Annotated in this window: 55 protein-coding genes and 2 tRNA genes (2 of these 57 cut by a window edge); 25 read left to right on the top strand and 32 right to left on the bottom strand. The window is 63.4% G+C overall.

Translation table 11 applies throughout. From position 1 onward, the window contains the following. Window positions 1–339 carry the final stretch of a methyl-accepting chemotaxis protein gene (locus HU766_RS01320; RefSeq protein ID WP_186652738.1) on the top strand. It extends 1,596 nt beyond the left edge of the window, so the window shows 339 of its 1,935 coding nt (coding positions 1,597–1,935); its start codon lies beyond the left edge, outside the window; the stop codon is at window positions 337–339. Between the two features lie 112 nt (window positions 340–451). Here HU766_RS01320 and HU766_RS01315 read toward each other — a convergent pair whose 3' ends face one another. From HU766_RS01315 to HU766_RS01300, 4 genes are all read right to left on the bottom strand, one after another. Continuing rightward, window positions 452–2,017 carry an iron ABC transporter permease gene (locus tag HU766_RS01315; protein WP_033701803.1) on the bottom strand — a complete coding sequence of 522 codons (1,566 nt, stop codon included), beginning with the start codon at window positions 2,015–2,017 and terminating at the stop codon, window positions 452–454. Beyond that, the gene (locus tag HU766_RS01310; protein WP_186652737.1) at window positions 2,017–3,030 is read right to left on the bottom strand and encodes an extracellular solute-binding protein; all 1,014 of its coding nucleotides are present in this window, start codon (window positions 3,028–3,030) and stop codon (window positions 2,017–2,019) included. The genes HU766_RS01315 and HU766_RS01310 overlap by 1 nt, the downstream gene beginning before the upstream one ends. A 198-nt stretch (window positions 3,031–3,228) precedes the next feature. Beyond that, window positions 3,229–3,315 (bottom strand) — tRNA-Leu (locus HU766_RS01305). An 88-nt stretch (window positions 3,316–3,403) separates the two neighbouring features. Further along, window positions 3,404–3,490, bottom strand: a tRNA-Leu gene (locus HU766_RS01300). A gap of 275 nt (window positions 3,491–3,765) precedes the next feature. Here HU766_RS01300 and rnr point away from each other — a divergent pair. The 8 genes from rnr (at window position 3,766) to HU766_RS01260 (ending at window position 13,394) form a co-directional block, all read left to right on the top strand. Next, entirely contained in the window at window positions 3,766–6,342 is a 2,577-nt protein-coding gene (rnr, locus tag HU766_RS01295) for a ribonuclease R (RefSeq protein WP_186652733.1), read from the top strand. Then, window positions 6,339–7,085: a 23S rRNA (guanosine(2251)-2'-O)-methyltransferase RlmB gene (rlmB, locus tag HU766_RS01290; RefSeq protein ID WP_027592540.1), complete on the top strand. Its 747-nt coding sequence runs from the start codon at window positions 6,339–6,341 to the stop codon at window positions 7,083–7,085. Before rnr ends, rlmB begins: the two co-directional genes overlap by 4 nt. Window positions 7,086–7,391: 306 nt before the next feature. Next, on the top strand, window positions 7,392–7,817 hold the full coding sequence (gene rpsF / locus HU766_RS01285) for a 30S ribosomal protein S6 (RefSeq protein WP_033701800.1): 426 nt from the start codon (window positions 7,392–7,394) through the stop codon (window positions 7,815–7,817). Between the two features lie 28 nt (window positions 7,818–7,845). Then, window positions 7,846–8,076 carry a 30S ribosomal protein S18 gene (gene rpsR, locus HU766_RS01280; RefSeq protein WP_003249563.1) on the top strand — a complete coding sequence of 77 codons (231 nt, stop codon included), beginning with the start codon at window positions 7,846–7,848 and terminating at the stop codon, window positions 8,074–8,076. Window positions 8,077–8,110: 34 nt separating this feature from the next. After that, window positions 8,111–8,974 (top strand): hypothetical protein, encoded by an 864-nt coding sequence (locus tag HU766_RS01275; RefSeq protein WP_186652731.1) that lies wholly within the window; start codon window positions 8,111–8,113, stop codon window positions 8,972–8,974. A gap of 20 nt (window positions 8,975–8,994) precedes the next feature. Continuing rightward, window positions 8,995–9,441, top strand: coding sequence for a 50S ribosomal protein L9 (gene rplI, locus HU766_RS01270; RefSeq protein ID WP_033701798.1), 447 nt, complete (start codon window positions 8,995–8,997; stop codon window positions 9,439–9,441). Window positions 9,442–9,554: 113 nt separating this feature from the next. Then, the gene (gene dnaB / locus HU766_RS01265; protein ID WP_186652730.1) at window positions 9,555–10,952 is read left to right on the top strand and encodes a replicative DNA helicase; all 1,398 of its coding nucleotides are present in this window, start codon (window positions 9,555–9,557) and stop codon (window positions 10,950–10,952) included. A 141-nt stretch (window positions 10,953–11,093) separates the two neighbouring features. Next, a complete protein-coding gene (locus HU766_RS01260; protein ID WP_186652729.1) occupies window positions 11,094–13,394 on the top strand; it encodes a YgiQ family radical SAM protein in 2,301 nt (766 codons plus the stop codon). A gap of 43 nt (window positions 13,395–13,437) precedes the next feature. Here the strand turns inward: HU766_RS01260 and HU766_RS01255 are convergent, their stop codons facing one another. After that, entirely contained in the window at window positions 13,438–14,025 is a 588-nt protein-coding gene (locus HU766_RS01255; protein ID WP_033701796.1) for a TIGR00730 family Rossman fold protein, read from the bottom strand. A gap of 349 nt (window positions 14,026–14,374) precedes the next feature. Here HU766_RS01255 and azu point away from each other — a divergent pair, with 349 nt between their 5' ends. After that, window positions 14,375–14,824 carry an azurin gene (gene azu / locus HU766_RS01250; protein ID WP_033701795.1) on the top strand — a complete coding sequence of 150 codons (450 nt, stop codon included), beginning with the start codon at window positions 14,375–14,377 and terminating at the stop codon, window positions 14,822–14,824. A 130-nt stretch (window positions 14,825–14,954) separates the two neighbouring features. Here the strand turns inward: azu and nadE are convergent, their stop codons facing one another. Together nadE and pncB are read right to left on the bottom strand one after the other, a co-directional pair. Then, complete coding sequence (gene nadE, locus HU766_RS01245; RefSeq protein ID WP_033701794.1) at window positions 14,955–15,782, bottom strand: ammonia-dependent NAD(+) synthetase; 828 nt, start codon at window positions 15,780–15,782, stop codon at window positions 14,955–14,957. A gap of 3 nt (window positions 15,783–15,785) precedes the next feature. Continuing rightward, window positions 15,786–16,991: a nicotinate phosphoribosyltransferase gene (gene pncB / locus HU766_RS01240; RefSeq protein ID WP_033701793.1), complete on the bottom strand. Its 1,206-nt coding sequence runs from the start codon at window positions 16,989–16,991 to the stop codon at window positions 15,786–15,788. 457 nt (window positions 16,992–17,448) lie between these two features. Here pncB and HU766_RS01235 point away from each other — a divergent pair, with 457 nt between their 5' ends. From HU766_RS01235 to HU766_RS01210, 6 genes are all read left to right on the top strand, one after another. Beyond that, window positions 17,449–18,585, top strand: a complete 1,137-nt coding sequence (locus tag HU766_RS01235; RefSeq protein WP_047582328.1) for a branched-chain amino acid ABC transporter substrate-binding protein — start codon at window positions 17,449–17,451, stop codon at window positions 18,583–18,585. Window positions 18,586–18,739: 154 nt separating this feature from the next. Next, window positions 18,740–19,654, top strand: coding sequence for a branched-chain amino acid ABC transporter permease (locus HU766_RS01230; protein ID WP_033701789.1), 915 nt, complete (start codon window positions 18,740–18,742; stop codon window positions 19,652–19,654). A 2-nt stretch (window positions 19,655–19,656) separates the two neighbouring features. Beyond that, window positions 19,657–20,958 (top strand): high-affinity branched-chain amino acid ABC transporter permease LivM, encoded by a 1,302-nt coding sequence (gene livM / locus HU766_RS01225; RefSeq protein WP_033701788.1) that lies wholly within the window; start codon window positions 19,657–19,659, stop codon window positions 20,956–20,958. After that, the gene (locus tag HU766_RS01220) at window positions 20,955–21,830 is read left to right on the top strand and encodes an ATP-binding cassette domain-containing protein (RefSeq protein ID WP_033701787.1); all 876 of its coding nucleotides are present in this window, start codon (window positions 20,955–20,957) and stop codon (window positions 21,828–21,830) included. Before livM ends, HU766_RS01220 begins: the two co-directional genes overlap by 4 nt. Next, window positions 21,827–22,543 (top strand): ABC transporter ATP-binding protein, encoded by a 717-nt coding sequence (locus HU766_RS01215; RefSeq protein WP_033701785.1) that lies wholly within the window; start codon window positions 21,827–21,829, stop codon window positions 22,541–22,543. The genes HU766_RS01220 and HU766_RS01215 overlap by 4 nt, the downstream gene beginning before the upstream one ends. Before the next feature lie 596 nt (window positions 22,544–23,139). Further along, on the top strand, window positions 23,140–23,907 hold the full coding sequence (locus HU766_RS01210) for an SDR family oxidoreductase (RefSeq protein WP_095063875.1): 768 nt from the start codon (window positions 23,140–23,142) through the stop codon (window positions 23,905–23,907). Window positions 23,908–23,955: 48 nt separating this feature from the next. On the opposite strand, the gene HU766_RS01205 is transcribed toward HU766_RS01210, so the two are convergent. The 4 genes from HU766_RS01205 to HU766_RS01190 form a co-directional block, all read right to left on the bottom strand. Continuing rightward, complete coding sequence (locus tag HU766_RS01205) at window positions 23,956–24,201, bottom strand: hypothetical protein (RefSeq protein WP_186652728.1); 246 nt, start codon at window positions 24,199–24,201, stop codon at window positions 23,956–23,958. 74 nt (window positions 24,202–24,275) lie between these two features. After that, window positions 24,276–25,373 carry an AGE family epimerase/isomerase gene (locus HU766_RS01200; RefSeq protein WP_186652727.1) on the bottom strand — a complete coding sequence of 366 codons (1,098 nt, stop codon included), beginning with the start codon at window positions 25,371–25,373 and terminating at the stop codon, window positions 24,276–24,278. A gap of 50 nt (window positions 25,374–25,423) precedes the next feature. After that, complete coding sequence (locus HU766_RS01195; RefSeq protein ID WP_033701781.1) at window positions 25,424–26,056, bottom strand: TetR family transcriptional regulator; 633 nt, start codon at window positions 26,054–26,056, stop codon at window positions 25,424–25,426. A gap of 123 nt (window positions 26,057–26,179) precedes the next feature. After that, window positions 26,180–26,497 carry a hypothetical protein gene (locus HU766_RS01190; protein ID WP_186652726.1) on the bottom strand — a complete coding sequence of 106 codons (318 nt, stop codon included), beginning with the start codon at window positions 26,495–26,497 and terminating at the stop codon, window positions 26,180–26,182. A 338-nt stretch (window positions 26,498–26,835) separates the two neighbouring features. Here HU766_RS01190 and HU766_RS01185 point away from each other — a divergent pair, with 338 nt between their 5' ends. Then, the gene (locus tag HU766_RS01185) at window positions 26,836–28,902 is read left to right on the top strand and encodes an AsmA family protein (RefSeq protein ID WP_186652724.1); all 2,067 of its coding nucleotides are present in this window, start codon (window positions 26,836–26,838) and stop codon (window positions 28,900–28,902) included. A 31-nt stretch (window positions 28,903–28,933) separates the two neighbouring features. Here HU766_RS01185 and HU766_RS01180 read toward each other — a convergent pair whose 3' ends face one another. Together HU766_RS01180 and osmE are read right to left on the bottom strand one after the other, a co-directional pair. After that, complete coding sequence (locus HU766_RS01180) at window positions 28,934–29,464, bottom strand: ferritin-like domain-containing protein (protein ID WP_033701778.1); 531 nt, start codon at window positions 29,462–29,464, stop codon at window positions 28,934–28,936. Window positions 29,465–29,512: 48 nt separating this feature from the next. Then, window positions 29,513–29,854: an osmotically-inducible lipoprotein OsmE gene (gene osmE / locus HU766_RS01175; protein WP_033701777.1), complete on the bottom strand. Its 342-nt coding sequence runs from the start codon at window positions 29,852–29,854 to the stop codon at window positions 29,513–29,515. A 123-nt stretch (window positions 29,855–29,977) separates the two neighbouring features. Between osmE and HU766_RS01170 the strand changes: the two genes are divergently transcribed. Further along, a complete protein-coding gene (locus HU766_RS01170) occupies window positions 29,978–30,868 on the top strand; it encodes a triacylglycerol lipase (RefSeq protein WP_186652722.1) in 891 nt (296 codons plus the stop codon). On the opposite strand, the gene HU766_RS01165 is transcribed toward HU766_RS01170, so the two are convergent. Beyond that, window positions 30,849–31,742: a DMT family transporter gene (locus HU766_RS01165; protein ID WP_186652721.1), complete on the bottom strand. Its 894-nt coding sequence runs from the start codon at window positions 31,740–31,742 to the stop codon at window positions 30,849–30,851. The genes HU766_RS01170 and HU766_RS01165 overlap by 20 nt on opposite strands. 133 nt (window positions 31,743–31,875) lie before the next feature. Here HU766_RS01165 and HU766_RS01160 point away from each other — a divergent pair, with 133 nt between their 5' ends. From HU766_RS01160 to HU766_RS01150, 3 genes are all read left to right on the top strand, one after another. After that, window positions 31,876–32,664: a helix-turn-helix transcriptional regulator gene (locus HU766_RS01160; RefSeq protein ID WP_186652720.1), complete on the top strand. Its 789-nt coding sequence runs from the start codon at window positions 31,876–31,878 to the stop codon at window positions 32,662–32,664. Window positions 32,665–32,738: 74 nt separating this feature from the next. Then, the gene (locus HU766_RS01155; RefSeq protein WP_047582340.1) at window positions 32,739–33,023 is read left to right on the top strand and encodes a PsiF family protein; all 285 of its coding nucleotides are present in this window, start codon (window positions 32,739–32,741) and stop codon (window positions 33,021–33,023) included. 71 nt (window positions 33,024–33,094) lie between these two features. Then, window positions 33,095–34,102 (top strand): membrane protein, encoded by a 1,008-nt coding sequence (locus HU766_RS01150; RefSeq protein WP_033701772.1) that lies wholly within the window; start codon window positions 33,095–33,097, stop codon window positions 34,100–34,102. A gap of 38 nt (window positions 34,103–34,140) precedes the next feature. Here the strand turns inward: HU766_RS01150 and HU766_RS01145 are convergent, their stop codons facing one another. Then, window positions 34,141–35,412, bottom strand: a complete 1,272-nt coding sequence (locus HU766_RS01145) for an Hsp70 family protein (protein ID WP_186652719.1) — start codon at window positions 35,410–35,412, stop codon at window positions 34,141–34,143. A 164-nt stretch (window positions 35,413–35,576) separates the two neighbouring features. Here HU766_RS01145 and cbpA point away from each other — a divergent pair, with 164 nt between their 5' ends. Both cbpA and HU766_RS01135 read left to right on the top strand, forming a co-directional pair. Continuing rightward, window positions 35,577–36,533, top strand: a complete 957-nt coding sequence (gene cbpA / locus HU766_RS01140; protein WP_033701769.1) for a curved DNA-binding protein — start codon at window positions 35,577–35,579, stop codon at window positions 36,531–36,533. A 2-nt stretch (window positions 36,534–36,535) separates the two neighbouring features. Next, window positions 36,536–36,844, top strand: coding sequence for a chaperone modulator CbpM (locus HU766_RS01135; protein WP_033701768.1), 309 nt, complete (start codon window positions 36,536–36,538; stop codon window positions 36,842–36,844). 122 nt (window positions 36,845–36,966) lie between these two features. On the opposite strand, the gene HU766_RS01130 is transcribed toward HU766_RS01135, so the two are convergent. The 17 genes from HU766_RS01130 to cbiE all read right to left on the bottom strand — a co-directional run bounded on the left by HU766_RS01130 (window position 36,967) and on the right by cbiE (window position 54,333). Then, window positions 36,967–37,482 (bottom strand): GNAT family N-acetyltransferase, encoded by a 516-nt coding sequence (locus HU766_RS01130; protein ID WP_186652718.1) that lies wholly within the window; start codon window positions 37,480–37,482, stop codon window positions 36,967–36,969. A 31-nt stretch (window positions 37,483–37,513) separates the two neighbouring features. Then, window positions 37,514–38,212, bottom strand: a complete 699-nt coding sequence (gene urtE / locus HU766_RS01125) for an urea ABC transporter ATP-binding subunit UrtE (protein ID WP_047582342.1) — start codon at window positions 38,210–38,212, stop codon at window positions 37,514–37,516. Between the two features lie 37 nt (window positions 38,213–38,249). Next, complete coding sequence (gene urtD / locus HU766_RS01120; protein WP_047582345.1) at window positions 38,250–39,107, bottom strand: urea ABC transporter ATP-binding protein UrtD; 858 nt, start codon at window positions 39,105–39,107, stop codon at window positions 38,250–38,252. Continuing rightward, complete coding sequence (gene urtC, locus HU766_RS01115) at window positions 39,104–40,183, bottom strand: urea ABC transporter permease subunit UrtC (RefSeq protein WP_033701763.1); 1,080 nt, start codon at window positions 40,181–40,183, stop codon at window positions 39,104–39,106. The genes urtD and urtC overlap by 4 nt, the downstream gene beginning before the upstream one ends. Further along, complete coding sequence (urtB, locus tag HU766_RS01110; protein ID WP_156311342.1) at window positions 40,183–41,670, bottom strand: urea ABC transporter permease subunit UrtB; 1,488 nt, start codon at window positions 41,668–41,670, stop codon at window positions 40,183–40,185. The genes urtC and urtB overlap by 1 nt, the downstream gene beginning before the upstream one ends. A gap of 129 nt (window positions 41,671–41,799) precedes the next feature. Further along, the gene (urtA, locus tag HU766_RS01105; protein WP_033701760.1) at window positions 41,800–43,065 is read right to left on the bottom strand and encodes an urea ABC transporter substrate-binding protein; all 1,266 of its coding nucleotides are present in this window, start codon (window positions 43,063–43,065) and stop codon (window positions 41,800–41,802) included. Between the two features lie 186 nt (window positions 43,066–43,251). Further along, entirely contained in the window at window positions 43,252–44,658 is a 1,407-nt protein-coding gene (gene cycA, locus HU766_RS01100) for a D-serine/D-alanine/glycine transporter (protein ID WP_186652717.1), read from the bottom strand. Between the two features lie 132 nt (window positions 44,659–44,790). Further along, complete coding sequence (locus HU766_RS01095; protein ID WP_186652716.1) at window positions 44,791–46,155, bottom strand: PepSY domain-containing protein; 1,365 nt, start codon at window positions 46,153–46,155, stop codon at window positions 44,791–44,793. Between the two features lie 58 nt (window positions 46,156–46,213). After that, on the bottom strand, window positions 46,214–48,280 hold the full coding sequence (locus tag HU766_RS01090; protein WP_186652715.1) for a TonB-dependent copper receptor: 2,067 nt from the start codon (window positions 48,278–48,280) through the stop codon (window positions 46,214–46,216). Window positions 48,281–48,346: 66 nt separating this feature from the next. Beyond that, complete coding sequence (locus HU766_RS01085; protein ID WP_186652714.1) at window positions 48,347–48,787, bottom strand: DUF2946 domain-containing protein; 441 nt, start codon at window positions 48,785–48,787, stop codon at window positions 48,347–48,349. A gap of 23 nt (window positions 48,788–48,810) precedes the next feature. Beyond that, entirely contained in the window at window positions 48,811–49,296 is a 486-nt protein-coding gene (locus HU766_RS01080) for a copper chaperone PCu(A)C (RefSeq protein ID WP_186652713.1), read from the bottom strand. A gap of 46 nt (window positions 49,297–49,342) precedes the next feature. Further along, entirely contained in the window at window positions 49,343–49,732 is a 390-nt protein-coding gene (locus tag HU766_RS01075) for a DUF2946 domain-containing protein (RefSeq protein ID WP_033701753.1), read from the bottom strand. Window positions 49,733–49,873: 141 nt separating this feature from the next. Continuing rightward, window positions 49,874–50,728 (bottom strand): SPFH domain-containing protein, encoded by an 855-nt coding sequence (locus tag HU766_RS01070; RefSeq protein ID WP_186652712.1) that lies wholly within the window; start codon window positions 50,726–50,728, stop codon window positions 49,874–49,876. A 26-nt stretch (window positions 50,729–50,754) separates the two neighbouring features. Continuing rightward, window positions 50,755–51,192 carry an NfeD family protein gene (locus HU766_RS01065; protein WP_186652710.1) on the bottom strand — a complete coding sequence of 146 codons (438 nt, stop codon included), beginning with the start codon at window positions 51,190–51,192 and terminating at the stop codon, window positions 50,755–50,757. Window positions 51,193–51,315: 123 nt separating this feature from the next. Next, a complete protein-coding gene (locus HU766_RS01060; protein ID WP_186652708.1) occupies window positions 51,316–52,038 on the bottom strand; it encodes a cobalt-precorrin-6A reductase in 723 nt (240 codons plus the stop codon). Then, window positions 52,035–53,129 carry a cobalt-precorrin-5B (C(1))-methyltransferase gene (locus HU766_RS01055; RefSeq protein WP_047582356.1) on the bottom strand — a complete coding sequence of 365 codons (1,095 nt, stop codon included), beginning with the start codon at window positions 53,127–53,129 and terminating at the stop codon, window positions 52,035–52,037. Before HU766_RS01055 ends, HU766_RS01060 begins: the two co-directional genes overlap by 4 nt. Then, window positions 53,122–54,333, bottom strand: a complete 1,212-nt coding sequence (gene cbiE, locus HU766_RS01050) for a precorrin-6y C5,15-methyltransferase (decarboxylating) subunit CbiE (RefSeq protein ID WP_186652707.1) — start codon at window positions 54,331–54,333, stop codon at window positions 53,122–53,124. Before cbiE ends, HU766_RS01055 begins: the two co-directional genes overlap by 8 nt. Before the next feature lie 131 nt (window positions 54,334–54,464). Here cbiE and cobG point away from each other — a divergent pair, with 131 nt between their 5' ends. Next, on the top strand, window positions 54,465–55,796 hold the full coding sequence (gene cobG / locus HU766_RS01045) for a precorrin-3B synthase (RefSeq protein ID WP_238338539.1): 1,332 nt from the start codon (window positions 54,465–54,467) through the stop codon (window positions 55,794–55,796). Then, window positions 55,789–55,897: the 5' end (the start) of a precorrin-8X methylmutase gene (locus HU766_RS01040; protein WP_033701746.1), read on the top strand. The gene runs 518 nt beyond the window's last position; the window shows 109 of its 627 coding nt (coding positions 1–109); its start codon is at window positions 55,789–55,791; its stop codon lies off the right edge, out of view. Before cobG ends, HU766_RS01040 begins: the two co-directional genes overlap by 8 nt.

Genomic DNA, 55,897 nt, shown 5'->3' with positions numbered 1-55,897 from the left:
CATATTGCCGCGCTGCAAAAAGGCGCCAAGGAGGCGGTGGCAACCATCGGCCAGGCGGGGCTCAAGGCCAGTGAAGGGTTGTTGGTGCTGCGCGAGAACGAGCGCCGCCAGCAGTCGGTGCAGGTGGCGGTGGAGCAGGTGCATGCGGCGATCGGGCTGGCGACCCGCGCGGCAGAACAGCAGGCGCATGGGGCGCAGGCGGTGCGCGGGCGGGTGGAGACCATCCATGCCCAGGCTGAACGTTCGGCTGAGGTGGTGATGCAGACTACGGCCAGCAGCAAGGTGCTGGATGACCTGGCGGCGCAGTTACGGGCTAGCCTGGGGCAGTTCAGGGCTTGAGATGAGTGGGGGGGGGGTTGTGTTCGCCGGGCGTCTTTCTGCGCCTATCAGATCGAGCGCCGCGCGGGCGGCGCTCGATTTATGCTGCGATCAATGACTCAAGGCCTACACATCACGCCTTGTTCAAATACATCCGCGTCGTCAGCAAATACACCGGCAACCCCGACACCACGATCAGCAGCGCTGCATAAGGCGCCGCCGCTGCAAACTCGACGTTGGCGGTATGTGCCCAGACCTCGGTGGCCAGGGTGGTCATGCCGGTCGGGCTGAGCAGCAGGGTAGCGGTCAGCTCCTTCATGGCATCGAGGAACACCAGCGCGAACGCCGCCGCCAAGGCTGGGAAGATGATCGGCAGCGTCACCCGGCAAAACGCCGTGAAGCTGCTGGCGCCCAGGGTGCGCGCGGCCTCTTCGAGGGTGGGCGAGGCCTTGTTCAAGGCGGTGCGTACCGGGGCCTGGGCCAGCGGCAGGAACAGCAACCCGTAGGCCAGCAACAACAGGGCAGTGGTCTGGTACAGCGCCGGCACATAGTGCAAGGCGAAGAACACCAGGGTCAGCGCGATCACCAGGCCCGGCAGGGCATGCAGCAGGTAGGGCAGGCGTTCGGCCCAGATCGCCAGGCGGCCTTTGTAGCGCACCACCAGGAAGCTGATCGGCAGTGCCAGCAACACGCACAAGCCCGCGCCGCCAAGCGACACCGACAGCGACGTGAGCAGCGCTTTGGAGATTTCCGCCACCGGGAACGCCGCCGACGAGCCGACACTCAGCCAGTACCCGAGCATCGCCAGTGGGATGCCGCTGCCCAGTACCGCCAGGGCCACGCAGAACAGCTGCGCCAACGGCGCCCAGCCGCGCAGGCGCACCGGTTGCGCGCGGCGCGCCACGCCTTGGCCGATGCGCACATGGCGGGCCTTGCCGCGCACCCGCAGCTCCAGCCACAGCATGATCAGGCACAGCGCCAGCAGCACGGCCGAGAGCATGGCAGCGTTGGCGTTGCTGAACTCCAGCTCGAACTGCTGGTAGATAGCCGTGGTGAAGGTCTGCAGACCAAGAATCGACAAGGCGCCAAATTCCACCAGCATGTGCAGGGCAATCAGCAGTGCGCCGCCCAGCATCGATGGCCACAGCAGCGGCAGGGTCACCTTGACGAACACCCCCCAGCGGCTGCAGCCCAGCGTGCGTGCCGACTCTTCAAGCGAGGTGTCGACGTTGCGCAGGGTGGCGGCCACCGGCAGGAACACCAGGGGATACTTGGACAGGGCCATGACCAGGATGGCCCCGCCGAGGCCTTCGAAGTCCGAGCTCAGCGATACCCAGGTAAAGCTGCTGACGAACGAGGGCACTGCGAACGGCAAGCACAGCACTACGCCCCACAGCCGACGGCCCGCCAGGTTGCTGCGTTCGAGCAGCCAGGCCAGGGCCAGCCCGACCACCATGCACACCAGCGTCACCCCGAACATGAGCATCAGGGTGTTGCGCATCAGGCCCCAGACGAACGGGCGCCAGAGCAGATGCAGGGCCTCTCGCCAGCCTGCTTCCCAGGCCTTGAGGGCGACATACGCCAGCGGCAGCAGGCTCATCGCCACCAGAAACAGCACAGGCAGCACCACCCAGATCGAGGGGCGCTTGCGGCGCGGTACGAAGCGTACCGGCACCGGCTCGGACAGGGCGGCGGTCATCAGAGCAGACCGACCTCACGTTCAAGCTCCAGCGCTTCCTCGGCGTTGCCAAGGTCGGCCGGCGAGATCTTCGGCGGGCGCAGCTCTTCGAACGGCTTCAAGCCACGGTCGGACACCATGCCCTTGTGCAGTGGGTATTCGGCGGTGGTCTGGGTGATCACGCGCTGGCCTTCTTCGCTGGCCATCCAGTTGAGCAGGGCCTGGGCTTCCTTGGGGTGCTTGCTGGCCTTGACTGCGGCGGCGCCAGAGATGGTCACCAGGCCACCGGCATCGCCGTCGGCCAGGTAGTACAGCTTGGAGTCCAGCTTGCCGCGCTCACGCTCAAGGGCATACCAGTAGTAGTTGTTCACCAGCACGGCGGCGACTTCGCCTTTTTCCACGGCCTTGAGCGCCACCATGTTGTTGGTGTAGGTCTTGCCGAAGGCTTTCAGGCCGGTCAGCCACTCTTCGGCAGCGTCACGCCCGTGCATCTTCAGAATGGCCACGGCCTGCTCCTGGAAGGCACCGCTGGTCGGTACGAAGCCGACGCGGCCGTCCCACTCAGGGTTGGCGAAGTCCATTACCGATTGCGGCAGGTCTTTCTCATCGATTTGCTTGGGGTTGAACACCACGACGCGGGTACGCGCGGTAACGCCCATCCAGGTGCCGTTGGTGGCCACGTATTCCTTGGGCAGCATGTTCAAGGTGGCGTCGTCGATCTTCGCCAGCAGGCCCAGTTCGCCCAGGTTGTTCAGCGGCGGCGACTCTTCGGTGTAGATGACATCGGCCGGTGAGCGCTCGCCTTCTTCGATGATCTGGCTGGCCAGCTGGTTGCTGCTGCCCTTGCGGATATTGATGTGAATGCCGGTCTTGGCCTCGTAGGCCTTGGCGATGGCGTCGCCGATTTCCTTGTGCTGCCCGTTGTACAGGGTCAGTGTTACCGGTGCGTCTGCCATGGCGGCCGGCGCGCCGATCACCAGGCTCAGTACAGCGGCGGCCAGGGTGCGCATCAGCGGTTGCGGACGGATCGTCATGCGGGTACTTCCTCGCTTACGGCTACATATTTGGAAACAATGGTAAACGAAATCGTTTCTCAGGTGGCCGGGTGACGAGAAATTCATCGCGAGACGATCGTCGAGTGGCGGAGTGCGCGAGGGTGTCGTGCGCAAAGGGGGGGGAAACAGAAAACGCAGGCAAGAAAAAACCCACTAGCAAGCTAGTGGGTTTTTGTATGGTGCCCAGGAGAAGACTCGAACTTCCACGACCTTGCGGTCACTGATACCTGAAACCAGCGCGTCTACCAATTCCGCCACCTGGGCAAAGCTTTACATCGTCTGATGAAGGCGACTATCGTTCGCTTTCACACAGTAGTAATAGATCCTTGGTCATCTATTACTTGATAATACTTGGTGCCCAGGAGAAGACTCGAACTTCCACGACCTTGCGGTCACTGATACCTGAAACCAGCGCGTCTACCAATTCCGCCACCTGGGCACACATTTCGTCGAGGTCACATGATGCTTTACATCGCGTTTCATCTCAACTACAACGTCGTCTGTCCGTCGTTGTGGTGCGCACTATACGGACGGTCCTGTAGGCTGTAAAGCCCCCGGTCGAAAAAAATTTCAAAAAATTCAACTTGTTGATTCTTCAGCCCTATTACGACTTCCTCGACTCATTGCTGGGGGGCTGTCCAAGGCTGACATTTCCGGTTTCAATACGCCTATGCCAGAATTCCTATCTATATACCCCAAGGTGAACCCCTTCTGATGGCCGATTGGCAATCCCTCGATCCCGAGGCCGCTCGCGAAGCGGAAAAATACGACAACCCTATCCCCAGCCGTGAGCTGATCCTCCAGCGTCTTGCCGATCGCGGCGAGCCGGCCGCCCGCGAGGAGCTGGCGGCAGAATTCGGTCTGTACGAGGAAGACCAGATTGAAGCCCTGCGCCGCCGTCTGCGTGCCATGGAGCGCGATGGCCAGCTTATCTATACCCGGCGCGGCACCTATGCCCCGGTAGACAAGCTGGACCTGATCTGTGGCCGCGTTTCCGGCCATCGCGATGGTTTTGGCTTCCTCATCCCCGATGACAAGAGCGACGACCTGTTCCTCAGCCCTTCGCAGATGCGCCTGGTGTTCGACGGCGACCGCGCCCTGGCGCGTGTCTCCGGCACCGACCGCCGTGGCCGCCGTGAAGGTGTACTGGTAGAAGTCATCTCCCGTGCCCACGAAAGCGTGGTCGGGCGTTACTTCGAAGAGGGCGGTATCGGCTACGTGACGCCGGACAACCCGAAGATCCAGCAAGAAGTGCTGGTGACCGCCGGTCGCAATGGCGGCGCCAAGATCGGCCAGTTCGTCGAGATCAAGATCACCCACTGGCCAACCCCGCGCTTCCAGCCGCAGGGTGATGTGGTCGAGGTGATCGGCAACTACATGGCGCCGGGCATGGAAATCGACGTCGCCCTGCGCAGCTACGACATTCCGCACGTCTGGCCCGACGATGTGGTCAAGGAAGCGCGCAAGTTCCGCTCCGAAGTGGAAGACAAGGACAAGGAAAAGCGCATCGACCTGCGCCACCTGCCTTTCGTCACCATCGACGGCGAAGATGCCCGCGACTTCGACGACGCGGTCTATTGCGAGCCACTGGGCAAGCTGCGCATGTTCTCGGGCGGATGGCGCCTGTATGTGGCGATCGCCGACGTTTCCAGCTACGTGCGCCTGGGTTCTGCCCTGGACGTCGAAGCCCAGCAGCGCGGCAACTCGGTGTATTTCCCCGAGCGCGTGGTGCCGATGCTCCCCGAGGAGCTGTCCAACGGCCTGTGCTCGCTGAACCCGCACGTCGATCGCCTGGCCATGGTCTGCGAGATGACCATCAACAAAGCCGGCCAGATGGTCGACTACCAGTTCTACGAAGGCGTGATCCACTCCCATGCCCGCCTGACCTACAACAAGGTCAGCAGCATGCTCGAGCATTCCCGCACCCGTGAAGGCAAGGCGCTGCGCGAGCAGTACAAGGAAGTCCTGCCTGACCTCAAGAGCCTGTATGCGCTCTACAAGGTGCTGCTGGACGCGCGCCACACCCGCGGTGCGATCGACTTCGAGACCCAGGAAACCCGCATCGTCTTCGGTGACCAGCGCAAGATCGCCGAAATCCGTCCGACCGTGCGCAACGATGCGCACAAGCTGATCGAAGAATGCATGCTGGCGGCCAACGTGGCCACCGCCGAGTTCCTGCAAAAGCACGGCGTGCCGGCCCTGTACCGCGTTCACGACGGCCCGCCGCCGGAGCGCCTGGAAAAACTGCGCGCCTTCCTCGGTGAGCTGGGCTTGTCGCTGCACAAGGGCAAGGACCCGTCGCCGAAGGATTACCAGGCACTGCTGGCGAGCATCGCCGAGCGCCCGGACTTCCACCTGATCCAGACCGTGATGCTGCGTTCGCTGAGCCAGGCGGTGTACAGCACCGACAACAATGGCCACTTCGGCCTGAATTACGAGGCGTACACCCACTTCACCTCGCCGATTCGCCGTTACCCGGACCTGCTGGTGCACCGCGCCATTCGCAGCATCATCCGCTCCAAGGTGGATACCCCGCACGTCAAGCGTGCGGGTGCCATGAGCATTCCCAAGGCGCGTATCTACCCGTACGACGAGAACACCCTGGAGCAGCTAGGCGAGCAGTGCTCGATGACCGAGCGTCGCGCCGACGAAGCGACCCGCGACGTGGTCAACTGGCTCAAGTGCGAATACATGAAAGACCGCGTGGGCGAGACCTTCCCAGGCGTGATCACTGCGGTGACCGGCTTCGGGTTGTTTGTCGAGCTGACCGACATCTACGTGGAAGGCCTGGTGCACGTCAGTGCGCTGCCGGGTGACTACTACCACTTCGACCCGGTCCACCATCGCCTGTCCGGCGAGCGTACCGGGCGCAGCTTCCGCCTGGGCGACACCATCGAAGTCAAGGTCATGCGCGTCGACCTGGACGAGCGCAAGATCGACTTCGAAGTCTCCGAGAAGACCCTCAGTGGCCCGATCGGTCGCAAGCAGCGCGGTGCAGCGCCAACCGACGGCAAGGCCGAGCAGCAGCAACCGGCCACCGAAGCGAAAGCCACGCCCAAGCCGCGCAGCCGCAAGAGCGAGGCTTCCGAGGCTTACTTCCCTAAAGATGCCGTGCAGCGTAATGCTGAGGTGCGCAAAAGCCGCGAGATGAAGAAGGCGTTGATGACCGACGCGCGCAGCACTGCCGGCAGCAAGTCGGAGAAGGCTGGCAAGCCATCCGGCAAGCCGACCAAGCATCGCAAAGGCCCGCCGAAGTCCGGTGCGCCCCGCAAGAGCAAGAGCAAGTCATGAGTCAGCTGGAAAAGATCTACGGCGTACACGCCGTGCAGGCGTTGTTGCAGCACCACCCCAAGCGGGTCAAGCAGGTCTGGCTGTCGGAGGGGCGTAGCGAGCCCCGCCTGCAGAAGCTGCTGGAGCTGGCCGCGGAAAACCGTGTGGCGGTCGGCCAGGCCGAGCGCCGTGAGCTGGATGCCTGGGTTGAAGGCGTGCACCAAGGCGTGGTCGCCGAGGTCAGCCCGAGCCAGGTGTGGGGCGAGTTGATGCTCGAAGAGTTGCTTGAGCGCACCGAAACGCCGCCGCTGATCCTGGTGCTGGACGGTGTCACCGACCCGCACAACCTCGGCGCCTGCCTGCGCACCGCCGATGCCGCCGGTGCCACGGCGGTGGTGGTGCCCAAGGACAAGTCGGCGACCCTGACGCCGGTGGTGCGCAAGGTGGCCTGTGGCGCTGCGGAGGTGATCCCGCTGGTGGCCGTGACCAACCTCGCGCGTACCCTTGAAAAGCTCCAGCAGCGTGGCCTGTGGGTGGTCGGCACTGCCGGCGAGGCCGAGCAGGAGATTTACCAGCAGGACCTGACCGGGCCTTTGGTGATGATCATGGGGGCAGAAGGCAAGGGCATGCGCCGACTGACCCGTGAGCATTGCGATTTCCTGGTGAAGTTGCCGATGGGCGGTAGCGTCAGCAGCCTGAACGTCTCGGTCGCGACCGGCGTTTGCCTGTTCGAGGCCGTGCGCCAGCGTCAAGCCAAGCGCTGATATTCAGTCTGTGCTGGCCTCTTCGCGGGGCAAGCCCGCTCCCACAGGATTTCTGCAATGGCTGAGGCTGCAGTTGGCCTGTGGGAGCGGGCTTGCCCCGCGAAGGGTTGGTGCAGGCAAAATATGTTTCCGGCTGTTCAAATAATCGCCAATCACCTTGCTTGTCTGTCTTGCCTTCTCTACAATTGCGCCCCTTGCCGAGCTGGCAGGCGCTCATGTGCCTCCCCTCCATGGCAAGACATACAGTGTCATTCACTCCTTGTCTGACCAGCGTTCTGGCAGACTACTAACCCGTAAGGAGCATTCATGCGTCATTACGAAATCATCTTTCTGGTTCACCCGGACCAGAGCGAGCAAGTCGGCGGCATGGTTGAGCGCTACACCAAGCTGATCGAAGAAGATGGTGGCAAGATCCACCGCCTGGAAGACTGGGGCCGTCGTCAACTGGCCTACGCAATCAACAATGTTCACAAGGCTCACTACGTGATGCTGAACGTTGAGTGCACCGGCAAGGCCCTGGCCGAGCTGGAAGACAACTTCCGCTACAACGATGCCGTGATCCGTAACCTGGTCATCCGTCGCGACGAAGCCGTAACCGGTCAGTCCGAGATGCTCAAGGCAGAAGAGAACCGCAGCGAGCGCCGTGAGCGTCGTGAGCGTCCTGAGCATTCTGACTCCGCCGAAGGCGATGACAGCAATGACAGCGACTCCAGCGATAACGCTGACGAGTAATCCACGGACCTTTTGAGGAGCCTATTACATGGCACGTTTCTTCCGTCGTCGTAAATTCTGCCGCTTCACTGCTGAAGACGTGAAAGAGATCGACTTCAAAGATCTCAACACCCTGAAAGCTTACGTATCCGAAACCGGCAAGATCGTTCCAAGCCGTATCACCGGTACCAAAGCTCGTTATCAGCGTCAGCTGGCTACCGCTATCAAGCGCGCCCGCTTCCTGGCCCTGCTGCCCTACACCGACAGCCACGGCCGCTGAGACCGGGTCGTCGACAAGCAGTAAGGGATAAAGCATGCGAGCGTTAGCTGATTTCATCATGCGCGGTCGTGTGCAGGCCACCCTGGTGGTGGTCATCAGTGCAGTGTTACCGCTGTTGTTCTGGTTGAGTGCCGCTGCCGGGAGCCTCGTGCTTCTGCGGCGCGGGTTCAAGGATGCTTCAACGGTCATCGCGTTCGGGCTTTTGCCGGCGGTGGCCATCTGGGCCTTTGGCGACCCAAGCACCTTGCTGGTGCTGTTGGGGACGCTGGGGCTGGCCGCCTTGTTGCGTGCCGGGCATTCCTGGAGCCGGGTGTTGATGTCCAGTGTTGTGCTGGGGTTGGTCTACAGCCTCATCCTGGACACGGTACTGCGTGAAACCTTCGAGGTGTTGGCCAAGGCGCTTGTACAAGCCCTGCCACAAATCGAAGGCAAACCGGTGATCCCCGGTGAGCTGATCGGCCCTGTGCTGGTCGCTTCAACGGCAGTGATGCTGCAGCTGTTCAGCGTGCTGGCTTTGATGCTGGCGCGGTATTGGCAGGCTGCGTTGTACAACCCTGGAGGCTTCGGTCGCGAGTTTCGCGCCCTGAAGTTGCCGCGGGTCACCATGCTGGCGCTGGTGGCACTGATGGTGCTGGGTCCGTTCATCGGGCCGCAGTTCATCGTCCTTGCCTCTGCATCCAGCCTGGTGCTCGTCCTGGCCGGCATCGCCTTGATGCATGGGCTGGTGGCACAGGGCCGACTGGCTGGTTTCTGGCTGGTGGGCATGTACGTGACGCTGCCGCTGATCATGCAGCTGATTTATCCGTTGCTCGTGGTTTTGGCCATTGTCGACAGCCTGATTGATTTTCGCGGTCGCAAGTCCCCTGAGGGGAATGACTCCGCGAACGGTGAAGGTTAAAAGTTAAGAGGTTTTACCAAATGGAACTGATCCTGCTGGAAAAAGTCGCTAACCTGGGCAACCTGGGCGACAAAGTAAAAGTTAAGGCTGGTTACGGCCGTAACTTCCTGCTGCCATTCGGCAAGGCCACCGTTGCCAACGCCGCCAACCTGGCTGCGTTCGAAGAGCGTCGCGCCGAGCTGGAAAAAGCAGCTGCTGACCGTAAAACGTCGGCTGAAAGCCGCGCTGCCCAACTGGCCGAGCTGGAAGTGACCATCACTGCCACCGCTGGCGACGAAGGCAAGCTGTTCGGTTCGATCGGCACCCACGACATCGCTGACGCCCTGACCGCCTCCGGCGTTGAAGTGGCCAAAGCTGAAGTGCGTCTGCCGAACGGCACCATCCGTCAGGTTGGCGAATACGACGTAGCCGTGCACCTGCACAGCGACGTTGAAGCCACCGTACGCGTGGTCGTCGTAGCTGCCTAAGCTGCGCTGACTGGCTGGCCGTTCGCGGCCCAGCCGGTTAACATCGGGCACGGTCCTGTCTTCTACAGGCCGTGCCCTTTGTCTTTTTCGTCCCCCAGAATTCTTTCGTGGCCATGAACGAGATCACCACCTCCGAACAGCTCGACCTGCAAACCGCAGCCCTAAAGGTGCCGCCGCATTCCATCGAGGCCGAACAGGCCGTGCTCGGTGGCCTGATGCTGGACAACAACGCCTGGGAGCGGGTACTGGATCAGGTCTCGGATGGCGATTTCTATCGGCATGACCACCGCCTGATCTTCCGCGCCATCCACAAGCTGGTCGACCTGAACCACCCGTTCGACGTGGTCACGTTGCACGAGCAGCTGGACAAGGAGGGCGTGTCGTCGCAAGTCGGCGGCCTGGCCTACCTGGCGGAGTTGGCCAAGAACACCCCGTCGGTGGCCAACATCAAGGCCTATGCCGCGATCATTCGCGAGCGGGCCACGCTGCGACAGCTGATCAGCATCAGCACCGATATCGCCGACAACGCCTTCAATCCACAAGGGCGCAACGCCGAAGAAATCCTCGACGACGCCGAGCGGCAGATCTTCCAGATCGCCGAGGCGCGGCCGAAGACCGGCGGCCCGGTGGGGGTCAACGAGCTGTTGACCAAGGCCATCGACCGTATCGACACGCTGTTCAACTCCGACAGCGACATTACCGGTATTTCCACCGGTTACACCGACCTGGATGGGAAGACCAGCGGCTTGCAGGCGGCCGACCTGATCATCGTTGCCGGCCGTCCGTCGATGGGCAAGACCACCTTCGCCATGAACCTGGTGGAAAACGCCGTGTTGCGCAGCGACAAGGCGGTGTTGGTGTTCTCCCTCGAGATGCCAGGCGAATCGCTGATCATGCGTATGCTCTCGTCGCTCGGGCGCATCGACCAGACCAAGGTGCGTTCCGGCCAACTCGACGACGACGACTGGCCACGCCTGACCTCGGCGGTCAACCTGCTCAACGACCGCAAGCTGTTCATCGACGATACCGCTGGCATCAGCCCGTCGGAAATGCGTGCGCGTACCCGCCGCCTGGCTCGGGAGCACGGTGAGATCGGCATGATCATGGTCGACTACCTGCAGTTGATGCAGATTCCGGGCTCTTCCGGTGACAACCGGACCAACGAGATTTCCGAGATCTCCCGCTCGCTCAAGGCCCTGGCCAAGGAATTCAACTGCCCGGTCATCGCCCTGTCGCAGCTCAACCGCTCCCTGGAGCAGCGGCCGAACAAGCGCCCGGTGAACTCCGACTTGCGTGAATCCGGTGCAATCGAGCAGGACGCCGACGTGATCATGTTCGTTTACCGTGACGAGGTGTATCACCCGGAGACCGAGCACAAGGGCATTGCCGAAATCATCATCGGTAAACAGCGTAACGGCCCCATCGGTTTTATCCGCCTGGCCTTCATCGGCAAGTACACCCGCTTCGAGAACCTTGCGCCGGGCATGTACAACTTCGACGACGACGAATAACAACCCTGTGGGTCGGGCTTGCCCGGCCCCACGGAGTTATTCGTGTTGCAGATGAATCCGACAACCACCGTCGGATTTGGTCAAAATTTGTGCTATATTCCGCGCCCGCGATTTCCCTGCACACCAGAACCGGTCACTGACATGCAAGCAGCCAAACCACTCTACGACTATCCCAAGTACTGGGCCGAATGCTTCGGGCCAGCACCGTTCCTGCCAATGAGCAGGGAGGAGATGGATCAGCTCGGCTGGGATTCCTGCGACATCATCATCGTGACCGGGGACGCCTACGTCGACCACGCGTCGTTCGGCATGGCCATCATCGGCCGTCTGCTGGAAGCCCAGGGCTTTCGCGTTGGCATCATCGCCCAGCCAAACTGGCAGTCCAAAGACGACTTCATGAAGCTGGGCGAGCCGAACCTGTTCTTCGGCGTCGCGGCCGGCAACATGGACTCGATGATCAACCGCTATACCGCGGACAAGAAGATCCGCTCCGACGACGCCTACACCCCTGGCGGCATGGCCGGCAAGCGCCCAGACCGCGCCAGCCTGGTGTACAGCCAGCGTTGCAAGGAGGCCTACAAGCATGTGCCGATCGTGCTCGGTGGCATCGAGGCCTCGCTGCGCCGTATCGCCCATTACGATTACTGGCAGGACAAGGTGCGCCACTCGATCCTGATCGACGCCAGTGCCGACATCCTTTTGTATGGCAACGCCGAGCGGGCGATCGTCGAAGTCGCCCAGCGCCTGTCCCAGGGCGAGAGCATCGAGCACATCACCGACGTGCGTGGTACCGCGTTCGTGCGCCGTGACACGCCCCAGGGCTGGTTCGAGATCGACTCCACCCGCATCGACCGCCCAGGTCGGGTCGACAAGATCATCAACCCCTACGTCAACACCCAGGACACCCAGGCCTGCGCCATCGAACAGGCCAAGGGCGACGTGGAAGACCCGAACGAAGCCAAAGTGGTGCAGATTCTCGACAGCCCGGGCATGACCCGTGACAAGTCGGTGATACGCCTGCCGTCGTTCGAAAAAGTGCGTAACGACCCGGTGCTGTACGCTCACGCCAACCGCGTGCTGCACCTGGAAACCAACCCAGGCAACGCCCGCGCCCTGGTGCAGAAACATGGCGAAGTGGATGTGTGGTTCAACCCACCACCCATCCCCATGACCACCGAAGAAATGGACTACGTGTTCGGCATGCCCTACGCGCGTATCCCGCACCCGGCGTATGGCAAGGAGCGCATCCCGGCCTACGAGATGATCCGCTTCTCGGTGAACATCATGCGCGGCTGCTTCGGTGGCTGCACCTTCTGCTCGATCACCGAGCACGAAGGGCGGATCATCCAGAACCGCTCCCACGAATCGATCCTGCACGAGATCGAGGAGATGCGTGACAAGGTGCCAGGCTTCACCGGCGTGGTCTCCGACCTCGGCGGCCCGACCGCCAACATGTACCGCATCGCCTGCAAGAGCCACGAGATCGAGAAGCACTGCCGCAAGCCGTCGTGCGTGTTCCCGGGTATCTGCGAGAACCTCAACACCGACCACAGCTCGCTGATCGAGCTGTACCGCAAGGCGCGTGCCTTGCCGGGCGTGAAGAAGATCCTGATCGCCTCGGGCCTGCGCTACGACCTGGCGGTGGAATCGCCGGAGTACGTCAAGGAGCTGGTTACCCACCACGTGGGCGGCTACCTGAAGATTGCCCCGGAGCACACCGAGCGTGGCCCGCTGGACAAGATGATGAAGCCGGGTATCGGTTCCTATGACCGCTTCAAGCGCATGTTCGAGAAGTACTCGAAAGAGGCGGGCAAGGAGCAGTACCTGATCCCGTACTTCATCGCCGCGCACCCGGGCACCACCGACGAAGACATGATGAACCTGGCCTTGTGGCTCAAGGGCAACGGCTTCCGCGCCGACCAGGTGCAGGCTTTCTACCCGTCGCCAATGGCGTCGGCCACGGCGATGTACCACTCGGGCAAGAACCCGCTGCGCAAGGTGACCTACAAGAGCGAAGGGGTCGAGATCGTCAAGAGCGATCAGCAGCGCCGGCTGCACAAGGCGTTCTTGCGCTATCACGATCCGAAGGGCTGGCCAATGCTGCGCGAGGCGCTGGAGCGCATGGGCCGCGCCGACCTGATCGGGCCGGGCAAGCACCAACTGATCCCGTTGCACCAGCCGCAGTCCGACAGCTACCAGAGTGCCCGGCGCAAGAACTCGACCCCAGCTGGCAGCCACAAGGTGGCCAAGGAACAGAAGATCCTGACCCAGCACACCGGCCTGCCACCGCGCGGCAGCGATGGCAGCAAGCCGTGGGACAAGCGTGAGAAGGCCAAGGCTGATGCGTTTGCCCGCAACCAGCAGGCGGCCAAGGAGCGCAAAGAAGCGGCCAAGGGCGGCAAGGCTGGCAAGAAGCCGCGTCAGCCTGTCATTCCACGCTGAGTGATCCATTTAGGGGCTGCAAAGCAGCCCCAGAATGCCAAGCTCAATCAGGCTGCTTGTCGACCCACTTCGGCACCACCGGCGCGACGAACTCGTTCATCCCGTCCAGCAGCGCATCCGGCTGCTGACCCAGCAGCAACATGGCCCGATGCTGCGGCCGCACGAAACCTTCTTCGACGATATGGTCGAGGAACCCGCCCAGCTTTTCATAGAAACCATTGACATCGAGCAGGCCCAGCGGCTTGGCGTGATAGCCCAGTTGCCCCCAAGTCCACACCTCGAACAACTCCTCCAGCGTACCCAGGCCACCCGGCAGTGCAATGAACGCATCGCTGAGTTCGGCCATGCGTGCCTTGCGCGCATGCATGCCATCGACCACTTCCAGGCGGGTCAGGCCTTTGTGGCCGACCTCGGCGTCCAGCAGGCTTTGCGGGATGATCCCGACCACTTCGCCGCCTGCGGCCATGGCAGCGTCGGCGACGATGCCCATCAAACCGACCGCGCCACCGCCATAGACCAGGGTCAGGCCGCGCCGGGCGATGGCCTGGCCAAGGGCGACGGCCGCTTCACGGTAGGCAGGGTTGGCGCCGATGCTGGCGCCGCAGAAGACACAAACGGAACGTACAGGCATTGCTCATCTCCAGTCACTCAGGGTGACAGGGTACGGCGCCTGCCTGGCAGTTCCAAGGCCGCTTTCACTCCGGCCGGGAGAATTCGCAGACGGCGCCAGTTGCACCCTGGGCGTAGGCGGCGAGCAGGCTGTTCAGAAAGCTGGACATGGGCATTTGGTATTGCTCCTAAATGAGAGGTTGTCCCATCGTCTATTAAAAGGGCATGATGTGCCCTTAGATTGGTTGTATACAATCCATTGAACAATTCAACTGACTGGCCACTTGACACCCCCTTGACCCATATCAGCAAGGGGCTGAACGGTTTCAGGCAGTCTCGCAATTGATAAAACCCTGCCAAGGAGATTCATGATGTTTGCGAAAGCTGTAGCGGTATCCCTGCTGACCCTCGCCAGCGCCTCTGTCTTCGCCGCCGAGTGCTCGGTAACTGTCGACTCGACCGACCAGATGTCCTTCAATACCAAGGAAATCACCGTCGACAAGAGCTGCAAGGAATTCACCGTCAAACTGACCCATTCCGGCAACCTGCCGAAGAACGTCATGGGCCATAACCTGGTGATCAGCAAGACTGCCGACATGCAGGGCATTGCCACCGAAGGCATGACTCAAGGCCTGGATAAGGACTACATCAAGGCCGACAACGCCGGCATCATCGCTCACACCAAGATGATCGGCGCGCCAGAGAAAGAAACCGAAGTCAAATTCGACGCTACCAAGCTGGAAGCCGGCGGCGACTACAGCTTCTTCTGCACCTTCCCGGGCCACATCTCGATGATGAAGGGCAAGGTCGTCGTCAAGTAAGGACGATGGCGTAGAGGCGAGGGCTTTGCCCTCCATTCGCGGGGCAAGTCGGATCGCCGCACCGCCGCTCCCCCAGGCCTGATGCCAGTGGGGGCGGCGGTGCGGCGATCCGACTTGCCCCGCGAAGCTTTTACGGGGCGAACGGCAGTTCGCGCTTGTGCTGGGTCTTGCGGTAGGTGGCGACGATGATGTCGAACGCTTCCTGCTCGACCGGCTCACCTTGCAGGAACGCATCGATCTGCTGGTAGGTCACGCCATGTGACGCCTCGTCCGGCTTGCCCGGCGCCAGGTCTTCCAGGTCCGCTGTCGGGACCTTCTCCACCAGCGATTCCGGCGCACCGAAGCTGCGTGCAATCGCTCGCACCTGGTGCTTCACCAGCCCGCTCAGCGGTGCCAGATCGCACGCGCCATCACCAAATTTGGTAAAGAAGCCCATCACCGCTTCGGCCGCATGGTCGGTACCGATCACCAGGCCCGCGCGCGCGCCGGCGATGGTGTACTGCGCGACCATGCGCGTGCGTGCCTTGATATTGCCGACAACGAAGTCCACCAGGGTCGGCGACCCCCCTTGCAACGCCTCGGTTTCGGCCGCCAGTGCACGCACGGCGGGTGCGATGTCGACGGTGTGCACTTCATCGGCGTTGATCACCTCCAGGCAAGCCTGGGCGTCGTGCTCGTCGTGCTGCACCTGATAGGGCAGGCGCACGGCAATGAAGCGGTAGGCCGCATCGCCCGTTTCGGCACGCAGCTCGTTGATCGCGCGCTGGGCGAGCAGGGCGGCGGTCAAGGAATCGACGCCGCCGCTGATGCCCAGTACCAACGTCTTGAGCCGGGCATTGGCCAGGCAGCCCTTGATGAACGCCACGCGCCGGGCCACTTCCTGGTCGAGCGCGGCAGCATCGGCGAACGGCGGCTGCACCTTGAGCGCTTGGGCAATCTCTCGCTGAACGGCTTGCATGGGTTACTCCTTGCTGGGGATTTTGAAAACGTGGCGCATGTAGGCAACGAAGTTTTCGTCGCGGCATTGGGTCTTGGCCGCCTCGTCGGAGATTTTCGCCACCGGCGAGCCGTTGCAGTCGGTCATTTTAAGCACGATGTTCATCGGTGCCACACCCGGGATGTCGCAGGTCAGGTTGGTGCCGATGCCGAAACTGACGTTGATGCGCCCGCGCAGGGCGCGGAAGATTTCCAGCGAGCGGGTCAGGTTCAGGCCGTCGGAAAACACCAGGGTCTTGGTCATCGGGTCGATGCCCAGCTTCTGGTAATGGGCGATGGCCTTTTCCGCCCAGGCCACCGGCTCGCCCGAATCGTGGCGCAGGCCGTCGAACAGCTTGGCGAAGTACAGATCGAAGTCGTTGAGGAAGGCGTCCATGGTGATGCAGTCGGTCAGGGCGATACCCAGCAGGCCACGGTACTCGCGCACCCAGCAGTCCAGCGCGGCAATCTGGCTGTCGATCAGCCGCGGCCCAAGCTGTTGATGGGCCATGAACCATTCATGGGCCATGGTGCCCAGGGGCTTGATATCCAGTTTCCATGCCAGGTCGACGTTGCTGGTGCCGACGAAGCGGGCCGGGAAGTCATCGCGCAGTACCCGTACCACCTCTTCCTGCACGCGGCTGGAGAAGCGCCGACGGGTGCCGAAGTCGGCCACCTGCAGGTCGGCCAGCTCATCTTCGCTGGCATGCGCACGCAGCCAGTCGAACTTGCGGTACAGCTGGTCACGGGCTTCGGCCAGGCGCATGTGCGGGTGCAGGTGGCGGTTGCGCACTTCGCTGATCATGGCCAGCAAGGGCACTTCGAAGAGGATCACATGCAGCCAGGGGCCACGCAGGCGCAGGTACAGCTGATCGTTTTCGATGCCGATGCGCACGTAGCGCAAGTTGAAGCGGAACAGCCGCAGAAAGCGCAGGAAGTCGGGCTTGAGGAAGCTGATACGTTCGAGGAAGGCCAGTTGGCCGTCATCCAGGGTCAGCTCGCTGAGCCGTTCGAGCTGGTTGCGGATCTCGCCGAGGTAAGGGCGCAGGTCTTCGCCGTTGCGGCAGCGGAATTCCCATTCCACGTCGGCGTCCGGGTAGTTGTGCAGCACGCCCTGCATCATGGTGAGTTTGTAGAAGTCGGTGTCGAGCAGGTTGAGCACGATGCGCTCGGCGAATGCGCTTTCGCTCATCAAGGGTGGCTCCAGAAGCGGCGAATGGCGGCCATTGTGCCACAGGTATCGCGATGAACTGGCTGGCAGTGGGGCGGGTTTATCCGCGAAGAGGCCAGCACCGGCAAAACAGGTGTTTTTCCGTGCACCAGCTAGCCTTCAAACGGTGCTGCCTGTAGCAGTCGCGCACCAGCGGTGTGCACTTCGGTGACGTCCGCTGTTACAGGGCGGTTGCACGTAAACACTTGCCAGGGTTGCAATGATGGCACTCGACGGTTGCTACTTGTCTGTACGTGTGGTGGCGCCTGCCGCAGGGCAGACGGTTGCACGCTCAATAAAGAAAAGGCCGTCGGTCGCCTGCTGGCGACCTTCACAGTGTGTTTTCCCGGAAGACAAAACCAATGGCACGGCCCTTGCTCAGAGCACAGGGTTGAGAAGTTGTAGTGCCAACCAAAAAAAACTCTAGGAGCACCACCTCATGTCGCAGACGTTTTACAAGAAAGGTTTCCTGGCTCTGGCCGTAGCTACGGCACTGGGTGTTTCTTCGTATGTTCAGGCCGACGTCAAGATCGGTGTCGCGGGCCCGATGACCGGTGCCAACGCAGCGTTTGGCGAGCAGTACATGAAAGGTGCCCAGGCGGCAGCCGACGTGATCAACAAAGCCGGTGGCATCAACGGTGAGAAGATCGTCTTGGTGGCGGGTGATGATGCTTGCGAACCGAAGCAGGCCGTGGCCGTGGCCAACCGCCTGGCCGATCAGGACAAGGTGATCGGCGTGGTGGGCCACTTCTGCTCTTCGAACACCATCCCGGCGTCCGAGGTGTATGACGAAGCGGGCATCATCGCCATTACCCCGGGCTCGACCAACCCGCAAGTGACCGAGCGCGGCCTGAACGCCATGTTCCGCATGTGTGGCCGTGACGACCAGCAGGGCATCGTGGCCGGTGACTATATCGTCGATGTGCTCAAGGGCAAGAAGGTTGCCGTCGTGCACGACAAGGACACCTATGGTCAGGGCCTGGCCGATGCGACCAAGGCGCAGTTGGAGAAGCGCGGCGTCAAGCCTGTGCTGTACGAAGGCCTGACCCGTGGCGAGAAAGACTTCAGCGCGTTGGTGACCAAGATTCGCTCTACCGGTGCCGATGTGGTCTATTTCGGCGGCCTGCACCCGGAGGCCGGGCCACTGGTACGTCAAATGCGCGAGCAGGGCCTGAAGGACGTCAGGTTCATGTCCGATGACGGCATCGTCACCGACGAACTGGTAACCACCGCAGGCGGCGCCCCAAATGTCGACGGCGTGTACATGACCTTCGGCGCCGACCCACGTCTGCTGCCCGACAGCAAAGCCGTCGTGGAAGAGTTCCGCAAGAACGGTACCGAGCCTGAAGGTTACACCCTGTACGCCTATGCCTCGCTTCAAGCGCTGGCCGCCGCGTTCAATGGTGCCAAATCGAACAAGGGCGAAGACGCTGCCACATGGCTCAAGGCCAACACGGTCAAGACCGTCATGGGCGATAAAAAGTGGGACAGCAAGGGCGACCTGACTGTGTCCGACTACGTGGTCTACCAGTGGAACAAGGACGGCAAGTACCACCAGCTGGAAAAACAAAAATAATAACGGCAGCCAGCCCGGGCACGCGCCCGGGCCAATGCCCCTGCGGTACCTGTCTTTATTCGGAGATCTGCACAGTTCTGCGCTGCGAGGGCCGCTTCATCCGGGACCTGCCGTGGTCGGTACTTGTGCAGTCTCACTCAGGTGAGATTGCGTTATGGATGGTATTTTCCTGCAGCAACTGGTCAACGGCCTGACCCTCGGGTCGGTCTATGGCCTGATCGCCATCGGCTACACAATGGTCTATGGCATTATCGGCATGATCAACTTCGCGCACGGCGAGGTGTATATGATTTCCGCGTACCTCGCGGCAATCAGCCTGGCATTGCTGGCCTATTTCGGCGTCGAGTCGTTCCCGCTGCTCATGCTGGGCACGCTGTTGTTCACCGTCGTCGTCACGGGCGTTTATGGCTTTACCATCGAACGCATCGCTTACAAGCCCCTGCGCAACTCCACCCGCCTGGCACCGCTGATCAGTGCCATCGGTATTTCGCTGATCCTGCAGAACTACGCTCAGATCAGCCAGGGCGCTCGCCAGCAAGGCGTGCCGACCCTGCTGGAAGGCGCCATGCGCATCGAAGTCGGCACCGGCTTCGTGCAACTGACCTACACCAAGATCTTCATCCTGATTGCCGCGTTCGTAGGCATGGGCCTGCTCACCTACGTGATCAAGTTCACCAAGCTCGGCCGCATGTGCCGCGCCACGCAGCAAGACCGCAAGATGGCCTCGATCCTGGGCATCAACACCGACCGGGTGATTTCCTACGTGTTCGTCATCGGTGCGGTGATGGCCGCCCTGGCGGGCGTGCTGATCACCATGAACTACGGCACCTTCGACTTCTACGCCGGCTTCATCATCGGCATCAAGGCGTTCACGGCGGCGGTACTGGGCGGCATCGGCTCGCTCCCGGGGGCCATGCTTGGCGGCATCATCCTGGGCATTTCCGAGTCGCTGTTCTCTGGCCTGATCAACTCCGACTACAAGGACGTGTTCAGCTTCTCGCTGCTGGTGCTGATCCTCATCTTCCGTCCCCAAGGCCTGCTGGGTCGCCCGCTCGTGGCTAAGGTGTGAACATGTCCACTGCCAAAACTGCCCCTGTTTCCGAAACCAACGGTTTCGACCTCAAACGCAGCCTGCTGGAGACCTTCGTCGCCGGCCTGCTGGCGCTCATTGTCTTTGGCCCGGTCGTCGGCGTGGTGCTCGACGGCTACACCTTCAATGCCGAACCCCGCCGCGTGGCGTGGCTGGTCGGTGGTGTAATGGTCGGGCGCTTCCTGCTCAGCCTGTACCTGCAGAGCGGCGCTGGACGGCGCATGCTGCAAGGCTTCGACAGTGGTGGCTCGGGCGTGCATGTGAACGCGCCGAACTACAAGTCACGCCTGCGCTACATCATCCCGGCGCTGATCGTGATCGCCATCGTCTTCCCGATCTTTGCCAACAAGTACCTGCTGACCGTGGTCATCCTCGGCCTGATCTACGTATTGCTGGGCCTAGGGCTGAACATCGTGGTCGGCCTGGCCGGCCTGCTCGACCTGGGGTACGTGGCGTTCTATGCCATTGGCGCTTATGGCCTGGCGTTGGGCTACCAGTACCTGGGCCTGGGCTTCTGGAGCGTGCTGCCGCTGGCGGCCATCGCCGCAGCGCTGGCAGGGTGCATACTCGGCTTCCCGGTGTTGCGCATGCACGGTGACTACCTGGCGATCGTGACCCTGGGCTTTGGCGAGATCATCCGTCTGGTATTGAACAACTGGTTGTCGTTCACCGGCGGGCCGAACGGCATGCCGGCGCCGTCGCCAACCTTCTTCGGCCTGGAGTTCGGCCGTCGAGCCAAGGACGGCGGGGTGCCGATCCACGAGTTCTTCGGCTTCGATTACAACGCCAACCTCAAGTTCGTGTTCATCTACGCCGTATTGTTCCTGGTGGTGCTGGCGGTGCTGTACATCAAGCACCGGTTGACCCGTATGCCAGTCGGTCGCGCCTGGGAAGCGCTGCGTGAAGACGAGATCGCCTGCCGCTCGATGGGCCTGAATCACGTGCTGGTCAAGCTCTCGGCCTTCACCCTCGGGGCATCTACTGCGGGCATTGCTGGTGTGTTTTTCGCCACGTACCAGGGCTTCGTCAACCCGTCGTCGTTCACCTTCTTCGAGTCGGCGCTGATCCTTGCCATCGTGGTACTGGGCGGTATGGGTTCGACGGTGGGCGTAGTGATCGCAGCGTTCGTGCTGACTGTGGCCCCGGAGCTGCTGCGCAGCTTCTCCGAGTACCGCGTGCTGCTGTTCGGCGTGCTGATGGTGCTGATGATGATCTGGCGACCGCGTGGGCTGATCCGCATCAGCCGTACCGGTGTGGTTCCGCGTAAAGGAGTGGCGCCATGAGCGACGAAATCATTCTTTCGGTCGACAACCTGATGATGCAGTTTGGCGGCATCAAGGCGCTCAGCGATGTCAGCCTCAAGGTCCGGCGCAATCAGATCTTTGCCCTGATCGGCCCCAATGGTGCCGGCAAGACCACGGTGTTCAACTGCCTCACAGGCTTCTACAAGGCCAGCGGCGGGCGCATCGAACTGAACGTGCGCGGCAGCCAAACCAACGTCATCCAGTTGCTCGGCGAGCGCTTCCAGGCGGCCGACTTCGTATCGCCCGCACGCTTTGCCAACCGCCTGTACTACAAAATGTTCGGCGGCACCCACCTGGTGAACCGGGCAGGCCTTGCCCGGACTTTTCAGAACATTCGCTTGTTCAAGGAAATGTCGGTGGTGGAAAACCTGCTGGTGGCCCAGCACATGTGGGTCAACCGTAACCTGCTGGCCGGGGTGCTCAACACCAAGGCCTACCGCAAGGCCGAGAGCGATGCCCTGGACCATGCGTTCTACTGGCTGGAGGTGGTCGATCTGGTCGATTGCGCCAACCGCCTGGCCGGTGAGTTGTCGTACGGCCAGCAGCGGCGCCTGGAAATTGCCCGGGCCATGTGCACGCGGCCGAAGATCATCTGCCTGGACGAACCGGCTGCCGGCCTCAACCCGCAGGAAACCGAGGCCCTGAGTGGCATGATCCGCGTGCTGCGCGACGAGCACGACATCACCGTGGTGCTGATCGAACACGACATGGGCATGGTCATGAGTATCTCCGACCACATCGTCGTGCTCGACCATGGCAACGTGATCGCCGAAGGCGCGCCACAGGAAATCCGCAACAACCCGACGGTGATTGCCGCCTACCTGGGTGCAGACGAAGAGGAACTGGTATGAGTGCACCCATTCTCGAGCTCAAGGACCTGGATGTGTTCTACGGGCCGATCCAGGCGCTGAAGAAGGTATCGATGCACATCAACGAGGGCGAGACGGTGAGCCTGATCGGCGCCAACGGTGCCGGCAAGTCGACCCTGCTGATGTCGATTTTCGGCCAGCCGCGCGCCGCGTCGGGGCACATCGTGTACCGCGGCACCGACATCACCCGCAAGTCGTCGCACTACATCGCCTCCAACGGCATTGCCCAGTCGCCGGAAGGGCGGCGGGTGTTCCCCGACATGACCGTCGAAGAAAACCTGATGATGGGCACCATCCCGATTGGCGACAAATATGCCAAGGAGGACATGGAGCGCATGTACGAACTGTTCCCGCGGTTGAAGGAGCGGCGTACCCAGCGGGCGATGACCATGTCGGGGGGCGAGCAGCAGATGCTCGCCATCGCCCGTGCGCTGATGAGCCGGCCGAAGTTGCTGCTGCTCGATGAGCCGTCGCTGGGGCTGGCGCCGATTGTGGTCAAGCAGATCTTCGCCACCTTGCGTGAGCTGGCCAAGACCGGCATGACCATTTTCCTGGTGGAGCAGAACGCCAACCATGCCCTGAAGCTGTCGGACCGGGCGTATGTGATGGTCAACGGAGAAATCCGCATGACCGGGACGGGGCAAGAGTTGTTGGTGAATGAAGAAGTGCGTAGCGCCTATCTGGGCGGGCACTGAGTTGATTCGGGGGCTGCAAAGCAGCCCCCGCTGTAAATGTGGACAACTTGCTGCACCTCGCTCCCATGCCTCCATACAACTCCAGCCTAAGCCATTGTTTCCACAGCCTTGTTTTACCCACGGATAATGTGGAGCCGCCTGTGGAAAACATGGGTGCACCTCGCTGTAGCCCTTTGCTGTCGAGGCCTGCAGGCTTCTGATCGTTTTTTGATCGGTTTGCCCTTGTGGATGATTTTTCAGGGATTTTTACCCACATGCAGCTGTGTGTAATCGCTTTGAGCACCTGTGTATAACTCTGTGCAAAACCCTTGGACATACCGCTGCAAGCGGCATGGTTGAAAGCCTTGCGCCATCACTAAAAAGATATCCACCGACCCTGGAACGCTGAAAGGGTTCCGCTACCCCGACAAGTTGCCCCCAATCTGTGGGGAAAGCCTTGTGGATAACATGCGCATACATGACGCCAGGCCCTCTGCAACGGGGCTTTCGCCGATATGGTCAATATTTGATCAGCTGCTTCAATGGCTTGCTGCCTGCGTAGCACGAAGGCATGCTGCAACCCCCTGCCGAAATTAATCCACAGCGAGGAACAGAGCATGACGTCCACCGTATTCATCACTGGCGCGACTTCCGGTTTCGGTGAAGCTACCGCCCGACGTTTCGCCGAGGCCGGCTGGAAGCTGATCCTCACTGGCCGGCGTAAAGAGCGCCTGGACGCCCTGTGTGCCGAACTGTCGGCCAAGACCGACGTGCACGGGCTGGTCCTGGATGTGCGCGACCGCAACGCCATGGAACAGGCCATCGCCACGCTGCCGCCCGGTTTTGAGAAGCTGCGCGGCCTGGTCAACAACGCAGGCCTGGCGCTGGGCGTCGATGCGGCGCAGAACTGCAGCCTGGACGACTGGGAAACCATGGTCGACACCAACATCAAGGGCCTGATCTACACCACGCGCCTGCTGCTGCCTCGGTTGATCGCACACGGCCGCGGCGCGTCGATCCTCAACGTAGGTTCGGTGGCGGGCAATTACCCGTACCCGGGCAGCAACGTGTATGGCGGCACCAAGGCGTTTGTCGGGCAGTTTTCCCTGAGCCTGCGCTGCGACCTGCGCGGCACTGGCGTGCGCGTCAGCAACATCGAGCCGGGGCTGTGCGAGAGCGAGTTCTCGTTGGTGCGTTTCGGTGGCGACCAGGCCAAGTACGACGCCACCTACGCGGGTGCAGAGCCGATCCAGCCGCAGGATATTGCCGAGACCATCTTCTGGATCCTCAACCAGCCTGCGCACATCAACATCAACAGCCTGGAGCTGATGCCGGTGAGCCAGGACTGGGCAGGGTTCTCGATCGACCGGTCGCCCAAGGGCTGATCAGCATCCCCGGGCGTGCCCATGGCACGCCCATGCTGCCGCAGGCCTTCAGTTGTCTCGGAAAGTCTCGTTGGGGTTCAGAAGTTGCAGGGCTTGCAGCATATCGTTGACGACATCAGCGAGCATGGCATCTTCTCTACTCGGCTGCCCCTCGACATATTTCAAAAGGCTTGTAAGCAAACCAAGCTTTCGCTCATGCAGCAGCTTGTTCTTCTCAAGCTTGGAAGCCGCGATGTCCTTACTGGTAGCCTCAATTTCAGTTTGAAAGTGAGCCTTCAGAATTTCGTTGCCCATGACTGAACTCCTCTTTAGGGGAGCCTTTACGCTATCAACGCGTCTTGAGAACCGAAACTGGTAAAAATGTCAGGTCATTCCAAGCGCTGCAGCCCTGCCAGGCAGGTCGCCAAGTGATAGGGCGTGGTCGAAGGCATGTCATGCCGGCTGACAGCGCCTTCGCCGTCCCGGCATTCATACCAGCCGCCGTCATGCAGGAACCGCTGCGTCATCGCCTGCAACTGCTGCGCAAGCTTGGCTTCGTTGCCTGAGCGCAACGCCAGCGCCCGCAGGTACTCCGCCTGGGCCCAGATCCGCTGGGTGGCATCGATGACCTTGCCGTCCACAGCCAGCATTGCTAAGACCGCCGAATCCTTTACCCCGCACTGCTCGGCATAATCGAACGCCCGGGCAATGGCGCCATGCAGCGGGGTGCCGCGTAACAGTGGCGAGGTGTCGAGCAGGTAGAACCACTCGAACTGATGCCCTGGTTCGAACCAGTTATCCACAGCGTCGCGTGGTTTTTCCAGCATCAAGCCGTGCTGCGGTTCGATGAACTGTGCCTGCAGGGCATCGCACAACTGCAGCAGTGCCTGCTGCACGCTGGCATCTTCACGCACGGCAAGCACCTGCAGGAAGGCTTCGGCCAAGTGCATCTGGGGGTTCTGCAGCGGGCCACTGCCAAGGTCGGCCCAGTCTTCAGCGAGGCTGGCCTCGTACAGGCCGTCGTCGCGGGCGAACTGCGTGCTGACGATTGCCAGGGCAGCGTTCAGCGCAGACTCCACCAGGCTGTCGCGGACCTTGCCCCAGTAATGCGCGCAGGCAAACACGATGAACGCGTGGGTGTAGAGGTCTTTGCGCCGGTCCAGTGGCTTGCCTTCGGCATCGATGCTGTAGAACCAGCCGCCGTGCTCGGCATCGTGGAAATGCCGCTGCAGCGAGCGGAACAACGCCGCTGCCCGCTCTGCCGCGCCTGGCTGCTCGATGCGGCTGCTGAACAGGTACAGCTGGCGCGCGCAGGCCATCGCTCGATAGCGCTGAACCGGCAACGGCCGGTGCTGGGCATCGAGGGCCTCGAAGGGCAGGGCCATTTCGACGTTCCAGCCCGGGCCTTGCCACAGCGGCACGATACGCTCGGCAAAGTGCTGGGTGAAGCGGGCCAGTTCGGGCGGAGTGGGGCGGGGGTCGGACATGAATGCGCTCGTCACAATCGGGCAGTGCGCCATGGTAGCAGAACTGCGCTTCAGCCCGGGTTACCCAGGCCTTGCCAGTGCCGCGCGCCGACGAAGATGAAGCGCAGCTGTTGGGTGATCTTTTCCTGCGCGGACAGCGCCTGTGGATAACCTGAATCAGGGTTGTCGATCAGTTCGGGCAGGGTGGCAAATACCGTCTTCACGACCAGGTCGGCCATGACCGCCAGTGCTGCTCCGTCCAGGTGCTGCCAGCGTTTCATGCGCGCAAGGTCGGTGGCCAGGTCGTCACTGATGTCCTGGCGCAGGCGGGCAATCGCCTGGCGTACCGCCTGCGAGCCACCGTATTGCTCACGGGCCAGGAACAGGAACTGCGCCCGGTGGGCGGCGACCACGTCGAGGAAGATGCGCACCGAGGCGTCGGTGATGCCGCCAAACTCGAATTCGTTCTGGCGCACCAGGCGGATGGTCTGGCGGAAGGTGGTATCGACCTCGGCCACCAGAGCCAGGCCCAGGGCGTCCATATCGGGAAAATGCCGGTAGAAACCGGTGGGTACGATACCTGCCGTTTTCGCCACTTCGCGCAGGCTGATGCTGCCGAAACCACGGCCACTCTCCATCAGCTGGCAGGCGGCATCGAGCAAGGCCTGGCGGGTCTGTAGCTTCTGTTCGGCACGCGGCAGCATGGGTCAGGGTTCTGTGTCGGTCGAGGCAGGGCACTCTAGATAATAAAACGAAGCCCGGTCAATGGACCGGGCTTGGAGGTGAGCAGGCATTGTGCCGCAGGTTGTTATTTTCGGCCATGGCGATCAGCTCACACGGCTGAGTTCAACCAGGCGATCCGAGCCACCTTCGGCTACTCGGCCGGAGCGTTCGATCAAGCGGTCCGAGCCACCTTCGGCGACGCGGCCAGTGCGTTCGATCAGGCGGTCCGAGCCACCTTCGGCGACGCGGCCAGTGCGTTCGATCAGGCGGTCCGAACCACCTTCGGTAACCGTTTTCAGGGGCTGGGCGATTTCAGCGGTGCTGGAGCGCGATTCGGCGGTCAGGTGCTGGTCAGCAGCCGGCAGGGCGAAGGCGTTGGCAGCAAGGATCGACAGGGTCAGGGTCAGCAGGTGGCGTTTCATGAGTGGTTGCTCCTCTGGGGGGCTGGAAAGTGGGTACGAAGCCAATGCTACGCCCGGTAACGCCAGAGAAAAGTTCATAAGGATAATGGTAACAATCGACAGCATTGATAGAGCTTTTTGGAGGCTCTAGCACGGTTGTTTCAACATGATTGGTGGCTTCTGGCCTTCATCTTTTCCAGGTAACGCAACGCCGTTGCCCAGACCAAATGCTGAGCAAGGCGCCAGGAAAAACTTCGTTATCATGGCGCCACCGATAAAACCCAGCGGGCTTTCATCAGTCCGAGTTAATGAGTGCCACCGGTGCCCGCTTTGTGCCATGCCGTCAGGAGAATCACGCAATGACGCGACCCGCCAGAATTCTTGTCTGGACCCTTGCCACCCTGTTGACCCTGTTGGCGATACTGGTGGTGGTAATCGCCACCTTCGACTGGAACCGCGTCAAGCCGTTGCTCAACGAGAAGGTTTCCGAGGCCCTGCACCGGCCTTTCGCAATCAATGGCAACCTTGCGGTGCAGTGGCGTACCGAGCCCGAAGAAGGCGGTTGGCGGGCGTGGGTGCCGTGGCCGCACTTCATTGCCGAGGACCTGACCCTGGGCAACCCAGACTGGCTCAAGGAACCGAAAATGGTCGCCCTCGAGCGTGTCGAGTTCCGCCTGGCGCCACTGCCACTGGTGTTCCAGCAGATCGTCATCCCCCGCATCAACCTGACCAAGCCCACCGCCAGCCTGACTCGACTGGCCGATGGCCGTGCCAACTGGACCTTCGACTTCGGCCCCAAGGATGAAAACGCAGAACCCTCGAAATGGCAGCTGGACATCGGTGCCATCGGTTTTGACCAAGGCAATGTCAGCCTTGATGACCAGACCCTGAAGACCAGCATGAAGGTACAGATTGACCCGCTGGGCAAGCCGATACCCTTCAGCGACATCGTCGGCAAGGCGCGGGCCGAGAAAACGGCGGGCGCCCAGGACTATGCCTTCGGCCTCAAGGCCCAGGGCCGCTACAAAGGGCAGCCGGTGTCCGGCACCGGCAAGATCGGTGGCCTGCTGGCGCTGCAGGACGCCAGCCAACCGTTCCCGTTGCAGGCTGACGTGCGCATCGCCGACACCCACGTGGTGCTCGCCGGCACCCTGACCGACCCGCGTAACCTGGGCGCCCTGGACCTGCGCCTGCGCCTGTCCGGCAAGAGCCTGGGCAACCTCTACCCGCTGACCGGCGTGACGCTGCCCGACACCCCGGCCTACGCCACCGACGGCCACCTCACTGCCAACCTGCATGCCGCGCAAGGTGCGACCTTCAATTACCAGGGGTTCAACGGCAAGATCGGCGACAGCGACATCCACGGCGACCTGGCCTTCGTGGCCAGCCAGCCGCGGCCCAAGCTCTCCGGCAAGCTGGTCTCCAACCAGCTGCTGTTCAAGGACCTCGCGCCGCTGATCGGTGCCGACTCCAACGCCGAGCAGAAGGCTCGCGGGGGCGCCAGCAAGCAGCCGACGGGCAAGGTATTGCCGGTCGAGGAGTTCCGCACCGAACGCTGGCGCGCCATGGACGCCGACGTCGAGTTTGCCGGCAAGCGCATCGTCCACAGCGAGCAGTTGCCGTTCAACGACCTGTCTGCCCACGTGATCCTCGAAGACGGCCTGCTGCGCTTGGAGCCGCTGCGCTTTGGCGTGGCCGGTGGCAACCTGGCCTCCAGGATCCGCCTCGATGGCCGCAGTGTACCGTTGCAGGGGCGGGCGCAGTTGACCGCGCGGGGCTTCAAACTCAAGCAACTGTTCCCCACCTTCGCGCCGATGCAGACCAGCTTCGGCGAACTCAACGGCGATGCCGACATCACCGGCCGCGGCAACTCGGTGGCGGCGCTGCTGGGCACGGCCAATGGCGACCTGCGCATGCTGATCAACGATGGTGCGATCAGCCGCAGCCTGATGGAAATTGCCGGCCTCAACGTGGGCAACTACGTGGTTGGCAAGTTGTTCGGTGACGAGGACGTGCAGATCAACTGCGCGGCGGCCGATGTCGGAATCAAGGACGGGCTGGCGAGCACACGCCTGTTCATCTTCGATACCGAGAACGCGATCATCTACATCAACGGCACGGCGAATTTTGCCAGTGAGCAGTTGGACCTGAAGGTGACCCCGGAGTCGAAGGGGCTGCGGCTGTTCTCGCTGCGTTCGCCGCTGTATGTACGCGGGCCGTTTGCCAAGCCGAGTGCGGGTGTGCAGGCGGTGCCGCTGGCCTTGCGCGGGGCGGGGATGGTGGCCTTGGGGGTGGTTGCGGGCCCCGCGGCGGGGCTGCTGGCACTGATTGCGCCTAGCAGTGGGGACGAACCGAACCAGTGCACGCCGTTATTGCAGCAGATGAAGGCGGGCAAGGCGCCGGCGGCGGTCAAAGGCAAGAAATAATGTAAGGGGCCGCAGAGCGGCCCCCTTTCGATTACAAACCTTGCAACAGATCGGACATATCGTCTGCGTGCTCTTCTTCCTGCGCCAGGATGTCTTCGAAGATGCGCCGCGTGGTCGGGTCCTTGTCACCAATGTACTGAATGATCTCGCGGTAGCTGTCGATCGCAATCCGCTCGGCCACCAAGTCTTCCAGCACCATTTCTTTCAGGTTATTGCCCGCCACATATTGGGCATGGGAGTTCTTGGTCAGGTTGTCGGGGTTGAAGTCCGGTTCGCCGCCCAACTGCACGATCCGCTCGGCCAGCTTGTCGGCGTGCTCGGCTTCCTGGTTGGCATGCTCCAGAAACTCTTCGGCCGCCACGCTCGCCTTGATCCCGCTGGCCATGAAGTAGTGGCGCTTGTAGCGCAGCACGCAGACCAGCTCGGTGGCCAGCGACTCGTTGAGCAGGCGCAGGATCTCTTGGCGGTCGGCATGGTAGCCCTCGGTCACGGCGCCTTGCTCGACGTGCTGGCGGGCACGTTCGCGCAGGGTTTGCACATCGGTCAGTTCAACGTTGCTCATGGTTATCTCCAAAAAGATCAGGACGGGTGGTCAAGGTGTTGCGTAGGCTCACGCGCCGGGTACGGCTTCGCTGTCCTCTTCTCGTTGCTTGCAAGTCTTGAAGCCCTTGGCATCGACATGGCCGGTGGCGTCGAAGCGCACGTAGTACGCCTGTTGCTTGCCGTCGCGGTTGAGGATGTAGTCGTTGCAGGTGCCGCCGTGGGGCAGGTCGATCGCATTGGATGGGCTGCCACCAATGGCGATCACTTTCTGCATGGTCATGCCGTGCTCCACCTGCTTGACCAGCGGCTCGTCACGGTAGGTGACGTAGTCCACCGGGTTCTCCGGGCGGCTGCCGCAAGCGGCAAGTGTTGCGCTGGCCAGAAGGATTGCCAGGGTCTGTTTGTACATGGTCCCGCTCCTTGCTCAGGGTCTGTTTGGTTTGGAACCGCACGGCGCGCCAGGAGTTCGATTGCGATGCTCATCCAGGCCGCTGTAGTGTTGGCCGGTCGACCACGCAAAGGGGCAGGGGCTATGCCGCAGGAATTGGCCACGCGATACCCACTGGTGCTGGTGCCGGGCATGCTCGGTTTCGTCCGGGTGCTGCTCTACCCCTACTGGTTCGGCATCGTGCCGGCCCTGCGCAAGGGCGGGGCGCAGGTGTTCCCCGTGCAAGTCTCGCCGCTGCACGCCAGTGAGGTGCGGGGTGAACAGTTGCTGGCGATCATCGAAGCCATCTGCCAGCGCACCGGTGCCGACAAGGTCAACCTGATCGGCCATAGCCAGGGCGCCTTGGACGCGCGCTATGCCGCGGCCAAACGGCCTGAGCGGGTGGCCTCGGTGACGTCCGTGGCGGGGCCCAACCATGGCTCGGAACTGGCCGACCACCTGCACCGTACGGCGCCGGGCGACTCGCCCCAGGGGCGTATCCTCAAGGGCGCGCTGCACGGCCTGGCGGTGCTGCTGGTGTGGCTGGAAACCGGCTGGCGCCGCGAGCCATTGCCCATCGACGTGCACGCCTCGCACCAGGCGCTGACCAGTGCCGGGGTGGCGCTGTTCAACCAGGCTTATCCACAGGGCCTGCCCGACACCTGGGGCGGCGAAGGGCCGGCAGAGGTCAACGGCGTACGCTACTACTCCTGGTCAGGCACCTTGCAGCCCGGCCTGACCGACCAGGGGCGCAACCGCTTTGACGGCAGCAACCGCTTCTGCCGCCTGTTCGCCCGCAGTTTCGTCAAGGAAAAGGGCCATTGCGATGGCATGGTCGGGCGCTTCAGCTCGCACCTGGGGCAGGTGATCGGCGACGACTACCCGCTCGACCACCTGGACATCGTCAACCAGTCGCTCGGCGCCGTGGGCAAGGGCGCCGAGCCGGTGCGCCTGTTCACCGAGCACGCCGCCCGGCTCAAGGCTGCGGGGCTGTAGCGCTGCGGCGTACGGGGGTGGTCCAACGCTCGGCCAGGATCACCCCCAGCAGGGTCAACAGGCCGCCGACCAGGTGGTAGCTGGCCAGCTGTTCATCGAGCACCCCAGCGGCGATCAGCGCGGTGACCAAGGGCAGCAGGTTGAAGAACAGCGTGGTGCGGCTTGGCCCCAGGCGGTGCACGGCCTGCATCCACACCAGCGGGGCGATCATCGAGGCCAGCACGCAGGCGTACAGCACCAGGCCGACGTTGTGGGCATTCAGGCCGGTCTTGTCCGACAGCAGGAACAGCGGCAGCAACACAACGATGGCCACCTGCACCTGCAGGTACAGCAACTGCAAGGGCGGCAGGCGCAACTGCCATTTTTTCAGCAGGAAGCTGTACAGCGCATAGGCCAGGGTGGCCACCAGCATCAGCAGGTCGCCGCTGTTCAGGCCCTGTTCCAGCAAGGCCCCGGGTTGGCCTGCGCTGACCACTTCAAGCACGCCGAAAAACGACACCACGGCGCCGACCAGGGCGCCGAAGGTCAGGCGCTGGCCGAGCCAGGCAATCGACAGCGCCAGCGACATCAACGGCATCAGCGAGAGGATGATGCCCATGTTGGTGGCGCTGGTGATGCTGGCGGCGAAGTACGCCAGGCTCTGGTACAAGGCCATGCCCAGCACGCCGAGCACGAACACCTTGCCCAGGTGCGGGCGGATGGCTGCACGGTTGCGCCACACGGCGGGCAGCAGGAAGGGGGTGAACAGCAGGCCGGCCAGCAGCCAGCGGTAGAAGCCGATCTCGGCGGGGTGGATGGCACCGGCCGACAGCTTGGTGACCACGGTGTTGCCGGCCCAGATAAGGATGGCGGTGAGGGGGAACAGGTAATTCATAAAGGTGCAACTCTGGGTGAGACCAGGAATTTTGGGGCTGCCGCTCAGCAGGCCCAGGTTGCCCGGTATTATGAGTTGTCTGTCCGCAAGCCTATACTTGTATCCAGACAATCCGCCCTTCGAAGCAGACAGCATGCCGCGCAAATACCTCGACATCCCCGGTTTCGACCGGCTCCCGGCGCCGGTGTACTTGCGCCACGACGAGTTCGGTGCCGATACCCACAGCGCCCCCCACCGCCACGCCTGGGGCCAGCTGAACTACGCGGCCCACGGTGTCATGCACCTGGATGTCGAAGGCCAGCGCTTCCTCTCGCCGCCGCACTACGCCGTGTGGGTGCCACCGGGCATCGAACACGGCTGTTACAACCCCCAGGCCATCGTCTACCGCTCGCTCTACCTGGACCGCAGCTTGTGCGCCGGGTTGCCGCAACAGCCGTGCAGCCTGGTCATCAGCGACATCCTCAAGGCCATCCTCGGCGACTTCGCCCGGCGTGACCTGAACGTGGCGCAGGACGAACGCGACCAGCGCCTGGTGCAGGTGCTGCTCGACCAGTTGCTGCTGGCGCCGACCCAGACCTGCTATTTGCCCTTCGCCCGCAGCGAGGGCCTGGGCCAGGTGCTCGATGGCTTGAGCCGTGCCCCGGGCGACAATCGCCCGCTGGCCGATTGGGCGCGGCAGGTGCATGTCAGCGAACGTACCTTGGCCCGCCAGTTCATCCGCGAACTGGGCATCGGTTTTGGCGAGTGGCGCCTGCGCCTGCGCTTTCTGCGTGCCATCGAGATGCTGGAGGCAGGCTTGCCGATTCAGGCCATTGCCTTCGACCTCGGCTACAGCAGCGCCTCGGCCTTCATCGCCATGTTCCAGCGCCAGGCCAATTGCACACCGGAGCAGTACCGGCGTCAGGCGCGGTCTGGCGGCTGAAATGAGTGTAAAAAATCTTGTCTACACTCAGTGGCACCACCGTGCATCGGGCGCGGAGACAAGGAGACCACGCCATGAAGCTGCTGCAAATGCCATTGCTGGTGCTGGCTGTATTGTTCAGCGCACAGGGGTTCGCCGCCACTGCGCAACAGGAAAAGATGACCTCGTGCAACGCCGACGCCAGCGCCAAGGCGCTCAAGGGCGATGAACGCAAGGCGTTCATGAGCAACTGCCTGAAGAAGAGCGTACCTGCAACCCAGCAGGAAAAGATGAAGACCTGCAACGCCGACGCCAGCACCAAGGCACTCAAGGGTGACGAGCGCAAGGCGTACATGAGCGACTGCCTGAAGAAGAAATGACCTGCGCCTATGCCTGTAGGGCGAAGGCTGGCAGACTGCGGGTCTTTTTTGTTGTCTGCCCCTGAGGCTGTATGACCTTCACCCCCCGCCAGATCACCCTGGCCAGTTGGATCATCGTGTTTGCCGGCCTGTTGCTGGCGCTGCCCCTGAAGTTGCTGCCGAGCCTGCTTGCCGGTTTGCTGGTGTTCGAACTGGTCAACATGCTGACGCCGCGGTTACAGCCACTGATCGCCGGGCAGCGCGCCCGCTGGCTGGCCGTGGCCCTGCTCGGCACGTTGGTGGTCATTACTCTGACCCTGCTGATTGCTGGCGCATTCAGCTTCCTGCTGCACGAGGCGGAGAACCCCGGGGCTTCGCTGGACAAGTTCATGGCCTTGGTCGAGCGGGCCCGTGGGCAACTGCCGCCGTTCATCGAAGGCTACCTGCCGGCCAGTGCCGCCGAGTTCAAGGTGGCCATTGGCGACTGGCTCAAAAGCCACCTGGGCGAGCTGCAACTGGTAGGCAAGGGCATGGCGCACATGTTCGTCACCTTGCTGATCGGCATGATCCTCGGCGCCATCGTGGCCTTGCAGCGTATCCCCGACATTTCTCGGCGCAAACCGTTGGCCGCAGCCTTGTTCGAACGCTTGAGCCTGCTGGTGCAGGCGTTTCGCAACATTGTCTTCGCGCAGATCAAGATTTCGCTGCTCAACACCACCTTCACCGGCATCTTCCTGGCCGTGGTGCTGCCGATGTTCGGAGTGCATCTGCCGCTGACCAAGACGCTGATCGTGCTGACCTTCCTGCTTGGGCTGCTGCCGGTGATCGGCAACCTGATGTCCAACACCCTGATCACCATCGTCGGGTTGTCATTGTCGATCTGGGTGGCGATGGCGGCGTTGGGGTATCTGATCGTCATCCACAAGGTCGAGTACTTCCTCAACGCGCGGATCGTGGGGGGGCAGATCAGTGCCAAGTCGTGGGAACTGCTGCTGGCGATGCTGGTGTTCGAGGCGGCATTCGGCTTGCCGGGGGTGGTGGCGGGGCCGATCTACTATGCGTATCTGAAGAGCGAGCTGAAACGAGTGGAACTGGTTTGAGCTGAGATCTTGGGGCCGCTTTGCGGCCCCAAGATCGTTCAGATAACGCCGTAGCGTTTGCGTGCCTCGATCGCCAACCCGCTGCCAATGCTGCCAAAGATGTTGCCTTCCACATGCCGTGCATTGGGCAACATCGCCGCCACGCTGTTACGCAGCGCCGGAATCCCGCTGGACCCCCCGGTAAAGAACACCGTATCCACTTGCCCTTCGCCCACACCGGCCTTGTTCAGCAGCTCGCTGACACTGCCGCGCACGCGCTCCAGCAGGCTATCGATCGCTTCTTCGAACACCGCACGGGTCAGCTCGGCGGTCAGCTCAGGCTCGACACGGCGCAGGTCGATGCGGCGGCTGTCCTGTTCGGTCAGCTCGATCTTGCTGGCTTCCACTTCCATCGCCAGCCAGTGGCCGGCGCGCTGTTCGATCAGCTGGAACAGGCGGTCGATACCGAGGGTGTCCTCGATGTCGTAACGCATGTTGCCCAGGGCCAGCTGCGACTTCTGCGAGTACAAGGCGTTGATGGTGTGCCAGGTGGCCAGGTTGAGGTGGTAGCTGGTCGGCATCAACGCACCGCTCTTCATCCGGCTGCCATAGCCGAACAACGGCATCACGCCCTGCAGGCTCAGCTGCTTGTCGAAATCGGTACCGCCGATGTGCACGCCACCGGTGGCGAGGATATCGCTTTGGCGTTCGGCCACCAGGTGGCGCTCGGGCGACAGGCGGATCAGGGTAAAGTCGGAGGTACCCCCGCCGATATCGACGATCAGTACCAGCTCTTCACGGCTGATGCTCGACTCGTAGTCGAAGGCTGCGGCAATCGGTTCGTACTGGAACGACACGTCCTTGAAGCCGATTTTGCGCGCCACGTCGGCCAGGGTGTCTTCGGCTTCCTGGTCGGCGGCCGGGTCTTCATCGACGAAGAACACCGGGCGGCCCAGCACGACCTGGTCGAAGCTGCGCTCGGCGGCGGTTTCGGCGCGCTTTTTCAGTTCGCCGATGAACATGCCCAGCAAGTCCTTGAACGGCAAGGCGCTGCCCAGCACGCTGGTGTCGTGCTTGATCAGCTTGGAGCCGAGCAGGCTCTTGAGCGAGCGCATCAGGCGGCCTTCGTAGCCTTCCAGGTACTCGTGCAGCGCCAGGCGGCCATACACCGGGCGACGCTCCTCGATGTTGAAGAAGACCACCGAAGGCAAGGTGATCTTGCCGTCTTCCAGGGCAATCAGCGACTCGAGGCCAGGGCGGTGCCAGCCGACCGTGGAGTTGGAGGTGCCAAAGTCGATGCCAAGGGCACGGGCCGGGGATACGTCAGACATGGGAAAAAGGTTTCCGGAGGCAAAACGGCCGCGCAGTTTATGCCAGTTGGCAACAGAATCAAGACCAGTCGTCTGCCATACAGCAATCCCAAGCGGCCCTTGAAAGGCTATGCTTGACCCCTATCTTCAGTTGCAACACGCAAATTCACATTGGTGATCCATAAATGGACTTCAAAGACTATTACAAGATACTTGGCGTAGAGCCCACGGCGGACGAAAAGGCGATCAAGGCCGCCTACCGCAAGCTGGCACGCAAGTATCACCCCGATGTCAGCAAGGAGCGCGACGCCGAGGACAAGTTCAAAGAGGCCAACGAGGCCTATGAAGTGCTCGGTGACGCGCAGAAACGTGCCGAATTCGACGAGATCCGCAAGTACGGTGGCCAACATGGCCGGCCGTTCCAGGCGCCGCCGGGCTGGGAAAACCGCGGCGGTGGTGCGGGCGGTGGTTTCGAAGGCGGTGACTTCTCCGACTTCTTCAGCTCGATTTTTGGCGCGCGTGGGGGCAACCCCTTTGGCGGCGCCCGGCAACAGCGCAGCGCAGGCAGGCGAGGGCAGGACGTGGAGTTGGAACTGGCGGTATTCCTTGAGGAGACCCTGAGCAAGGAGTCCAAGCAGATCAGCTTCCAGGTGCCGCAGACCAATGCCGCCGGGCAGCGCACCGGGTTCACCACCAAGACCCTGAACGTCAAGATCCCCGCGGGGGTGACCGACGGCGAGCGCATTCGCCTCAAGGGCCAGGGTGCGCCGGGCAGTGGCGGCGGGCCCAACGGCGACCTGTTCCTGACCATCCGCATGGCACCGCACCCGCTGTTCGATGTCGAAGGCCATGACCTGATCATCACCGTGCCACTGGCACCGTGGGAGGCGGCACTGGGCGCCAAGGTGGCGGTGCCGACCCTGGACGGCAAGATCAACCTGACCATCCGTCCCGACAGCCAGAGCGGCCAGCGCCTGCGCGTACCGGGCAAGGGCCTGGCCAACAAGCAGGGCGAGCGCGGCAACCTCTATGCGCAGCTCAAGGTGGTCATGCCGACTGCATCCGACGAGTCGACCCGTGAACTGTGGGCCAAGCTTTCCGAGAAGGCCGCGTTCAACCCGAGGGCACAATGGAGTAAGTGATCATGAGCAGCACCCTGATCGTTCAACTGGACATGCGCACCCTCTGCCAGGAAGCCGACATTACGGCGGACTACGTGATCGAAATAGTCGAGCACGGCATCGTCGAACCCTCTGGGCGAACGCCTGAGGACTGGTTGTTCGACGATCAGGCGCCGCTTTTGGCCAAGCGCGCGGCGAAGCTGCACCAGGAGTTGGAACTGGAGTGGGAAGGCGTGGCGCTGGCGCTGGAGCTGTTGCAGGAAGTGCAGCAGCTGCGCAGTGAGAACAACATGCTGAAACAGCGCTTGGGCAGGTTCACCCAACTGGGATGAGGCCAGTGCGGGCCCCTTCGCGGGGCAAGCCCGCTCCCACAGTTACAGCACAATCAAGGACTGTGAGGTCCCTGTGGGAGCGGGCTTGCCCCGCGAAGGGGCCTGCACCGGCACCCTCACGTTCAGGCCGGCTCGGCCCCCGGGCTCAGCATCAACTGCATGAACGTCAGGTCCAGCCAGCGGCCGAACTTCACCCCCACCTGCGGCATCTGCCCGGTCACCACGAACCCCAGCCGCTCATGCAGGCGTACCGAGGCCGCGTTGCCGCTCTCGATGGCCGCCACCATCACGTGCTTGCCGCAACCCCGCGCGCGTTCCACCAATGCGCCCATCAACAGCGGCCCCAGGCCCTTGCCGCGCTGGTCGCCGCGGATGTACACCGAATGCTCCACGGTATTGCGAAAGCCCTCGAACGGCCGCCAGTCGCCAAACGACGCATACCCCAGCACGCCGCTCTCATCCACCGCCACCAGAATCGGGTAGCCCTGCTGCGCACGGGCCTCGAACCAGGCCTGGCGGTTGCCCAGGTCGACGGGTGTTTCGTTCCAGATCGCCGTGGTGTTGCGCACCGCGTCATTGTAGATGTCGAGGATGCCCGGTACATCGGCGGGCAAGGCGTCGCGGATTTCGTGGCTCATTGCAGCGTCTCACAAGGTCGATGGGCGCAGATTAAATGGTTACCAGCCCGCGTACACCTTCTGCCTGCATGTTATCCCCGCGCCCACGCTGAATGATCTCGCCGCGGGCCATCACCAGGTACTGGTCGGCCAGTTCTTCGGCGAAGTCGTAGAACTGCTCCACCAGCAGGATGGCCATGTCGCCACGTTGGGCCAGGCGCCGGATGACCGCGCCGATTTCCTTGATCACCGAAGGCTGGATACCTTCGGTGGGCTCGTCGAGTATCAGCAGGCGCGGGCGGCTGGCCAGGGCACGGCCAATAGCCAACTGCTGTTGCTGGCCGCCGGACAGGTCGCCGCCGCGGCGCTGTTTCATCTGTTCCAGTACCGGGAACAGTTCGTAGATGAACGCGGGCACTTCACGGGCCTCGCGGGCGGGGAAGCGCGACAGGCCCATCAACAGGTTCTCCTCCACGGTCAGCCGCGCGAAGATTTCGCGGCCCTGGGGCACGTAGGCGATACCGGCCTGCACCCGTTGCTGGGGCTTGAGCGTGGTGATCGGCTTGCCTTCCCATTCGACGCTGCCTTCGCGGGCTGCGACCAGGCCCATCAGGCAGCGCAGCAGGGTGGTCTTGCCCACGCCGTTGCGGCCCAGCAGGCACGTGACCTCGCCGACCTTGGCCTCGAAGGACAGGCCACGCAGGATGTGGCTGCCGCCGTAGTATTGGTGCAGTGTGTCGATTTTCAGCATGTCATGTCCCTGGAAGTTTGCGCGCTGGCTGTGAGGTTCATCGGCCCAGATAAACTTCGACCACCCGCTCATCCGCCTGCACCTGCGCCAGCGAGCCCTCCGCCAGCACGCTGCCTTGGTGCAGCACCGTCACATGGTCGGCAATGCTGCCGACAAACCCCATGTCGTGCTCCACCACCATCAGCGAATGCGTGCCGGCCAGCCCCTTGAACAGCTCTGCGGTGAACTCGGTTTCGGCATCGGTCATGCCCGCCACCGGCTCGTCGAGCAACAGCAGTTGCGGCTCCTGTACCAGCAGCATGCCGATCTCCAGAAACTGCTTCTGGCCGTGAGACAGCAACCCTGCCTGGCGCTGCGCCAGCGGTAGCAGGCGCAGGGTGGCCAGCACGTGTTCGATGCGCTGTCGTTGCTCGCCGCTCAAGCGCGCGGCCAGGCTGGCCCACACCGACTTGTCGGCCTTCAGCGCCAGCTCCAGGTTCTCGAACACCGTCAGCGCCTCGAACACCGTGGGCTTCTGGAACTTGCGGCCGACCCCGGCCTGGGCGATCTGGTATTCGCTCATGCGGGTCAGGTCGAGGGTGTCGCCGAAAAAGGCGCTGCCGCTGTCGGGGCGGGTCTTGCCGGTGATCACGTCCATCATCGTGGTCTTGCCGGCGCCGTTGGGGCCGATGATGCAGCGCAGTTCGCCGACGCCGATGTACAGGTTCAAACCATTCAGCGCCTTGAACCCATCGAAGCTGACGCTGATGTCTTCCAGGCTCAGCACCGTGCCGTGGCGGGTGTCGAGGCCGGCCTTGCGGCTCTGGCCGAGGCCGATGGCGTCGCGGCTGGCGCCAAGGGTGTCGAACACCGGCTCCAGCATGAACTCGGGATGAACCGGGGGCACGCCTCTCATGGCTGGCTCCTTTTCTTCAGCAGGCCCACCACGCCCTTGGGCAGGTACAGGGTGACCAAAATGAACAGCGCACCGAGGAAGAACAGCCAGTACTCGGGGAACGCCACGGTGAACCAGCTCTTCATGCCATTGACCAGGCCTGCGCCCAGCAGCGGGCCAATCAACGTGCCACGCCCGCCCAGGGCGACCCAGACAGCGGCTTCGATGGAGTTGGTCGGCGACATTTCGCTGGGGTTGATGATGCCCACCTGGGGCACATACAGCGCGCCAGCCAGGCCGCACAGCACGGCGCTCAGCACCCACACCAGCAGTTTGAAGCCGCGCGGGTCGTAACCGCAGAACATCAGGCGGTTTTCGGCGTCGCGCACGGCAGTGAGCAGCCGGCCGAACTTGCTGGTGGTCAGGCGCCAGCACAGGTACAGGCTGGCCAGCAACAGGCCGACAGTCAGCAGAAACAGCACGGCCCGTGTGCCCTGCGCGGCAATGTCAAAGCCCAGAATGGTGCGGAAGCTGGTAAAGCCGTTGTTGCCGCCAAACCCGGTCTCGTTGCGAAAGAACAGCAGCATGCCGGCAAAGGTCAGGGCCTGGGTCATGATCGAGAAGTAAACGCCCTTGATCCGCGAGCGGAAGGCGAAGAAGCCGAACACCAGCGCCAACAGCCCAGGCGCCAGCACCACCAGGCACAGGGCCCAGGCAAAATGCTGGGTGCCGGCCCAGTACCAGGGCAGCTCGGTCCACGACAGGAAGGTCATGAAGCCCGGTAGGCCATCGCCGGCGGCCTGGCGCATCAGGTACATGCCCATGGCGTAGCCGCCGAGGGCGAAGAACAGCCCGTGGCCGAGCGACAGCAGCCCGGCATAGCCCCAGACCAGGTCCAGGGCCAGGGCGACGATGGCGTAGCAGAGTATTTTGCCGACCAGTGTCAGCGTGTAGGCCGAGACCTGCAGGGCATGGTCGGCCGGTAGCAACGACAGCAGTGGTAGTGCCAGCAGCAACAGCACGACGACAGTGCCGATGGCCAGCGACAGGCGCGGCCCGGCTTTTTGCGAAGCGGTGACAAGCAGTGGCTGGTTCATCAGTCGATTACCCGTCCCTTGAGGGCGAACAGGCCTTGCGGGCGCTTCTGGATGAACAGAATGATCAACGCAAGGATGAGGATCTTGCCAAGCACCGCGCCGATCTGCGGCTCCAGCAGCTTGTTGGCGATGCCTAGGCCGAAGGCGGCCCAGAGGCTGCCGGCCAGTTGCCCGACACCGCCGAGTACCACCACCAGGAACGAGTCGATGATGTAGCTTTGGCCCAGGTCCGGGCCGACGTTGCCGACCTGGCTCAGGGCCACGCCACCGAGCCCGGCGATACCGGAGCCGAGGCCGAAGGCGAGCATGTCGACGCGCCCGGTGGACACGCCACAGCAGGCGGCCATGTTGCGGTTCTGCGTCACCGCGCGCACGTTCAGGCCGAGCCGCGTGCGGTTGAGCAGCAGCCAGGTCAGCAGCACCACGGCGAGGGCGAAGCCGATGATCACCAGGCGGTTGTACGGCAACACCAGGTTCGGCAGCAGTTGGACACCACCGGACAGCCACGCCGGGTTGCTCACTTCGACGTTCTGCGCGCCGAAGATCAGGCGGATGGCCTGGATCAGGATCAGGCTGATACCCCAGGTCGCCAGCAGGGTTTCCAGCGGGCGGCCGTACAGGTGGCGGATCACCGTGCGCTCCAGCGCCATGCCGACCCCGGCGCTGACGGCGAACGCCACCGGCAGGGCGATCAGCGGGTAGAACTCGATGGCGCCCGGGGCGTAGCGCTGCAGCAGCACCTGGACCATGTAGGTGCTGTAGGCACCGAGCATCAGCATTTCACCGTGGGCCATGTTGATCACCCCGAGCAGGCCGAAGGTGATCGCCAGGCCCAGCGCCGCCAGCAGCAGGATCGACCCCAGCGACAGGCCGCTGAACGCCTGGCCCAGCAGCTCGCCAACCAGCAGCTTGCGTTTGACCTGGGCCAGGCTGGTTTCGGCAGCGGTACGCACGCCGGCATCGCTTTCGACGCCGGGCTGCAGCAGCGCCTCCAGGCGGGTGCGGGCGACCGGGTCGCCGGTCTCGCCGAGCAGGCGCACGGCGGCCAGGCGTACCGCAGGCTCGCTGGCGCCCAACTGCAGGTTGGCCAGGGCAAGGCCGAGGGCGGCGTGTACGGCAGGGTCCGCTTCGTTGGCGAAGCGCCGGTCGAGGAAGGCCATCTGCGCCGGTTGCGCGCTCTTCTGCAGTTGCTGGGCGGCGGCCAGGCGCGCGTCGCTGTTGTCGCTGAGCAACTGGTGGCTGGCCAGGGCGTTGTCGATCAGGCCACGCAGGCGGTTGTTCAGGCGCACCTTGCGGGTGTCGCCTTCGGCGATGCGGCCTTGGCGCAGGTTTGCCAGCAGCGCCAGGCGCGCGGCATCGGGTTGCGCCGCCCAGCCTTCGAGCAGGCGAGCCTGTTCGGCGGGCTTGGCGCTGAGGAAGAATTCGCCCTCGCTGGCCTGGGATGCCAGGGGCAGCATAAGGAGCAAGATGAGCAGGAGTCTGAGCATGCGGGCAATCCTGGAAATCAGTGTGGATGCTTCGCGGGGCAAGCCCGCTCCCACAGGCTCGAGGCTGTTCTCAAGACCTGTGGGAGCGGGCTTGTCCCGCGAATGGGCTGCACAGCAGCCCCAGTGCACTCAGTTACCTTTCACTGCGTAATCAGGGCGCTTGTCGTTACCCGGAATGAACGGGCTCCAAGGCTGTGCCCGCAGTGGCTGCTCGGTCTCCCAGACCACGCTGAACTGCCCGTCATCCTGGATCTCGCCGATCATCACCGGCTTGTGCAGGTGGTGGTTGGTCTTGTCCATGGTCAGGGTGAAGCCGGACGGTGCCTTGAAGCTCTGCCCAGCCAAGGCTTCGCGCACTTTGTCGACCTCGGTGGACTTGGCTTTTTCCGCCGCCTGCGCCCACATGTGGATGCCCACATAGGTGGCTTCCATCGGGTCGTTGGTCACCGCCTTGTCGGCGCCGGGCAGGTTCTTGGCCTTGGCGTAGGCCTTCCAGTCGGCGACGAACTTCTGGTTCACCGGGTTATCCACCGATTCGAAGTAGTTCCACGCCGCCAGGTGGCCCACCAACGGCTTGGTGTCGATGCCACGCAGTTCTTCTTCACCCACCGAGAAGGCTACCACTGGCACGTCGGTGGCCTTCAGGCCCTGGTTGGCCAGCTCTTTGTAGAACGGCACGTTGGAGTCGCCGTTGACGGTAGAGATGACAGCAGTTTTACCGCCGGCGGAGAACTTCTTGATGTTGGCGACGATGGTCTGGTAATCGGCATGGCCGAATGGGGTGTAGACCTCTTCGATGTCCTTGTCGGCCACGCCTTTGCTGTGCAGGAAGGCGCGCAGGATCTTGTTGGTGGTGCGCGGGTAGACGTAGTCGGTGCCCAGCAGGAAGAAGCGCTTGGCGCTGCCGCCTTCTTCGCTCATCACGTATTCCACGGCCGGGATGGCCTGCTGGTTGGGCGCGGCGCCGGTGTAGAAGACATTTGGCGACATCTCTTCGCCTTCGTATTGCACGGGGTAGAACAGCAGGCCGTTGAGCTCTTCGAACACCGGCAGCACCGACTTGCGCGACACCGATGTCCAACAACCGAACACCACGGCAACCTTGTCCTGGGTCAGCAGCTGGCGGCTTTTCTCGGCGAACAGCGGCCAGTTGGATGCCGGGTCGACCACCACCGGTTCGAGCATCTTGCCATTCACGCCACCCTTGGCGTTGATCTCGTCGATGGTCATCAGCGCCATGTCCTTGAGCGAGGTCTCGGAAATGGCCATGGTCCCCGACAGCGAATGCAGGATGCCGACCTTGATGGTCTCGGCGGCCTGGATGCTCCAGCTAAGGCCCATCGCCGCAATCGATGCGCTGAGGGTAAAGGCCTTGATCAGACTGCGACGCTTCATGTGCTCTCTCCGCTGGTTTTTTTTGGTGTTGGCCAAGCGGGAGGGGCGTTGCAAGGGGTGTGCCGAATGGCGAGAGGCGCGTAATAGACGGGGTGTGCGAGGTATTGGGGCGCGGGAAGGGGCCAGGTTGGTGCTTGAAAGATTTGCGTGCACAGCATTGGGGCTGCAAAGCAGCCCCTTGCTGCATCAGTTGTTGCGTACAGCCGCGCGCGGGTGGCGCTTGCTGCGCACACCCTGGTAGGTGACGGCCAGCAGCACGAACCAGATCGGCGTTACCAGCAGCGCCGAACGGGTATCCGCCTCCAGGCTCAGCAACACCAGGATGAAGGCGAAGAAGGCCAGGCACACGTAGCACATGAAGCGCCCGCCGGGCATCTTGTACTTCGATGCCTGGTGCAGCGCTGCGCGGGTTTTGCGGTACTTCAAGTACGACAGCAGGATCAGCGTCCAGACGAACATGAACAGCACCGCCGAAACCGTAGTGATCAGGGTAAACGCCTCGACCACGTCAGGAATCAGGTAGATCAGCACCGCGCCCAGCAACAGGCAGGTACAGGAGAAGTACAGGCCGTTGGCCGGTACCGCGCGGCGCGACAGTTTCTCCAGTGCCTTCGGCGCGTCACCTTCCTGGGCCAGGCCGTAGAGCATGCGGCTGGTGGAAAACACGCCGCTGTTGGCCGACGAGGCCGCCGAGGTCAGCACCACGAAATTGATGATGCTGGCCGCTGCCGGCAGGCCGGCCAGGACGAACAGTTCGACGAATGGGCTCTTGCCCGGTACCACGTCGCGCCACGGGGTCACGGCCATGATCGCCAGCAGTGCCAACACGTAGAACACGATAATACGGATCGGGATCGAGTTGATTGCCCGGGGCAGGGTGCGTTCGGGGTTTTTTGCTTCGGCGGCGGTGGTGCCGACCAGTTCGATACCGACGAAGGCGAACACGGCGATCTGGAAGCCGGCGAAGAAGCCCATCAGGCCATTGGGGAACATGCCGCCGTCGTTCCACAGGTTGGCCAGCTGCGCGGTGCGCCCGCTGGGCGACTCGAAGCCGCTGATGACCATGTACAGGCCGGTGGCAACCAGGCCGAGGATGGCGACGATCTTGATCAGGGCGAACCAGAACTCGAGCTCGCCGAACATCTTCACGGTCACCAGGTTCAACGACAGCAGCACCGCCACGCAGGTCAGCGCGGGTATCCACTGTGGCAGTTCCGGGAACCAGAATTGCGTGTAGGCGGCGATCGCCACCACATCGGCGATGCCGGTGACCACCCAGCAGAACCAGTAGGTCCAGCCGGTGAAGTAGCCCGCCCAGGGGCCCAGCAGGTCGGCAGAGAAGTCGATGAACGACTTGTAGTTGAGGTTCGACAGCAACAGTTCGCCCATGGCGCGCATGACGAAGAACAGCATGAAGCCGATGATCATGTAGACGAAGATGATCGATGGGCCGGCAAGGCTGATGGTCTTGCCCGAGCCCATGAACAGGCCAGTGCCGATCGCGCCGCCGATGGCGATGAGCTGGATGTGGCGGTTGGTCAGGTTGCGCTGCAGATGCTGCTCTTCAGCGGGAGGGGAAGAGGTCCGGGTCATTGGCTGCATTCCATTGAGGGTCAGTCTTTTTTTGTGAAAGCCAAGTAGGCTAACACGGGCGTCCCAATTCGGGGCGCGACAGATCGACACGACTCATGGGTTGCAGTGGGCCGCTTTGCGGCCCCGCAGGCCTCAAGCCTGGGCCAGTACCCGGCGGCGCACCACCAGGCTGTCGACCAGCCACATCACTACCATCGACACCCCCACCAGTGGGAACATCACCCCCAGCACGACCATCACCCCGACCGCCGTCTTCCAGCGCGGCAGGTCATGGCGCAGCGGCGGCACACCCAGCCCGCCCGTTGGCCGGCGCTTCCACCACATCACCAAGCCACTGACCGACCCCAGCAGAATCATCAGGCACACCACAAGGATGATGATCTGGTTCAACGCCCCGAACATCTTGCCTTCATGCAGCATCACGCCCAGCTCGGTAGCCCGGGCGACCGGGCTGTAGTCCTGCCAGCGCACGTCGGCCAGCACCTTGCCGGTGTACTGATCGACATGCAGGGTGGCGTCGTTGCGCGGGTCGTCGGCGAACACCGCAACGGTGAACACGCCGTCGGCCGTGGTCGGCAAGGTAATGCTGTAGCCCGGCTCGACCTGACGCGAAGTGGCGATGTCCTCGACCTGCTGCAAGCTCACTTGCGGCGCTGCCGGGGCGTTTGACATCATGTGGTGCCCGGCATGTTCGGCATGGGCGCCGGACTGCGGCATGGGGGTGTTCTCCACCGCCCAGGGCACGGTCTGGCGGTGGGCGCTGTTGAGCTCGCGGGCCTGCTGGTCGGACTTGGGCACGTCGTTCCACATCGCGGCGGGAAAACGGTTCCATAAGTCGGCGTACTGCTTGCCCCACATGCCCGTCCAGGTCATGCCACTGAGCAACATCAGCAGCAACAGGGCCGAGCCCCAGAACCCGGTCACCGCATGCAGGTCACGCCACAACAGCCGACCGCGTGCGGAAAACCGCGGCCACAGCACGCCGGCGCTGTTGCGCCCGCGTGGCCACCACAGATACAGGCCCGACACCACCAGCACGATGCCCCAGCCTGCCGCCAGCTCGACCAGGCGATCACCGACCGTGCCGACCATCAGCTCGCCGTGCAGGGCACGGGCAACCGCCTGCAGGTTCTGTTTGCCATCCTGCTCGCCGAGCAGCGTGCCACTGTAGGGGTCGACGAACACGTTCAGTTCGCGCCCGCCGTCATGCACCACGAACTGCGCGCTGCGCTCGGCATCCAGCGGCGGCAGGTACTGGCCGACATGGCCTTGTGGATAAGCCTTGCGCACCTCGGCCAGCAGGGTGTCGGCAGGCTGTCGATGATGGCCGGCCTCGACCACCATCAGGTCGCGGTACAGCAGCGGGTCGAGCTGCGGTTTGAACAGGTAGATGATCCCGGTGATCGCCAGCAGGATCATGAACGGGGCGACGAACAGCCCCGCGTAAAAATGCCAACGCCAGGCCAGGTTGTAGAAAGAGATGCGTGTTCCGCGCATGGGAACCTCCTGTTTGACCAGGTGAGGGGCGCGACCGCAGCCGCGCCCATTGTTGTTGTCAGAAGCTGAAGTCGACCTTGGTCCAGAAGGTCCTGCCTGGCTCGTTCACCGGTTGTGGGTCTGTGGCCGGGTAGCCGAACCCGGCGTTCCCGGCCAGGTTCAAGTGCTCGGCGTAGGTTTTGTCGAACAGGTTGTCGACCCCTGCGCTGAGCTTGAGGTTGTTGTTCACCTTGTAGGCACCATTGAGCGAGAACACGCCGAAGCCAGCGCTCTTGTCGTAGTCCTTGCCCACCACATTGCCTTGGTTCTCGGCGATGCGGTTTTGCGCGGCCACCAGCCGCCACAGGGCGCCGACACTCCAGACGTCGCGGCTGTAGGTCAGGCCCAGGCGGCTCTCCAGGGGCGGCATCTGAGGTAGCGCTTTGCCATCACTGCTGTTCTTGCCCCAAGCGTAGGCCAGGGTAGCGTCGGCTTTCCAGTTTTCGCTGAGCGTGTAGGCCGCGCCCAATTCGCCGCCCATGATGCGCGCGTCGATGTTCTGGGCCTGTGAGGTGCTCATGCCCATCATGCCGGTGCGGTAGTCGAACAGAATGTAGTCGCGGATCTGCCCGACATACCCCGAGGCCCAGGCCTCCAGGCGTTCGTCGCGGTACTGGATGCCGAAGTCGAGCTGGGTGGTCTTCTCTGGCTTGATGCCGTCGAAGGCGTTGGCAGCACCGGCCGGCGCTTGCTTGGGCGAGAACAGTTCCCAGTAGTCGGGGAAGCGCTGGGCATGGCCCAGGCCGATGTAGGTGGTGGCGGAAATGGCCGCCAGGTCGTGCTCGTAGCGCACGAAACCGCTGGGCAGGGTATCGGCGCGGGTGTCGCCTTCAGTGGCACTGCCTTTGCGAAAGTCACGGGCCGAGGCACGGTCCAGGCGGGCGCCGCTGATCAGCCGGTCTGCGTCGCTGACATACCAGGTCAGCTCGCTGAAGGCACCGTAGTTATGGAAGTCGGCGTCCTTGGTCCAGGCCTGGCCCTTGTGCGCATCGACGCCCATGCCGCCGCGCTGGCGATGCTCGTTGGTCTGCGCATCGATGCCGCTGACCAGTTGCACATCGGCCCAGCGCCAGGTCGCCTTGACCCGGGCGCCCATGGTGCGGCGGTCGACGTTGCTGACCATGGGCATGCCCATCATGCCGCTGCCGGAGGGGGTACGCAGGCTGTAGTTGTCCATCACGTGGTCGGCGTAGTTGTAGTAGACCTGCGCCTCGACCTTGTCGAGCACGTCGCCGAGGTTGGACTTCTCGAACCGCAGCCCCAGGCTTTCACGCTTGAACTGCGAGCCGTCCATGCCGCGCCCGGCATAGCGTGCTTCGCCGTCGCCCTTGCCGGCGGTGAGTTCCAGTAGGGTGTCCTGGTCGGGGGTCCAGCCGAGGGTGACATCGCCGTTCCATTTGTCCCAGCGCGACGGCACGGTGTCATCGTTGCCGTCATGGTAGTCGTCCGAGCGCGACTGGTTGCCGACGAAGCGGGCATAGGCCTGGCTGTTGCCGGCGGCGGCGTCCAGTACCTTGTCGAAGCGGCCATTGGAGCCGGCCAGCAGGCTGGCGTTGACGCGGCTGCCCAGGGTGCCGAATTTTTCCGGTTCGCGTTCGAAGAGGATGGTACCGGCCGAGCCGCCAGGGCCCCAGATCACGCTTTGCGGGCCTTTGATCACGGTCAGGCGGTCGTAGGTTTCGGGTGATATGTACGACGTCGGTGCATCCATGCGGTTGGGGCAGGCGCCCAGCATCACGCCGCCATTGGTGAGGATGTTCAGGCGTGAACCGAACATGCCGCGCAACACGGGGTCACCGTTGGTGCCGCCGGAGCGGATTGCCGAGAAACCGGGGATGGTCTTGAGGTAATCGGCACCGTCGCTGGCCGGTACCGGCTGGCGTGGGTCTTTCGGGTTGGTGACCACGGTCAGCGGCGAACTGGGCGCCACGGCGGTGATCACCGTCGGGCTCAGCTCGGGGGCGGCATGCGCGTGCTCGGCGTGGCCGAGGTCGCTGGCCAGGGCCATGGGCGCGATCAGCGAACCGCAGACGGCGGCGATGGCCCCGCGCAGGGACAGGGCAAAAACAGGGGTGCAGCCAGACATAATGATTCCAGTCGATCAGTCATGAGTGAGCGCGAAGCCTCCTGGCTCCGTGCGGATAATGTGTTTTCAGACGCTGATCGAGGAAGGCGGCGCGCGGCTGCGCGCACCCGGGAATACAGCCTGCCGGGCATGCCCCTGGCGCGTGGTTGCAAGAAGGTGAGTGGAGGGGACTGCTACGCCGGCACTGAGCGGGCTGAGGGTTTGCGGCAGTGCGGGGCAGTTGAACAACAGGCTGCAGTAGCCGCACTTTTCCCACATCACATGCAGTTGGCCATCGCCGCCATGGCCATCATGGCCGTGGTGCGAGTCCACGCTCTGCGCGTGCTCGGGGGCCATCGACATGCCCGTCGGCATGTTCATGCCGGCGTGGTGGCCCATCGGCATCGACTGGGAAACCAGCGGGCCGATGAAGATCATCCACATGGCGAACAGGCTCAGCCAGCCGCCCCCGACGCGCCTGCGTTCAGGGCGGGGGGTACGGCTGATGCTGTTGCGCGGCAGGCTCATGGCGAGTGCCTGTCAGCTAATGTTCAGTGCGCGTGTTCGTGAGCCTGGGGCTGGCCCGAGGGCGCCTCTTTCTGCACGGCGACTTCGACCGTGACATCACCGGCTTTCTCGAAGTGCAGGGTCAACGGGAAACGCTTGCCGTCGCTGAGCAGGCTGCGGTCCTTGGGCTGCATCAGCATCACGTGGTAGGCGCTGGGGGCGAAGGTCACATCCTTGCCGGCGGGTACTACCACGCTGGGCACCTGTTGCATCTTCATGGTGCCGCCGGCCGTCATGGCGTGCTCGTGCAACTGGGCGTCATCGCTGATGGGGCTGTCGACACTCAGCAGGCGGTCATCGGCCTGGCCATTGTTGTGCACGACGAAATACGCGGCGACGTTGGGCGCGTTGGGGGGCAGTTGCAGCGACCAGGGGTGCGCGATGTGCAGGTTGCCCACGGTGTATTCGTGGGCAGTGGCGAAGGCGCTGGGCAGCAGCAGGGCGGCCACGACGAGGGCTTGCTTGAGCATGGTGAGTCTCCGATCTGTTCAGGTTCAGGCAGACAGCGTGAGCAACTCAGACCAGAGGGGAGGCACGGGGGTTGAGCGCGGGCCATAGCTGGCGCGGCGTGGGTTGGTAGTCGGCAAGCAGCGGCAGGTGCCCGGCGTGCAGTGTCGGCGGGTTGTGCAACTGCGGCGGGTAGCCGGGCAAGGCCAGCAGCGGCGCGGCACCCGAGCAGCACCAGCAGTTCATCATGCTGGCGCTGTCGTCGCTTTGCGGGCCGAGGTCGATCTTGGCCAGGGCCTGGACGTCGACCTTGGCCTTGTTGGCCATGCTGGAACAGAAAGCCCCCCACAGCAACTGCTCGGCCGGGCCCTTGGGCGCGGCAGAAGACAGCGGCATGGCCAGCAGGTTGAACAGCACTGCTAGGCAGGCTATCCAGGCAATGTGCCGACGTGGGGGCATGGAGAGATCCGGTCAGGAATCGTGGTGGGTATTGTAAGGCGCAGTATAGGTAAAAAAGGCGGGGTGCGGTGAAGTGACGCAGGTGGGGAGGGGCTGGGGCCGCTTTGCGGCCCCTTCGCGGGGCAAGCCTGGCCCGCTAACTCAGGGCTTGTTGCGGCCCATCAGGCCGCGCACGGTCTCTTGCAGGTCTGCCGGCAACACCACGACTTTGGCATTGCTGCTGCTGGCCAGGTTCTCCATCGCGCCGATATAGCGCTCGCCCAGCAGGTACATGGCCGGCACGGTATCGCTGCCCACGGCCTCCTTGACCAGCGAAATCGCCCGTGCCGACGCCTCGGCCAGGTTGATCTGCGCCTCGGCGTCCAGCTTGGCGGATTGCAGGCGTGCTTCAGCTTCGAGGATCGCAGCCTGCTTGGCACCTTCGGCACGGGTGACGTCGGCTTTACGTTCACGCTCGGCAGCGGCCTGGCGTTCCATGGCCAGTTGCATGTTCTCGGACGGCTTGATGTCCTGGATCTCGACCGAGCGCACGGTCACGCCCCAGTCTTCGGTCTGTTCGGACATCGCCTCGCGCAGGCGGGCCTTGATCTGCTCACGGCTGGACAAGGCTTCGTCCAGGTCCATGGCACCGACGATGGCGCGCAGCGAGGTCATGGTCAGGCTGGTGACGGCGAAGGAGAAGTTCTGTACACCGTACGAGGCCTTCTGCGGGTCGACCACCTTGGCGAAGCACAAGGCGTTGGCGACGATCACCGCGTTGTCCTTGGTGATGATTTCCTGCTCTTGCACATCGAGGATGATGTCTTTGGTGGGCAGGCGGTAGGCGACCACGTCCACGTACGGAATGACGATGTTCAGGCCCGGTTTGAGGGTGTTGTTGTAGCGGCCCAGGCGCTCGACGATCCACTCCTCGCCCTGGGGCACGATACGCACCCCCTTGAACACGGTGATCAGGACGAACAGGGCGAGGGCGCCCACGACGATAAGGCTGGTCATGATACGAACTTCCTTTCAGTACGGATTCAGGCCCGGATGACGCGGGCGGTATTGCCTTCGATGGCGGTGAGGCGCACACGCTCGCCGGACGGGATTTCAGTGTCGGCGACGCAGGTCCATTCTTCGTTGCCGAGGATTGGCTTCTGGAAACGCACGCGGCCTTTCTGGAACTCGGAAACGCTGGCGGTCAGCAGGCCGACTTCACCGATCACGCTATCGGCCGTCCAGCGCACATCCGGTTTTTTGCGCCGGAACAACTTGAACCACAGGGCGGTGGTGGCTGAAGACAGCAGCACCCACAGCAGCACCTGCATATCCAGCTGCAGGCTGGGTGCGGCGAGCGAGATGAGCGAAACCAGCACGGCACCGATGCCGAACCAGAGAATGAAGAACGTAGGCAGGACCAGTTCGAGCAGGATCAGCGCGATACCGAATACCAGCCAGATCCACCATTGCATTTCCATATGACTGAAGCCTTCCGGGGGAGGGGGGAAGAGTTTAGGGCAGAGGATGGGCGGAAGGCTATTCAGACAAGTTGGCGTTGGGTGTAGGAAGACGCTACAAAACTCACGCCATGCGTCTCTTCCTTACCCGCGACCCAAGTCAGCCATCAGTGCCCCTTGCGAAGTGTATTGCCGGTCTACATCGGGCAGCGCCGGCCGCTCCAGAATCAACACCGGCACCCCCAGCTCCCGGGCCACTTCAAGCTTGGGCTCGGTCGCCAGGCTGCCGCTGTTCTTGCTGATCAGCACATCAATCTGCCGCCGCGCGAACAACGCACGCTCGTCTTCAATACGAAACGGCCCACGTGCGCCAATCACTTCGCAGCGGTCGTTGCCCGGGCAGGCTTCCAGGGCCCGCAATGTCCAGAACTGTTCCGGCGGTATCTCTGCCAGATGCTGCAACGGCTCGCGCCCCAGCGTGAACAGCGGCCGCCGGAAGGGCGCGAGTGCGTCGATCAGGCCCGCCCAGTCTTGCACCTCGCGCCAGTCGTCACCCGGCTGCGCCTGCCAGGCCGGCCGGCGCAACGCCCAGCACGGAACACGTGCAGCGCGTGAGGCAACGGCGGCGTTGTGGCTGATTTGCGCGGCATAGGGGTGGGTGGCATCGATCAGCAGGGTGATACCCGCCTCACGCAGGTAGCGGGCAAGGCCTTCGGCACCGCCAAAGCCGCCAACCCGCACCTGGCATTGCAGGCCCTGCGGCACGCGGCCGATGCCTGCCAGGCTGTAGACATGCTGCGGGCCCAGCTGGCGGGCGATGGCCAGGGCCTCGGTCACGCCGCCCAGCAGCAGGATGCGCGCGCTCATTGCACGCCCGCCTGGCCGACGATACCGCCTTGGCGGTCGATGGCGAACACCTCGACCTGGACCTGCGCGGGCACCACGCTGCGGGCGAATGCCAACGCATGCGCGCAGACGGCGTCGCCCAGGGCGATGCCGGCGGCATGGGCCAGTGCCAGGGCTTGCTGGCTGGTGTTGGCGGCGATGATCGCGGCCTGCAGGTTTGCATCGGCGCCGACAGCCGCCGCCCAGCCGGCCAGTTGCGGCAGGTCGATGCTCGAATGGCGGCTGTGCAGGTCCATGTGCCCGGCGGCCAGCTTGCTGATCTTGCCGAAGCCACCGCACAGGCTCAGGCGCGCTACCGGCACCTTGCGCAAGTGCTTGAGTACGGCACCGACGAAGTCGCCCATTTCGATCAGGGCGATTTCCGGCAGGCCGTAGACCCGGCGCATGGTGTCTTCGCTGGCGTTGCCGGTACAGGCGGCAATGTGCGTGTAGCCGTTGGTGTGGGCCACGTCGATACCCTGATGGATCGAGGCGATGTAGGCCGCGCAGGAAAACGGCCGGACGATGCCGCTGGTGCCCAGGATCGACAGACCGCCGAGGATACCAAGGCGCGGGTTCATGGTCTTGAGCGCCAGCAATTCACCGCCCTGCACGTTGACCGTCACTTCGAAGCCGCCGTGATAGGCACACGCCTCGGCCAGGCGTTGCAGGTGTTCGCCAATCATGCGCCGGGGCACCGGGTTGATCGCCGGCTCGCCCACCGCCAGTACCAGCCCCGGGCGTGTCACGGTCCCCACGCCATGGCCGGCGACAAAGCGGATGCCGGGCTCGGCCAGCAAGCGGACCTGGCTGTAGAGCAGGGCGCCATGGGTCACGTCCGGGTCGTCGCCGGCGTCCTTGAGGGTACCGGCTTCGGCGCACTGGCCTGCGCGACGGCAGAACTCCAGGCGCATCTGCACCACCTTGCCCTTGGGCAGGGTGATGCTCACTGCGTCGTCACAGACGCCTGTCAGCAGCAGGCGCGCCGCTGCGAGGCTGGTGGCGGTGGCACAGCTGCCGGTGGTCAGGCCGCTGCGCAGCGGCGCGGGTTGTTCGTGGGTTTCTTCACGCATCGAAGGGTTTCACCACGTCCAGCAAGGTGATCGGCAAGGCCTGGCGCCAGGTGTCGAACGCCCCCAGCGGCTGCACGTGGGCAACATGGATACGGGTCAGCTCGCCACCGTGCTGCTCGCGAAAATGCGCCAGGGCCAATTCGCTTTGCAGGGTGACTGCGTTGGCCACCAGTCGCCCACCCGGGCGCAGACGCTCCCAGCACAGCTCCAGCACGCCTTCACGGGTTACCCCGCCACCGATGAAGATCGCGTCGGGTTGCTCAAGGCCTGCCAATGCCGCCGGCGCCTTGCCGCGTACCAGTTGCAGGCCAGGTACGCCCAGTGCATCGCGGTTGTGTTCGATAAACCCCTGGCGCCCTTCGTCGGCCTCGATGGCCAACGCACGGCAGGCAGGGTGGGCACGCATCCACTCGATGCCGATCGAGCCACAGCCTGCGCCCACGTCCCACAGCAGCTCGCCGGGCTGCGGGGCGAGGCGGGCCAGGGTGATGGCGCGGACATCGCGCTTGGTCAGTTGGCCGTCATGCTGGAAGGCCATGTCTGGCAGCCCGGCAACCCGTGGCAGGCGTGGTGCATCGGGCGCGGCGAGGCACTCGATGGCCACCAGGTTCAGCGCTGCAACCTGGGTGTGAGGCCAGTCCTGGGCGCTGCCGGCCAGTTCGCGTTCATCGGCGCCGCCAAGGTGTTCGAACACGCGCAGGCGGCTTGGCCCGAAACCACGCGCGCACAGCTGGGCGGCAATCGCGGCAGGGCTGTCGCCGTCGTTGCTCAGCACCAGCAGGCGGGCACCGCTGTGCAGCTGGGCATTGAGCGCCGCCAGCGGCCGGGCGACCACCGATACCACCTGCACCTCCTGCAGCGGCCAGCCCAGGCGGGCGGCAGCCAGGGCGCAAGAGGACGGCATCGACAGCACGCGCATCTCACTGGCGGGCACCTGGCGTGCCAGGCTGGCGCCGACGCCGAAGAACATCGGGTCGCCGCTGGCCAACACGCAGACAGGGGCACCGCGCGCTGCAAGTACCGGCGCCAGGGAGAACGGGGTGGGCCAGCTCAGCCGCTCGCCGACCACGCAGCGCGGCAGCAAGGTCAGTTGGCGGGGGCTGCCGAAGATCCGCGAAGCGCCCAGCAGGGCGCGCCGGGCCTGCTTGCCCAGGCCGTTGAAGCCGTCTTCGCCGATGCCTACTACTGTCAGCCAGGGTGCCATGTGTTTCAATCCGCCATTTCTGGGGCGCGAAGCGGCCCCGGGTAAACGATAAGCTCGACCACCGGCTTTTCATGCCGCCGGACAAAGCAGGCATAATACCGCGCCTTCTACACTCAAGCGCACTTCACAGATTGCCGGACACCCCTTTGAAGCAGGCCCAAGCCCCCGATGTTTCACCTCGCCCCTCGGCCTGCCCGGGGTTGTGGCGCATCGTCAGTGCGCGTGATGGTGGGATTTGCCGGGTCAAGCTGCCCGGTGGCCTGCTGCTGGCCGATCAGGCCGATGCCGTGGCCGAGGCCGCCGAGCGCTTCGCCGGCGGCGTGATCGAGGCGACCAACCGCGCCAACCTGCAGGTCCGCGGTATCGGCAGCGACCACAGTGGCCTGGTCGCCAGGCTGCTGGCCGCCGGCCTGGGCCCGCGCGATGCCGCCGGTGACGATGTGCGCAACCTGATGCTCAGCCCGCTGGCCGGGCATGACCCGGCCATGTTGCTGGATACCCGACCATTGGCGGGGCAGATCCTCGCCATGCTCGAAAGCACACCGCGCTTTCATCAATTGTCGGCCAAGTTCGCCGTGCAGCTGGACGCCGGCGAAGGCCTGGCCATGCTCGAACACCCCCATGACCTATGGCTTTCGGCTCTGCACCTTGAGCAGCGCACGTGGCTGGCTTTTGGCCTGGCGGGCTGCCCGGCCGACGGCCAGGTGCTCGGTGCCGTGCCGCTGGAACAGGGCCTGGCCCTGGTGCGTGCGGTGCTGGCGCGTTTCCTTGATCTGGCGTCTGCGGACCAATCGCGTATGCGCCAATTGCTGGAAGGCTGTTCGGCCGCGTTTTTCGTCGAAGGGCTCGGCCTGGAGATTCGTCGCGATGCTGCCGTGCGGCAATGGCGCCGTGCACGAAACCACCCCGTATGGCTGGGGGTACTGCCACAAAACCACGGCCTTGCGCTGGGCGTCGCCCCGCCCCAGGGCCGGTTGACGCCGGAGATGCTGCGCGGTGCCGCGCACATCGCCCGCCACCTGGGTGACGGCAGCCTGCGCCTGAGCCCCTGGCAAAGCCTGGTGTTGACCAATCTCGATCCGGCCCACATCGAGCAGGCCCAGGCGCAGTTGTCCGCCTTGGGCCTGCTTTGCCACCGCCATGAGCCGCTGGCGCGCATCACCGCGTGCACCGGCAGCAGTGGGTGCGCCAAGGCCCACGGCGAGACCAAGGCCGATGCCGTTGCCCTGGCCGCGCTGCTCGGCCCAGGCGTTCCCGGCAGCGTGCACCTGTCCGGTTGCCCCCGATCCTGCGCCGTGGCCCATGTTGCCCCGGCCACTTTGCTGGCCCGTTCACCGGGCCGTTACGACTTGTATGTGCGCGATGCGCGCCTGCCGGGCTTCGGTGCCCTGCGCGCCATCGACCTCACCTTGAACGAAGCAGGCGCCATGCTCGACCTGCCGACGGAGCACCTTGATGATTGACTACATCCGCGATGGTCAGGAGATCTATCGCAATTCCTTCCGGATCATCCGCGAGGAAGCCCGACTCGAGCGGATACCCGCAGACCTCGAAAAGCTCGCCG

This window comes from Pseudomonas sp. SWRI77 (assembly GCF_014269105.1).
GTDB lineage: Bacteria > Pseudomonadota > Gammaproteobacteria > Pseudomonadales > Pseudomonadaceae > Aquipseudomonas > Aquipseudomonas capeferrum.
The sequence above is the reverse complement of the archived record's forward strand: the minus strand, read 5'-3'. Positions and strand labels throughout refer to the sequence as shown.

Coding starts and splice junctions, on each gene's coding strand:
- HU766_RS01315 (WP_033701803.1), bottom strand. CDS start 2,017: ATGACCGCCGCCCTGTCCGAGCCGGTGCCGGTACGCTTCGTACCGCGC.
- HU766_RS01310 (WP_186652737.1), bottom strand. CDS start 3,030: ATGACGATCCGTCCGCAACCGCTGATGCGCACCCTGGCCGCCGCTGTA.
- rnr (WP_186652733.1), top strand. CDS start 3,766: ATGGCCGATTGGCAATCCCTCGATCCCGAGGCCGCTCGCGAAGCGGAA.
- rlmB (WP_027592540.1), top strand. CDS start 6,339: ATGAGTCAGCTGGAAAAGATCTACGGCGTACACGCCGTGCAGGCGTTG.
- rpsF (WP_033701800.1), top strand. CDS start 7,392: ATGCGTCATTACGAAATCATCTTTCTGGTTCACCCGGACCAGAGCGAG.
- rpsR (WP_003249563.1), top strand. CDS start 7,846: ATGGCACGTTTCTTCCGTCGTCGTAAATTCTGCCGCTTCACTGCTGAA.
- HU766_RS01275 (WP_186652731.1), top strand. CDS start 8,111: ATGCGAGCGTTAGCTGATTTCATCATGCGCGGTCGTGTGCAGGCCACC.
- rplI (WP_033701798.1), top strand. CDS start 8,995: ATGGAACTGATCCTGCTGGAAAAAGTCGCTAACCTGGGCAACCTGGGC.
- dnaB (WP_186652730.1), top strand. CDS start 9,555: ATGAACGAGATCACCACCTCCGAACAGCTCGACCTGCAAACCGCAGCC.
- HU766_RS01260 (WP_186652729.1), top strand. CDS start 11,094: ATGCAAGCAGCCAAACCACTCTACGACTATCCCAAGTACTGGGCCGAA.
- HU766_RS01255 (WP_033701796.1), bottom strand. CDS start 14,025: ATGCCTGTACGTTCCGTTTGTGTCTTCTGCGGCGCCAGCATCGGCGCC.
- azu (WP_033701795.1), top strand. CDS start 14,375: ATGTTTGCGAAAGCTGTAGCGGTATCCCTGCTGACCCTCGCCAGCGCC.
- nadE (WP_033701794.1), bottom strand. CDS start 15,782: ATGCAAGCCGTTCAGCGAGAGATTGCCCAAGCGCTCAAGGTGCAGCCG.
- pncB (WP_033701793.1), bottom strand. CDS start 16,991: ATGAGCGAAAGCGCATTCGCCGAGCGCATCGTGCTCAACCTGCTCGAC.
- HU766_RS01235 (WP_047582328.1), top strand. CDS start 17,449: ATGTCGCAGACGTTTTACAAGAAAGGTTTCCTGGCTCTGGCCGTAGCT.
- HU766_RS01230 (WP_033701789.1), top strand. CDS start 18,740: ATGGATGGTATTTTCCTGCAGCAACTGGTCAACGGCCTGACCCTCGGG.
- livM (WP_033701788.1), top strand. CDS start 19,657: ATGTCCACTGCCAAAACTGCCCCTGTTTCCGAAACCAACGGTTTCGAC.
- HU766_RS01220 (WP_033701787.1), top strand. CDS start 20,955: ATGAGCGACGAAATCATTCTTTCGGTCGACAACCTGATGATGCAGTTT.
- HU766_RS01215 (WP_033701785.1), top strand. CDS start 21,827: ATGAGTGCACCCATTCTCGAGCTCAAGGACCTGGATGTGTTCTACGGG.
- HU766_RS01210 (WP_095063875.1), top strand. CDS start 23,140: ATGACGTCCACCGTATTCATCACTGGCGCGACTTCCGGTTTCGGTGAA.
- HU766_RS01205 (WP_186652728.1), bottom strand. CDS start 24,201: ATGGGCAACGAAATTCTGAAGGCTCACTTTCAAACTGAAATTGAGGCT.
- HU766_RS01200 (WP_186652727.1), bottom strand. CDS start 25,373: ATGTCCGACCCCCGCCCCACTCCGCCCGAACTGGCCCGCTTCACCCAG.
- HU766_RS01195 (WP_033701781.1), bottom strand. CDS start 26,056: ATGCTGCCGCGTGCCGAACAGAAGCTACAGACCCGCCAGGCCTTGCTC.
- HU766_RS01190 (WP_186652726.1), bottom strand. CDS start 26,497: ATGAAACGCCACCTGCTGACCCTGACCCTGTCGATCCTTGCTGCCAAC.
- HU766_RS01185 (WP_186652724.1), top strand. CDS start 26,836: ATGACGCGACCCGCCAGAATTCTTGTCTGGACCCTTGCCACCCTGTTG.
- HU766_RS01180 (WP_033701778.1), bottom strand. CDS start 29,464: ATGAGCAACGTTGAACTGACCGATGTGCAAACCCTGCGCGAACGTGCC.
- osmE (WP_033701777.1), bottom strand. CDS start 29,854: ATGTACAAACAGACCCTGGCAATCCTTCTGGCCAGCGCAACACTTGCC.
- HU766_RS01170 (WP_186652722.1), top strand. CDS start 29,978: ATGCCGCAGGAATTGGCCACGCGATACCCACTGGTGCTGGTGCCGGGC.
- HU766_RS01165 (WP_186652721.1), bottom strand. CDS start 31,742: ATGAATTACCTGTTCCCCCTCACCGCCATCCTTATCTGGGCCGGCAAC.
- HU766_RS01160 (WP_186652720.1), top strand. CDS start 31,876: ATGCCGCGCAAATACCTCGACATCCCCGGTTTCGACCGGCTCCCGGCG.
- HU766_RS01155 (WP_047582340.1), top strand. CDS start 32,739: ATGAAGCTGCTGCAAATGCCATTGCTGGTGCTGGCTGTATTGTTCAGC.
- HU766_RS01150 (WP_033701772.1), top strand. CDS start 33,095: ATGACCTTCACCCCCCGCCAGATCACCCTGGCCAGTTGGATCATCGTG.
- HU766_RS01145 (WP_186652719.1), bottom strand. CDS start 35,412: ATGTCTGACGTATCCCCGGCCCGTGCCCTTGGCATCGACTTTGGCACC.
- cbpA (WP_033701769.1), top strand. CDS start 35,577: ATGGACTTCAAAGACTATTACAAGATACTTGGCGTAGAGCCCACGGCG.
- HU766_RS01135 (WP_033701768.1), top strand. CDS start 36,536: ATGAGCAGCACCCTGATCGTTCAACTGGACATGCGCACCCTCTGCCAG.
- HU766_RS01130 (WP_186652718.1), bottom strand. CDS start 37,482: ATGAGCCACGAAATCCGCGACGCCTTGCCCGCCGATGTACCGGGCATC.
- urtE (WP_047582342.1), bottom strand. CDS start 38,212: ATGCTGAAAATCGACACACTGCACCAATACTACGGCGGCAGCCACATC.
- urtD (WP_047582345.1), bottom strand. CDS start 39,107: ATGAGAGGCGTGCCCCCGGTTCATCCCGAGTTCATGCTGGAGCCGGTG.
- urtC (WP_033701763.1), bottom strand. CDS start 40,183: ATGAACCAGCCACTGCTTGTCACCGCTTCGCAAAAAGCCGGGCCGCGC.
- urtB (WP_156311342.1), bottom strand. CDS start 41,670: ATGCTCAGACTCCTGCTCATCTTGCTCCTTATGCTGCCCCTGGCATCC.
- urtA (WP_033701760.1), bottom strand. CDS start 43,065: ATGAAGCGTCGCAGTCTGATCAAGGCCTTTACCCTCAGCGCATCGATT.
- cycA (WP_186652717.1), bottom strand. CDS start 44,658: ATGACCCGGACCTCTTCCCCTCCCGCTGAAGAGCAGCATCTGCAGCGC.
- HU766_RS01095 (WP_186652716.1), bottom strand. CDS start 46,155: ATGCGCGGAACACGCATCTCTTTCTACAACCTGGCCTGGCGTTGGCAT.
- HU766_RS01090 (WP_186652715.1), bottom strand. CDS start 48,280: ATGTCTGGCTGCACCCCTGTTTTTGCCCTGTCCCTGCGCGGGGCCATC.
- HU766_RS01085 (WP_186652714.1), bottom strand. CDS start 48,787: ATGAGCCTGCCGCGCAACAGCATCAGCCGTACCCCCCGCCCTGAACGC.
- HU766_RS01080 (WP_186652713.1), bottom strand. CDS start 49,296: ATGCTCAAGCAAGCCCTCGTCGTGGCCGCCCTGCTGCTGCCCAGCGCC.
- HU766_RS01075 (WP_033701753.1), bottom strand. CDS start 49,732: ATGCCCCCACGTCGGCACATTGCCTGGATAGCCTGCCTAGCAGTGCTG.
- HU766_RS01070 (WP_186652712.1), bottom strand. CDS start 50,728: ATGACCAGCCTTATCGTCGTGGGCGCCCTCGCCCTGTTCGTCCTGATC.
- HU766_RS01065 (WP_186652710.1), bottom strand. CDS start 51,192: ATGGAAATGCAATGGTGGATCTGGCTGGTATTCGGTATCGCGCTGATC.
- HU766_RS01060 (WP_186652708.1), bottom strand. CDS start 52,038: ATGAGCGCGCGCATCCTGCTGCTGGGCGGCGTGACCGAGGCCCTGGCC.
- HU766_RS01055 (WP_047582356.1), bottom strand. CDS start 53,129: ATGCGTGAAGAAACCCACGAACAACCCGCGCCGCTGCGCAGCGGCCTG.
- cbiE (WP_186652707.1), bottom strand. CDS start 54,333: ATGGCACCCTGGCTGACAGTAGTAGGCATCGGCGAAGACGGCTTCAAC.